The organism is Orbaceae bacterium BiB (genome assembly GCA_036251205.1).
Classification (GTDB): Bacteria; Pseudomonadota; Gammaproteobacteria; order Enterobacterales; family Orbaceae; genus Orbus; species Orbus mooreae.
Genome location: CP133958.1, coordinates 2,133,847 through 2,191,517, shown reverse-complemented (window position 1 = coordinate 2,191,517; position 57,671 = coordinate 2,133,847). Strand labels below are relative to the sequence as shown.

The window sequence follows — 57,671 nt, the reverse complement described above, 5'->3', positions numbered from 1 at the left end:
TAACGGTGTCGTTGATAGATTTTATTAGTATTCATCTGTATGATTATACAAAAGATAGGTTAACTTGACAGTACCTTTGTATATGTAACGGGATAATCTCCTTAGTTGATGGTTTATCATACCGCTAAGTATGTCTCCAAGAAAAATATACCGTTACAGTATTCATCTGTATGATTATACTAAAGATAAGTTAATTTGACAGTACCTCTACTAGTTATACGCCTCTAACCGCTTCGGTAGTAAAATAATCATTAATAATGAGATCATATATAATCCGGCTAAAAATGACATTGCAACAAGCATTGAATGATACTCTAAAAAGTAACCGATAATAAATGGTGAAAAACCACCAATAGCACGACCAGTGTTAAATATCACATTATTAGCAGTACTTCGAATTTCAGTTGGATAATGGTTACTGATTAACGCGCCGTAACCTGCGCTCATACCATTTACAAAAAAGCCAACTACAGTGCCACCAATTAACAACGCAACACTATTCGAAATATAAACATATACAAAAATTGAGATAGCAGCTGCAATTAAAAAGAGAGGATAGGCTTTTTTAGCACCTAAACGATCCATAAATTGACCAAACGTAAACATTCCCAAGCACATTCCTAAAATGGTACTAATCATCCATAAAGAAGAGCCAGTGACCGATAATCCTAATTGTTTTTGTAAAATAGATGGTAACCAGTTCATTAAACCATAATATCCCGCAACTTGGACTGCTGCCATAATGGTTAATGCAATAGTTGTAAATGCAATTTTAGGTGTTAAAAATAAATCCGCGATTCTAATTTTATCTGTGACTTGTTTTTTCTTTTGTTGTAACCATGATGGAGTTTCTTCTAAATGTTTGCGAACAAAATAGACCCAAAAAACAGGTAAAATACCAATGACAAATAGTGCGCGCCAGCCTAACCATGGAATGATAATAGCGGCTAATAGTGCCGCAGTGACCGCGCCAGCTTGGCCACCTAGTGAAATCATTGCAGATGCTCTTCCTCGCTGCTTAGCATTATAGACATCAGCAACCATTGCCATACCGATACCAAACTCACCACCGCCACCGACACCGGCAAGAAAGCGTAGAATGTAGACCCAATAAATATTTGTTGCACATGCTGTTAATGCGGTTGCAATTGCAAATAAGAAAATAGTGTAAGTAAATATTCTAACTCGGCCATATTTATCAGCTAATAAGCCAAAAATAACGCCTCCCACTAACATACCAATGTTAGTCACTGTTGCAATTAATCCAGCCTCAGCAGACGATATACCAAATGTTTGAATAATTGATGATAAGGCAAAGGAAAGGAACATTATATCCATCCCTTCTAACCCTAACCCCATCATTGCACTTCGTAATACTCGCTTTTGATATCGAGGGGAGATATTATTACTTGAATCTAAATTACCCATACGTTCCTCTTATAATTGTGTTGGTATAATCGACTCAATGACTAATTGAGCAGTGTTTAGATGGGTGGATTGATAATCAAGATTACCAACCCATTGATTATTTTTTCGTGAAACATGAGCAACTAAGCAGTTTGCAACGGGAATTTGATAGAGTGCACCTAATAAATAAATGACCGCGGTTTCCATCTCTGCATTAAGGATTTTACGCTGTTGCCAATAACTCATCACTTGCTCTGCATGTGATTGTCCAAATAGGTTTAAATCACGGCCTTGAGACAGATAAAATCCTTCAGCTGTTAGGCCTATTCCTGTATGGATACATTTATTATGTTTAGATAGGTATTGATAAATTTGATTAAATAGTAAAGGATCAGCAACTGCAGGGTAATTGTCTGGCACATAAGCGCTAAGCATGCCAGTGCCTCTAGCCATGGCATGATTCATGATAATATCACCAGGATTAACCTGATCTTGCCAAGCCCCACAACCTCCAACTCTAACTAGACGTTTAGCTCCGGATGCAATTAACTCAATAACAGCAATTTCTGTTGAACCAACACCGATTCCAGTTGATATAATCGAAATACGTTGTTTATTAAACAGACCTGATACAGCAATAAATTCTCGATTGTTTACTACAACAGTTGAGTCTGTTAATAACTCAGAGAATAAGTGTACGCGAGCGGGATCGCCTACTAATATTGTTAATTCACCAGCATGCTCTTTAGTGAATCCGGATAAATGGTGATTACTCATCTTTAAGAAGCCTTAGGTATAAATGGAGAAAGTTTGATTCTATCATATTAGTTATAAAAAACAGTATCCAAACTATGGGTACTGTCAAGTTAACTATTTTTTTGGTACTGTCAAGTTAAATTTTAATGGCGAATTTTAATTTGACATTTAATCCCTAATTTTGAAATTCAGGCGCAACTTGGGTAATAGCGCCCCACTCCTAAAATCGACGTACAGCTAAAATTCGAAAGGTTTTAGCTGAGTATAAGTGCCTTGCACAATTATCCCTTTTTTCATCATGATGAGTTCAATATCACGATAACTTAATGTAAAGCGATAATATAACCAGACACAATGGCTAATAATAGATGCGGGATAACGATGGCGTTGATAGATTTTATTAGTATTCATCTGTATGATTATACTTAATATAGGTTAACTTGACAGTGCCCCCAAATTGACAGCTTCTTATTTAAATTGGGGATCGTATTTTTTATTCATATGAGACTCCTTTTTTGTTGTTAAAAAGTCTCCACTAAACTAGGAGCAGATCAATCGCAGTGAACAGTTCCAGCAAGTATTAAAACGTCATCAAATTACCTTTAGCATGAGTCGAGCTGGGCATAAGAGTTTTTTTGTTGTTGAGAATTCACTTATAACAAGCTTTTATGCTCATTTTCATTTTTTATGAAATATCAACAACCCTCATTAATTTACCGATTATTTTTGAAATATGTGTCCTAAATCACATTCATTTCAAAAATACTGCCACTTTGTTAAATAAGATGACGGCCATCTTAAAGTAAATGATTTATATCAAACATAAACTATTCCTAACTTACTGAGCACAGGGATTATTTTATGACAGTCAGACACATTGCAGCCATTGATATTGGTGCATCAAGTGGCCGTGTAATGCTAGCAACCTACCACAACGGTGAGCAGAGTTTGGGTTTGCAAGAAATTCATCGTTTTACCAATCAGCTAAAACACATTGATCACCATTGTTATTGGGATCTCGAACGGATAGAAACTGAAATTCGAATTGGCCTGAATAAAATTACTGATCAAAATATTCAATTAGATAGCATTGGTATTGATACTTGGGGTGTCGATTATGTATTACTCGATAAAAACGGCCACGTTATTGCCCCCACTTATTCCTATCGGGATCACCGCACCGATTCAGTGATGACAAAAGTGCAACAAGATTTATCGGCACAATTAATTTATCAAAAAACAGGCATTCAGTTTTTAACCTTTAATACCCTTTATCAATTAAAAGCAATGGTTGATGAAAAACCTAGCTACCTTAAAGATGTTGCCCATTTTTTAATGATCCCGGACTATCTCATTTATCGATTAACGGGGCAATTTAATTGTGAATATACCAATGCAACAACAACTCAATTAGTTAATGTTGAAACCAAAAGCTGGGATGATGGGCTGCTAAGTTATTTAGGGATCCCTACATCATGGTTTGGCGAAATAAAACACCCAGGCAATCAAGTTGGGTATTGGCTAAGTGATAATGGCAAAAAAGTGCCTGTGATTTCGGTGGCTAGCCATGATACAGCAAGTGCTGTTATTGCATCACCATTACAAAATAAACACAGTGCTTACCTATGCTCAGGCACTTGGTCATTGATGGGAATAGAAACAACATCAGCATTAACCGACGCTATATCACGCTCAGCCAATATCACCAATGAAGGCGGCGTTTTTGAACATTATCGTGTGTTAAAAAATATTATGGGTCTTTGGTTATTCCAACGAATTTGCCATGAAAATAATGTTAGTGATATCTGCCAGCTCATTGAACAAGCAGAAAAAGAGCCTGCTTACCAATGCCTCGTTGATCCAAATGACGACCGCTTTTTAAACCCTGAATCAATGACCGAAATGATAAAAACCATTTGCGGCGAAAACAAACAATTTATTCCACAGACAAACGCAGCGCTAGCTCGCTGTATCTTCGATAGTTTGGCGATGTTTTACGGCGCAGTGATTAGCGAATTAGCAACCTTAATCAAAAAACCAATAACCCAACTTAATATTGTCGGGGGAGGAAGTCAAAACGATTTTCTTAACCAGCTGTGTGCTGATATTTGTCAAATACCCATCATCGCAGGCCCAATCGAAGCGTCAACTTTAGGTAATGTAGGGATGCAACTGATTACGCTAGGTGACATTGATGGTGTTGATGATTTAAGAAAAGTGATTACTAAAAATTTCAGTATTAAAAAATTTATACCCAATAAACGTTAATGTGACAAAACACGCAATAAATTTAACATTTCAAATTTTATTAAAATAAGGATGGTCAAGATGACAACAACGCAGAAAGCTTATGAAATAGCGAAACAACGGTTTATAGAAATCGGTGTCGATACCGAAAAAGCAATGTCAGGATTGGATAAATTGCCTATTTCTATTCATTGCTGGCAAGGTGATGATGTGACGGGTTTTGAAAAACAAGAAGGCGAACTTACTGGCGGAATTCAAGCAACGGGCAATTATCCAGGTAAAGCGCGTAATGCAACAGAGCTTCGGTCTGACTTAGATAAAGCATTTAGCCTAATCCCGGGTGCAAAACGTTTAAACTTGCATGCATCTTACCTAGAAGCAGATAAAAAAATTGACCGTAATGAAGTCAAACCAGAACATTTTGCTAATTGGGTCAATTGGGCTAAGCAACATAAAATGGGACTTGATTTTAACCCCACCTATTTTTCTCATCCTTTAAGTAGCGAAGGAACCTTAACTCATTCAAATCAGGAAATTCGTCAATTTTGGATTGATCATGGTAAAGCCTGCCGCAAAGTTTCAGAATACTTTGGTCGAGAACTAGGCAGCGCATCGGTGATGAATATATGGCTTCCCGATGGGATGAAAGATATTCCGGTTGATCGCTTCGGCCCAAGGCAGCGTTTAGTTGAATCATTAGATGAAATGATTAGTGAAAAAATTGACACGAAATATCACATAGACGCTGTAGAAAGTAAATTATTTGGTATTGGCTTAGAGTCTTATACCGCCGGCTCTAACGAATTTTATGTTGCTTATGCCTCTTCACGTAAAACCGCATTATGCTTAGATGCTGGGCATTTTCACCCGACTGAAGTTATTTCAGACAAAATATCAGCAGTGATGCCTTTTGTTGAGCATCTTTTATTGCATGTTAGCCGGCCGGTTAGATGGGATAGTGATCACGTGGTTTTATTTGACGATGAAACACAAGCGATTGCCAGTGAAATTATTCGTAATAATTTATTTGATCGCGTGCATATTGGCTTAGATTTCTTTGATGCTTCAATCAATCGCATTGCGGCTTGGGTTATTGGCACTCGCAATATGAAAAAAGCATTATTAAAAGCGTTATTAGAACCTACTGCACAACTCAGAAAGTTAGAACTAAATGGTGATTTTACTGCTCGCCTTGCACTTCTCGAAGAGCAAAAATCATTACCTTGGCAAGCGGTTTGGGATTACTACTGTGAAAAGAATAATACACCAGTCGGTAGCCTGTGGCTTGACAATGTTCGCCAATATGAAAAAGACGTTTTAAATAATCGTAAATAAGGAAAATAGCATGCAACAGATTCTTTCTTCATGGTTTGTTAAGGGAATGATTAAGGCGACTTATGATATGTGGCTAAAAGGCTGGGATGAGCGCAATGGTGGCAATATTACAATGCGATTGTTAGAAGATGACATTACTTCATTTAAAAGTGATTTCTATCAAAATCCACGCCACGTCTCATTAACTCAGGATATTGCGGCGTTAGCAAACCAATATTTTATTGTCACGGGCTCAGGTAAGTTTTTTAGAAATGTCATTTTAGATCCAACAGATACGTTAGCGATAGTGAAAGTCGATGAGCAAGGTAAAGGCTATTACATTATGTGGGGACTGGTTAATGGCGGTGTGCCAACATCTGAATTAGCCGCACACTTACAATCACATATTGTCCGTATGAAGATAACCAATAACACCGATCGCGTTATTATGCATTGCCACGCCACCAACCTTATTGCGTTGACTTACGTTATTGAGCTTAATAATGCAGAACTAACCCGATTATTATGGGAAATGAGTACCGAGTGTTTAGTAGTTTTCCCTGAAGGAGTCGGCATTGTGCCTTGGATGGTGCCAGGAAAAGATGAAATAGGTTATGAAACAGCAAAACAAATGAATAAGCATGCGCTTGTTTTATGGGCTTTTCACGGTATTTTTGGTTCAGGACCGTCATTAGATGATGCTTTTGGCTTAATTGATACTGCTGAAAAATCGGCAGAAATTGCCGTTAAAGTATTATCAATGGGCGGGAAAAAGCAAACGATAAGTACCGAACAATTTATTTTATTAGCCGAGCGTTTTGGGGTAACACCAACACAAGGTATTTTAGATTAATTCACATGTAATTCTTATTGGTTGATACCCAAGTGAAATCAAGATGCTTTATTTTTGAGTTTTGACTTTAGCGTTGTGACAAGCGGAGTAATTAGAGGATTTTCTTCTCGCTCTGGTTTTAATAGGGTTCAGGGCGAATCCCTGAGAGATCTCCGCTTCTGATTTTAAACACTATTTTCGAACATCTTCATTGGTCAAGAGTATAAGACTAAATGTCATGATTGACTAATTTATGCTGGTGGGATAACAAAGCGAATAGAATTAAAAAAATAAAATAATAAAAGGAACAACAAATATGGGTAGTTCAATTATTTTAGGTATTTTTTGGCACTTTGTGGGTGCGGCGTCAGCAGCATGTTTTTATGCACCAATGAAAAAAGTAAAAAATTGGTCTTGGGAAACCATGTGGTCAATTGCGGGGATATTTTCATGGATCATTTTACCATGGGCCATCAGTTATTGTTTATTGCCTGATTTTTGGAGCTATTATGCTTCATTCAGCTCAAGCATACTTATTCCCGTTTTTCTTTTTGGTGCAATGTGGGGGATTGGTAATATTGGTTATGGTTTAACGATGCGTTACCTCGGTATGTCAATGGGGATTGGTATTGCCATTGGTATTACCCTAATTATTGGGACATTAATGACACCAATTATTCAAGGTCGATTTGGCGAGTTAATTTCGACAACGGGCGGAAAAATGACGATTGTCGGGGTTTTAGTCGCCGTGATGGGGGTTGCCGTCGTGACTTATGCGGGTTTACTTAAAGAACGTGCCATTGGGGTTAAAGTCGAAGATTTCAATCTTAAAAAAGGCCTATTACTTGCCGTAATGTGTGGTGTTTTTTCTGCTGGAATGTCATTTGCAATGAGCTTTGCGGTCCCTATGCATGTTGAAGCCGCGAACATTGGCGTCGATTCGCTTTATGTCGCCCTACCTAGCTACGTTGTTATTATGGGCGGTGGCGCTGTTATCAACTTAGGTTTTTGTATTTCAAGACTTTGTGTCAAAAAAGATCTCTCATTCAAAAAAGATATGTCAGTTGGCAAAACGCTACTCATTAGCAATGCGCTATTTGCGATTCTTGGTGGTGCGATGTGGTACTTCCAATTCTTTTTCTATGCTTGGGGACATGCCAACATTCCGTCTGAATATGACTTTATGAGCTGGATGTTACACATGAGTTTCTACGTATTATGTGGTGGTATCGTCGGCTTAGTGTTAAAAGAGTGGACAGGCACTGGCCGCAAACCAGTAAGAGTACTTTGTATTGGTTGTTTAATTATTATTGTTGCTGCCAATATTGTTGGTTTAGGTATGGCAAACTAATTAAAAGGAAAACATGATGTCTTATCGAATGATATTAAATGAAACATCTTACTTTGGTGTAGGTTCAATTAGCAACATCGTTGATGAAGTCAAAAATCGCGGTTTTAAAAAAGCATTAATCGTAACCGATAAAGATTTAATTAAATTCAACGTTGCAACTAAAGTCACTAACCTGCTTGATAAAGCGGGCTTAAGTTACCAAATTTTTGATGAAGTTATACCGAATCCCACCATTGCCATTGTGCAAAAAGGAGTTAGTGTATTTAAGCAATCTGGCGCAGATTACTTAATCGCAATTGGTGGCGGCTCGCCGCAAGATACCGCTAAAGCGATTGGCATTATCATCAATAATCCTGAATTTGCCGATGTGCGTAGCCTAGAAGGCGTTGCACCAACTAAAAACCCTGCGGTTCCAACTATCGCGATTCCCACAACCGCCGGTACCGCAGCGGAAGTAACAATTAACTACGTCATCACCGATGAAGAAAAGAAACGTAAATTTGTCTGCGTTGATCCTCACGATATCCCTGCCGTTGCGATTATTGACTCAGATATGATGGCAAGCATGCCAGCAAGTTTAAAAGCGGCGACAGGCGTTGACGCATTAACCCATGCAATTGAAGGCTACATCACTAAAGGCGCTTGGGAATTATCAGATATGCTTCATCTTAAAGCGATCGAGATTATTTCACGCTCACTACGTGATTCAGTCAAAGGCGTTGGTAAAGGCGGCGAAGACATGGCATTAGGCCAGTATATTGCCGGCATGGGCTTTTCGAATGTCGGTTTAGGTTTGGTACATGGTATGGCGCACCCACTTGGCGCATTTTATGGTACGCCGCACGGCGTGGCTAATGCGGTATTGTTACCACATCTGATGGCGTTTAATGCTGATTTTACTGAAGATAAATACCGAGACATTGCGAAAGCAATGGGTATTCAAGGTACGGAAGCGATGAGTATTGAAGCGGCTCGTAAGGCTGCCGTTGATGCGGTGAAACAATTAAATAAGGATGTCGGCATTCCAGCAACCTTAAAAGAAATTGGCGTTAAACAAGACGATATCCCTGCGCTTGCTCAGGCGGCTTTTAATGATGTTTGTGCTGGTGGTAATCCACGCGATGCAAGCATGGCTGAAATTGACGCGCTTTATCGCGCGATTTATTAATATGACTTATTTTACTCAATATAATTGAGGAGGGACCATGATAAGAAAAGCCACTGTTATGCAAGTTAATCCGAATAAACATGCCGAATATAAAAAAAGGCATGATGAAATTTTTCCCGAATTAGTTGCAGAACTAAAAACGCATGGTGCTCATCATTACTCTATTTTTTTAGATACAAAACGTAATCTTTTATTTGCCTATGTAGAAATAGAATCAGAGGATCGATGGAATGCAGTTTCTCAAACCGCAGCATGTCAAAAATGGTGGGCTTTTATGCATGATATTATGCCAAGTAACCCGGATCATAGCCCAATAAGCGAAACACTTTTACCTGTTTTTTACTTAGAATAATGCTCTAATTTTCTATTGGTTATTTAAATAGGAAAAATTAATAATATTTTTTACCTGGGGGTTACTAAACCCCTATTTTTTTTATGGTGAAATTTTGCGCGATACTGGGAGGGTGTCTGATTAGCTATTTTTCTAAATACCGCTGAAAAATAGTTACTATCTTCATAGCCACATTCATTAGCAATAATACTAATAGAATACTGGGTATTACGTAATAAATTCATTGCTTTTGCCGCTTTAAGCTGTTGTAAATATTCTGTAATAGTCATTCCCGTTTGATTTTTAAAAATCCTTATTAGTGAACGTGATGGGATTTTTTGCTGTTGGCAAAAATGCTCAAGATTAAATGACCGAGCAATACTATTGTGCAATACAGTAAATAAAATATCTAATTGATGTGTTGGTGCGGGGAAATTGGTATTCGGCTGATACCTAAAGCGGTGTAGTAAGATAACTAATTGTAAAAGTAACGACTCGGATAAATGAATGGAGGACATATTGTTCTTTTTTGATTCGACTTGTAATTGTTCAGTTAAAAGTGATATCTGCTTTAAAAAAGAGGGATGAATACGCCAAAACCGTTCAGCCTGCGGTAATGATTTATGAGGAAGATACTGTTCTATAACCGCTGATATTGATAATAGTTCTCTTTGATAGAGAATATTATTGAGTTGTAATTGATTAACCGACTGGTAGCTATGTATATCATCTGAGTTAATATATAAAACATCACCACAGGTGATAGGGTGAGTCTCATCATTCCAAGAATGCATACCATTACCAGCAGAAACGATAACGAGCTCATAAAATTCATGATAATGCCTAGGGAAAGCAACTTGATTTTCTCTTTTTTCTACGGTGACAGTATTAAGTGGCGAAATAAAATAATCTTGATTACATAAATATAAAGGTTTTATCATTCCGTGCCCTTTTATTCTTTATAATATATTAACTAGGGTTATCCCTTAACTCTTTTGGGGTAATATGAAATTCATTTTTAAAGCAAGTCGAAAAATAAGAACTATCATTAAAACCACAATTTTGAGCAATCGTTGTAATATTTGACTCCGTATAATGAAGCTGAAAATAGGCTTCTGCAAGTCTTAATTTAGTTAAATAACGCTGCGGCGTAATATTCATTTCACTTTTCATTTTTCTATGTAATGTTCTTGATGACAAAGCGAATTTTTCCGCAATCAACGCCCAATCGATTTGTTCTTTAAAATGAATTTGTAGCCAGCGAAGTAGTTGATTTACACGTTGATCACTGGAACCACTCCCATCCTCTACATATTGATTTTCTTTAAGTAAAATAAGCAATTGTAGGAACAAGCTTTCTTTATAAGCCGGCGCATTTAAGGTGCTATCGTTAAGTTCGAATACTAATTTTTTAATTTTATCGTTACATTTTTTATCTAAAAAATAGTGCGAGTTTTCATTTTTATGATTAGGAATCAACGTATTAATGTTATTAATAAACGTAAATTTATCCGGCATTTTAAATAGAATATTGGTCAGGTGTAAATTTTTAACATGTTCATATAAATGGGAATCTGTAGCATGTACATAAAACATCATGCCCGGATATAAGTGATAAAGGTGACCATTAATAATATGTTTTCCAAATCCATCTGTGACGATCACAATCTCATTAAAATCATGTGTATGTTCTGGGTAAACAGGTTGAGGTGTGCGAGGCTCTATTACAATCGCCTGATTTTTTGACAAAAAATAATCTTTTTCAAATAACTTTTGAATCATCTTATCCCCCTCTTTTTTATTATTGTAAATCTTAAAAAAAAAGTTAACCTTTAAAAAAAGGCTATAATAAATATCAGGATGGCCAAATTTTATAGATTTGATTGATTTTTTTTAGTATTGTGAGGGGGCTCACATTTATCATGTCAAATATTGTTGAAAAGTGCACCATGGCACTGTCAAATTAACTTTTAACAATAAATCTTAATTTGATATTTAATCCCTAATTTTGAAATTCAGGCGCAACTTGGGTAATAGTGCCCCACTCCTTAAATCGACGCTCAGCTAAAATTCGAAAGGTTTTATAAGCAATAATGTTTGTCGAGTTGAAGTAACAAAACAACTGATTTATGCAGCATCAACAATTGGTATTTCGTTGGAAGTCTCTGATATAGATCTTGATAAACTTCAAGCTATTATTGATAAAGTTGGTAATCAAGTTGATTTAGCTTCAGGTGTATCAGGAATAGCATCAAGTGTTATTCAAAATGCGATCAATGATGTTTTCTTGTCACCGATCATGCAAAACTGATCCACAAACGATCATTGAAAATTGATCCATCTGGTATTATTCCGTACATTTTTGTACGGGGAATTTATGATAACCAAGGAGATATTTGTGAATATTCATGTTCGCTTTGCACAAGGGCAAAGCATTAGAAAAATCGCCCGTGAGCTAGGCATTTAACGTAACACGTTACTGTCAAATTAAAATTCGTGTGAAAAAGTTAATTTGACAGTACCAGATAGAATAATAAACTAGAAATCGTATTTAACGATAACTGCCGCGCTCGCACCTTCACGTTTACCAGCGTAACCACGGAAATTTAAGTTAAGAGAAAAGTCCTTATTACCTTCAATTGGAGTAGCAACAACCCCCATCTCCATTATACCCGTTGAACCTTTTACACTTGGTGCATCAATTCCCATACCATACGTACTGGCATTAGCATCGCCATCCATTTCATACTCATAGATACCCGCTAAGGTGAATTTGATATTATCAGAGTGTTGGTAGCCATATTGTTCTTTTAACTGAATACGTGATGATGATGAATTATCAAAGTCAACAGCATCCCCATCGAGATTAATGCTATCATGACCTAAACGAGTCCATAAGTAATGAATTGAGGTATCAAAACTTGAGATATCGTTTAAATGATAAATATAACCAGCACCTAAGATAGCCCCCCAATAATTGACTTTACTCTTATAATGTGCACTTTCACCACTTCCCATCACAATATCACCTGATTGGAATTCAGTATCGGTACGACCAAAACGAATGGCCCCATTCATATACATTTCACTACCTGAGTTCAATGTAGTTTGTAATTTACCAAACAAAGATACACCGTAGTTATAAGAGTGACCACTACCATCGACATTACCTGATGTAAACTCATTATGGGTATCAAAGTTACTGCGGCCATATTCTGCAGTTAATCCCATTAAGAAATCATCCGATAATTGATACTGAGAGCCTACAATAAATCGGTAGTCACGGGTATCGACGCTCGAACCACTTTTATATTTATTAATGCCTCCATCAATAACGGCAATTGGGGTAAAGGTGCCCACGGGTTTTTTCTCACCTTCGATTACCCTCATTAATAAATCAGCGCCACGAGTTACATTTTGTACTGCTGCTAAGCGACCTTCGGCAAGCGGTTTAACATTTTTATCAATAGATTCTTTATTTTTTGTGATATTATCAATTGTTGCAACTATTGTTGTATCGTTGACTTGATAAGATATGTCTGCAGTACCAATTAGTCCAACTTTAACTCGATTTTATATGGGTAAATTAAACATCGTATTTAACTTTACTTCATTTGAATAAGAATCTTGTGTTAAATCCGCCCCAGTGACATCTAGTAATATCAATGATTGACCTTTATTAATAATATTCTCACCTGAAATACCGGACAACTGAATATTAGACACATTAGCTATTTTGCCATTAGGCCCAGCAGTATCAGTATTGACTAATTCAGTCGTCACTTTAATTAGTGCAGTATGGGAATTCGTATCATCATGGTTATAAACTATCGATTGATTATGACTATTAAGATAAAAGTTATAATTTTCAAAATTACCTAATCTAGATAATTCTAATGGTTTAGCTCCCATAGATAATGTATTACCGCTAAAAAGCTGGTAATGTCCCGAAGGAGTTTCTATAACATTAACACCAAATAACTCACCACTAAACGTTACATCATTAAATATTGATACACTGCCTGTAAAGTTTGCTTCACCATCTGGACCACCTATTATAGTAAAACCATATATATTTCCACCAATCTGCCCACCACTTACTTCTATGTATCCTGTCCCACTCATATTAGCGTTATTTTTGAAAGGTGTTAATGCCGTAATAAAAGCACCATGAATATCACCATTTACCTGTCCATCAGTCATAAATACTGAACCATTACCCTTAGAAATAGTTTTATCATTATTATCATCGGAGTAAGATGCAACAGTCATATCGACCGCTACAATATCTTCGTTTACTTTTCCTCCATTCATATAAACTTTACCCGATGCCTCGCCAAACACATCAAACCCTCGAAGGCCATTATTAGCCGTAACGGAAGCTCCAACACCAACAATAGAATCTGAAACAGTTCCACCATTAAAATACACATTAGCTGATGCCGACAACTTTACTACTTTGTTATTCAAACTAGAGTCTATTAAACCGACGTTAGTTCCATAAACACGGCCATGAAAGTCTCCACTATCAATAATAACTGAATTTCCACTCACAGATGCCTCGTTAACATTAACCATTTTGATAAAGCCTATATACACATTATTAACTAAAATCCCATTTGTTTCTTTAATATAAAGAACATTATCATTTAAATTTAGGGAGATTAAATTATTCTCAGATGGAGATAGTCAAGTTAAGTGTTCTTTTGTATAATCATACAGATAAATACTTATAAAATCTATCAACGATACCGTTACCATTCTTCGATTATTAGCCACTGCGTGTGGCTCTATTATTGGTTTACTTTAAGTTATCGAGATATTGAACTCATCATGAGAAAAAAGGGATATTTGTTACGTATGAATCCATTCGTTATTGGTGTATTAAATTCGGTAAACTTTATGCAAAACGAATTAAAAAAGTTAAGCGCTATGATGATTATGTTTATATGGATGAGGTCTTTTGTAAAATTAACGGTAAACGTGTCTATTTGTGGCGAGCCGTTGATCAAGATGGTCAAACCATTGATGTGTTAGTTCAAGAAAAAAGAGACAGTAAAGCCGCTAATCGGTTTATTCAAAAGGTAAGAAAAAGCATTCAACAATCTGTTTTAAAAGTGGTTACTGATAAGCTTAAAAGCTATATCAAACCAGTGAAAAACCTACTTTCAAGTACACCTCATATTACTCAGCAATATGCCAATAATAGAGCAGAAAACTCACATCAACCGACACGGCTTAGAGAAAAGAAAATGCGTAGATTTAAATCATTAAAACAAGCACAATTATTCTTATCGTGCTTTGGTAATATCTATGATCATTTTAATTGTGCTAGGCATTTATGCTCAGCTAAAACCTTTCGAATTTTAGCTGAACGTCGATTTAAAGAGTGGGGCGCTATTACCCAAGTTGCGTCTGAATTTCAAAATTAGGGATTAAATATCAAATTAAAATTCGTGTGAAAAAATTAATTTGATAAAGTGTTTGACTTTTTTATTTATAGGAATATTATTTCGGAGCGCACTAGATTAATGTAAGGGATTGAAATCTATAATTAATATACTGTTAATTTGGTTAATATCACTTATTTTTTTATTTGTATAAAACACAACGAATAACGAATAATGAGGTGAGGTAAATATGAAATTAAAAAATATCACGCTAGCAATCGCTAGTTCAACCATGTTACTAACTACAAATGCATTTGCATCTGATGGCACAGTTAATTTTACGGGGGAAATCGTAACATCAACTTGTGTCGTTTCTAACGGTTCTCAAGGTGTTCAAACTGTTAATCTTGGTCAAGTTTCAGCAAGATCATTAGCAACTGCTGGTAGCACAGCCGCAGCAACACAATTTTCAATTGGATTATCAGGCTGTTCAGCAAATACTAAAGCTTCAATAAAATTTGATGGCACTCCAGATTTAGCTAATAGTTCAATACTAGCGGTTACTGGCGGAGCTACTAATGTTGGTATTGGTCTTTATGAATCGGATAGTGCAACAGCTCTTCCTTTACTTTCAGCATCAAAACAAATAACTACAAATGAACAAGGCGCTGGGACATTTAATTTTGTTGCTAAATATGTATCAACAGGCCAAGTTACCTCAGGTAAAGCTAATGCATCTGCAACATTTTCTATTATATATAACTAAGCAATAATTTAAATCTTTTGATTTAAATTATTCAATAATAGCACTATAACTAATAGTGCTATTAAGTTTTTCTGGGATTTTTTATGGCAAAGAATATTTTATTGTTGATTTTAATTTTTACTTCTAATATTGTTTATGCAAATCCTGGTATTTCACTTGGACAGACAAGGCTAATATATAAAAGTAATGAAAAGCAAGGTTCAGTAGATATAAATAATTCTGATAATAAAGCCTTTTTAATTCAATCTTGGATTACGAAAACACCTGAAAGCAAAGAAAAAGAAGATGGTATTTTTATTATAACTCCTCCATTATATAGACTAGAAGCTGACTCATCAAATAGCATCAGGATTGTTTATATTGGAAATAGTTTACCTAATGATAGAGAGAGTTTATTTTGGTTAAATGTTAAAGCTATTCCATCCACGAAAAAAACAGATCAAAATACTTTGATTATAGCAATAAAATCACAAATAAAATTGTTTTATCGTCCGAGTAATCTATCTGGTGATCCCGTTGATGCATATAAAAATACAAAATTTTTCATCAAAAATAATAAGCTCATTATTGATAATCCAACACCATACTACATCAACTTTAATTCAATTAAAATTGACGGAGTTGAGCTGAACGAAACTATTACCTTAGCACCTTTTTCTAATAAACAAATCAACAAAAATGTTTCTGTAGGTCAAATAGCGACATGGAATGTAATAAATGATTATGGCGCGATTACTCCTGTAACTAAAGTTAGCATAAAATAATATATGAAAATAATTCACTACAAATATATAATGTTCTGTGTCACTATATGTTCGGCACCGTACTCCCAATATTGCGTTGCTGATGATTATTTTGATCCTAGCTTAATTGAAGGTGATTTAGATCTTTCACCTATTGATTTGTCTGTTTTTAATAAAAAAGAAGGGCAGTTACCAGGTACCTATTTTACTGGGATTTATTTGAATCAAAATTTAATTCTTAATAGAGATTTAAATTTTGATTTTCTTAACAATGATAAAAAAATTTTAGCTCCCTTACTTACTAAAAAAGAGTATATTGAGTATGGTGTAGCTGAAAATGCGACACCTGAATTTATTAAGTTAGCTGATTATGATATCATTAAGGATATTTCTGCGGTCATTCCTGACGCATTTTATAAGTATAATTTTGACAAAAAAAAGCTAGAGTTGTCGGTTCCTCAGATCTATATTAATCGAAATAATTTAGCAGCTATATCTGAGACGCTCTGGGATGATGGTGTTGATGCATTATATACTAACTATTATTATTCCGGTTCGACAACAAAATATAATAATTCAGTTCGGTCAGGAAGTGATAATAATTCTTATTTAAATTTACGGAGTGGTATAAATTTTGGAGCATGGAGGTTTCGAAATTATAGTACCTATAGCCATACTAATAAAATAGATACATTTAAGAATATTAGTTCTTATTTAGAAAGAAATATAGCTTCAATTAAAAGCCAATTAACTATTGGTGATGCTTATACTGATGGGACTATGTTTGATAGTTTTTCATTTAGAGGTGTAAAAGTGGCTTCAGATGAAGCAATGATCCCTTCTAATCAGCGAGGATTTGCTCCAACGATTCAAGGGGTTGCACAAAGTAATGCGGAAATAACTATCCGTCAAAGTGGTATCATTATTAAACAAATATATGTTTCACCTGGACCTTTCGTTATCAATGATCTTTATCCAACTTCATCAAATGGTTCACTTGAAGTTACCATAAAAGAAGCAAATGGTAGTTCTCGTACATTTATTCAACCATTTGCATCTGTACCTATTATGTTGCGTAAAGGTGGCTTTAAATATTCTTTTACTATCGGAAAATATCAAAGTAATTATAGAGCTAATAGTCAAGAACCAAATTTCATTCAAGCAACTGGAATATATGGGCTACCTTATAATTTTACGGTTTATAGTGGAACAATTTTGTCCAAAGATTATAAATCGGTATTGCTAGGTATAGCAAAGAATTTAGGTGATTTAGGCTCTATTTCATTTGATAGTAGTTTTGCTGACTCTACTTTTCAAAACGATAGTAATAAAGGTCACTCTTTTCGTTTTCAGTACTCTAAAGATATATTATTTACAGGAACCACTTTCTCTTTAAGTAGTTATCGTTATTCTACCCAAAATTACCGAGAATTTACTGATATTAATGATTATTCTTATTCTGAATGGAAGTTCAATCAAAATAAAAAAGATAAATTTCAATTTAATATTAATCAAAATTTAAGTGAAAATTGGGGATACCTCCATTTAGTTGGTTATCAAGAGCGTTATTGGAATAGAAAAGATAAATTACAAAATATCGAATTCGGGTATAATAATAATTATAACGACATTAGCTATTCAGTTAATTACTCCTACACTAATGATTATTCTAACAATAAATCACATTTATTTTCATTATCTGTATCTATTCCCATGAGCAAGCTATTACCTTCATCAAGAATTAACATTACAAGTAGTATTAATGATAAAAGTAAAAGTAATTCAAGTATTGGTCTTTCAGGCACAGCATTTGATGACGATGCTTTAAATTATAATATACAAACTTCCTATGCTAATAAAATAGACCATCATGCTTCTGGTAGTGCTCAACTAGGTTATAAAGCCTCATTTGGGGAATATACTTTTGGGTACAATTATAGTGATAATACAAGTCAGTACAATTATTCAACAAATGGAAGTGTTGTCGTCCATCCTTATGGCATTACATTTGGACAATCATTAGGAGAGACTTCGATATTAGTTAGAGCAAAAGATGCAAAGAATGTACATATAAGTAACTATTCTGGTATTTATACTGATAGTTTCGGTAATGCAATTGTTCCGTATGCAACTCCTTATGAAAAGAATAGTCTGTTTTTAAATGTATCATCATTTAACGATTCAACAGATATAGTCGATAATGTTAAGTCTGTTGTTCCAACAAGAGGCGCTATTGTATTAGCCGATTTCCAAACGCAAATTGGTCGTAAATTATATGTGACATTAACTAGTACAAAAATTCCTTTTGGTGCTACAGCTACAATTACTAATGAAAATCATGATTCCATCGGTATTATTAATGATGGGCAAGCGGTATACTTAAGTGGGGCGCCAGCGGAAGGAATAATTGATGTTAAATGGTCTGATGGTCAATGTAAAGCACCTTATAATGCAAGTCATTTAACAACAGATATTGCATTATTATCTGTCGAATGTAATTAATAGAGACTAACATGTATAGATTTATTTTAATAACATTTTCATTACTTATAATATCGTTTAATTCAAATGCTGAAAGCTGTACCTCACCTGGTAATTCATTTGTTTTTGATTTAGGTGTTATAAAAGTTGATCCCTCCTTATCTAGTGGAGCTAAAATTGGGTCAGAGATTACATTGCCGACCCAACCAATTCTTAACTGTACAGATATTGCTAACAATACATCTCAACTTGCTTACATTGGGTCAACAAGTAGTGCAAATATTGCAACTTATGATGGTCGTTTTGTTTATAAAACAACAATACCAGGAATAGGCTTTGCTATTGGTGCATCGATACCAAATTGTAGTGGTGATGCATGGGTAGATAGCGGTTCAGCTATCCAAAATGTATTAGCTTGTCGTAGTCATAGTAAACCAATAGGTTCAACTGTATATGGAATTCCTAAAATTCAACTTTATAGACTTGATGAAAAACTTAATACATCGAGCAGTGTAGCTAAAAAACTTGCTGGTAAGCTATTTGTGGAAACCCTTGATTCAAAGGGAAATAGCATAACTTATCCAGACAATTATATCTACTTAACAATAGCAGGCGCTATAAATTCGTGTGCGGTTAAAACAAAAAATGTTAATGTATCTTTAGGAACGGTTAAATCTTCTGTTTTTAACGGAGCATTAACTTATAGTGATGCTGTAGGCTTTAAGATTCAGTTAGATTGTATCAATTCAGTAAAGGCATCTATACAATTAGATCCAACAACCTCATCAGTAAATGAGAGGCTGGGCGTACTTAATATTACACCTTTGACGGATAAGGCTACAGGAATTGGTATACAGATTCTTGATAGTAACCAACAGCCATTTCCTCTAGAAAGAGCAGTCTCATTAGGATCTCTGTCTAAAGATACAAATTATATCCAATTTTATGCAAGATATATGCAAATAGGTAACACTATTACTGGGGGAGTAGCTAATGGAGCATTAACTTTCACGGTTACTTATCAGTAACAAGGAAATCTTGCTCGGAGGTACTGTCAAGTTAACTTATCTTTTGTATAATCATACAGATGAATGCTAATAAAATCTATCAACGACACCGTTACCATTCTTCGATTATTAGCCACTGCGTGTGGCTATATTATCGCTTTACATTAAGTTATCGTGATATTGAACTCATCATGATGAAAAAGGGTATTTCTGTTACCTATGAATCGATTCGTTATTGGTGTATTAAATTCGGTAAACTTTATGCAAAACGAATTAAAAAAGTTAAGCGCTATGGTGATTATGTTTATATGGATGAAGTCTTTTGTAAAATAAATGGAAAACGTGTTTATCTGTGGCGAGCCGTTGATCAAGATGGTCAAACCATTGATGTGTTAGTTCAAGAAAAAAGAGACAGTAAAGCAGCTAAACGATTTATTAAAAAGATAAGGAAAAGTATTAAACAGCCTGCTTTAAAAGTGGTTGCTGATAAGCTAAAAAGTTATATTAAGCCTATCAAAACGTTACTTTTATCTACACCTCATATTACTCAGCAATATGTCAATAATCGAGCAGAAAACTCACATCAACCGACAAGGCTTAGAGAGAGGAAAATACGTAAATTTAAATCGTTAAAACAAGCACAATTATTCTTATCGTGTTTTGGCAATATCTATGATCATTTTAATTGTGCTAGACATATGTGTTCAGCTAAAACCTTTCGTATTTTAGCTGAACGTCGATTTAAAGAGTGGGGCGCTATTACTCAAGTTGCGCCTAAAATTCAAAAATAGGAATTAAATGTCAAATTAAAATTCGTGTGAAAAAGTTAATTTGACAGTACCGGTTTAAGCACTAGAAACTATATTTTGCACCAAGCATTATGCTGGCATTTTCATAATCATGTTCTCCAGCTTGAAAGGCAACGTTAAACCATAAGTTAGTATTTTTGGCTATATCACCCTCAACACCAAGTTTAACCTCTCCAATATTTCTTGCGCCAGCTTGATTTACGCTGGTATCATTCATTTTTACCTCAAATATATTGAAGTTATGTAACCAGTTTGCCTCCATAAAAATTTGGCCTCTTTGATTCATTTTTGCAAAAACGCTATCGTTATTACTCCAAGTCATTTTAAGTCCTAAACGGCTTTGTATCATGTCTTTATCACTAGTCACAACAGTACCATTTGATTCAACGTGTCGAGCAGAGGTAACATCAGACCATGTTAATTGACCTTTAGGTTGTAACCATAAGTTATAATTTTCCCATTCTTTAGCAAGTAAACTATAACCTGATTCAACAGAAACTGAGAATCCTTTTAGTTTATACTTTTCACTGCTAGCACCCTCAATATCGACAGTCGCGTCAAATCGACTCCACTGTAACCAACTATCAACATATAGACCGACTTTATCTTCATCGTTACTATACCAAGTGCCATAAATGCCAGCACTGTATCCGTCTATGTTACTTTTCCCTGTTCTATCACTGACATTCGAAGTGGTTTTATTCGAACTATGACCATAACCTCCCATTAATCCTAAATGAAAGCGGTCTAAGTTATCACTACTCCACTCGGCGACATCGCCTCCAAGCTGTACAAAGTTCCAATTATTTTTAATTGATAATTGTCCTGATCCATCTTTATACTTATCATAGCCATAACGTGCTCGAAGCCACATGCTGGTTACTTTATCTTCACCCGTAATTAAATCGGTATATTGGGTTTCACCAAGGCGGTCATGTAGTCTTAAGTTAAAAATGTTATTGGCAGCGACTAGATTAGCTAGGTAAGATCCACCTGCAGGACGAACTATCGGACCACTTCTTGATAAACTTGTTAAGTACCAACTTTGTGTATCGGCACTTGATGGTCGAGCATTACCTTGTTGTAAAGTATACTCATAAGCACCCGCAACAATATTATCCGCTGTAAATGCGTTTGCTGCTGAATTACCTGTGATATCGATAATTTTTATACCTTCAATTGTTTGAGCTCCTAAACCGCCAAGATTATTGATGGTTACATTTGTTGTACCAGTAGCATTACCGTTAATTACTAATTGTTCCGTTGGTGATGAATCATTACCAAGAACACTATTTAGGATTAGCGTCCCATTATTACCAACATAATCACCATTAATCATCAAACCTGGTGTACCTGAAATAGTTGTGGTTGCTGAATTGTTGATATAAATTGTACCGTTATTGGTTACCTTACTATTAATTATTCCATAGTTACCGACGAGGTTACCATTTTGACCAATACTAAATGTAGAGCCATTAGTATTATCTAACGTAATAGTGCTGTTGCTATCAGTTAACTCTAAAACACCTTGATTAATCGCAATATTTGTTTTGCCAGCAAATACGCTATTTTTACCCAATACCCAAGTGCCATCGCCAAATTTATTGATATCCACATTAGCTACACTGCTTGATCCTATTGAGCTTAGCATCTCAATTTTACTATTCGCGTCAGTTTGTATCGTTACTGTATGAGAACCACCGGTTGCTGCGCCATCCCAGTAAATATCATTATCAGCTTTGAATCCATTAGTCATGGTGTAGTTATCTTTGAAAGTAATCGTTTCGCCACTATTCGTAACAAAATCCATCGTCACATCAATATTATCTGCAACTTTCCCTCCGTTAATAGTTTCAATCGCACTTGTTGAATAAACTGCGCCACCGTAAGCAGATACATATTTAGAATTGGTGACACTATTCGCTGCAGTGGTTGAATTACCCGAAAATAATGAATTACCAGATATAGTAACATCAGCACCATAGGCATAAATTGCACCTCCGTAAGCCTTATTTATATAAGAATCCGAGCCTTGATGATTGGATACGACTGAATTATTTGTCATCGTCGTATTAGTTAATTCTAACTTTGCTTTATAACCGGCTTGTCTCAGTTGTGCGAAGGTTATCATTGAAATAGCACCACCAAATGCTCTGTCAGCACTAACTTTATTATTATCAAACACATAATTGCTCGTTGTATTATTTAGATAAAGCTCTCCACCAACATTAATTGCACCACCATACCCACTATTAAGCCCCGGATTATGTATTACGGTACTTTCAGCGCTATTATTTGTAAAAGAGTAACGAGAGTTATCTCCATTTAAATAAATTTTCATGGGAGAACTTCCTCCCTCTGCTGTGGCAATAGCCCCTCCTTTAGCAGAGGAACCGTTTAAACTTTCAACAGTGTTACCATCAAATTTATAAATAGAGTTACTTGCGTCTAGTCTAGCTGAGTTATTACCTGCTGAGATATAAATAGCTCCAGCCAGCGCACCTGATTTATTTGATTGGGCTAAATTGTTGGTAAAAGAATAAGTAACTGACTCTCCAGATAAATTTAATGATGACGAAACGTAGATTGCGCCACCATAAGTAGTATTTCCGTGAATTTCATTACCTTCAAATTTGATTTTAGTCCCTTTCTCACCAATAATATTTAATGAAGAAGCACGAATAGCCCCGCCATAAGCATTTACTTGATAGGCTGTTGCTGAACTAGAATTTGGTGTAATAATTTTATTATTTTGGAATAAAAGAGAACCATTAATTCCTGTTTTTAACTTTACATTCTGACCATGTAAAACCCCACCTTGAACATCATTGGTGCCAGATCCTGATAATGCAGAATCAGTGTTTTCTGAAATATTATTTTGAAAAGTATAGTTTCCGATTAAAGAAACATCGCCTTTGGATGATATTACTGATCCGTTAGTTCCCTTACCATTAAGCACGGGATGGTAGTTTTCTATGGTAACGAGATAATCGTTGCTATTTATTTCTAAACTTTTTTTAGTCTGATTATTATCATACATTTTTAACCATTGGCTAGGGGAAGCTGAAGAACCATCAGATGTATAATCTCTGTTTGCTTCAAGTTGAATATCTTGACTTATTTTTAAAAAGTTGTTAATACTGCTAATTGTTGTATCATTTAAAGGATCCGCTGCAAATGCAACAGGGACAAAAAAAGAACTAATAAACAAATAATTTCGAAACATATTTAACCTTATTCCAATTTGTTGTTAAAATTAATTTTGCAGCATTTTTAGATAAATTCATGCAAACGAAAGTACTCTCAAATACTAAGTTGCTTAATTTCATTAAGCCAGTATTTAATAGCGTAATTAGGTAGATGTATAACAAGTGACTAAATATAAGATAGGAATGGAATTGATAAGAAATGTTATCAATAAATAAAGACAATAAATGAGTGCTACAAGCAAACAATATTTTATTGATTAATTTATGGTGCCGACAATGATGCCTTAGCATTCTGCTGTTGTTTTGTGTTTTATTTCGCATTATTTTATTTTAAATGGTAATTATGTCAAGTGTTCAGTTGTTTTTTTGTTTATAAGTGCGAAGGCATTGTCAAATTAACTTTTTCACACAAATCTTAATTTGACATTTGATCCCTAATTTTGAAATTCAGGCGCAACTTGGGTAATAGCGCCCCACTCTTTAAATCGACGTTCAGCTAAAATTCGAAAGGTTTTAGCTGAGCATAAATGCCTAGCACAATTAAAATGATCATAGATATTACCAAAGCACGATAAGAATAATTGTGCTTGTTTTAATGATTTAAATCTACGCATTTTATTTTCTCTAAGCCTTGTTGCTTGGTGTGAGTTTTCTGCTCTGTTATTAGCATATTGTTGAGTAATATGAGGTGTAGATAAAAGTAACGTTTTGATAGGCTTAATATAACTTTTTAGCTTATCAGTAACCACTTTTAAAGCAGGCTGTTTAATACTTTTCCTTATCTTTTTAATAAATCGTTTAGCTGCTTTACTGTCTCTTTTTTCTTGAATTAATACATCAATCGTTTGACTATCTTGATCAACGGCACGCCATAAATAAACACGTTTTCCATTTATTTTACAAAAGACTTCATCCATATAAACATGATCACCATAGCATTTAGTCTTTTTAATTCGTTTAGCATAAAGTTTACCAAACTTAATACACCAATAACGAATGGATTCATAGGTAACAGATATCCCTTTTTTCATCATGATGAGTTCAATATCTCGATAACTTAATGTAAAGCGATAATATAACCAGACACAATGGCTAATAATAGATGCGGGATAACGATGGCGTTGATAGATTTTATTAGTATTCATCTGTATGATTATACAAAAAATAGTTAACTTGACAGTACCTCACCATAGCGCTTAACTTTTTTAATTCGTTTTGCATAAAGTTTACCGAATTTAATACACCAATAACGAATGGATTCATACGTAACAGCTATCCCTTTTTTCATCATGATGAGTTCAATATCACGATAACTTAACGTAAACCGATAATATAGCCACACGCAATGGCTAATAATCAAAGAATGGTAACGGTGTCGTTGATAGATTTTATTAGTATTCATCTGTATGATTATACAAAAGATAGGTTAACTTGACAGTACCATTGATAATATTGAACCAATTTTCCATATTAACTTACCATTTTTTATAATGAGAATTCTGTTGATCGGTATTTTAAATCAGGATTCTTAATCCATTCTTGTGATTCAATTATTGCTAATTCTCGAGTATTTTTTTGTTTTGTAATAGCCAATACATGATTAGCTGCATTTGCTGCTAATTCAAACGCCATCAACATTGATTTACCATTAACTAAATGAGCGGTAAATAGACCACAAATAAGATCTCCTACGCCTAGCGGTCGATAAGGGAAATCATATAATGGTCGAGCTAAATGATAGCTATTCTGCTGAGTTGACAAAACCATTTCAAACTTATCCACTGTTTTACCTGCATGAACAAGATTTTTAACTAATATAGTTTGAATTGGAGATTGTTTTAGTACTTTTATCGCTTTCATCACATCATCAAAATTCGTTATCTCAATATTAGATAATATCTGTAATTCTAATAAGTTTGGTGTGATATAGTCAGCATGATGAATCGCTTTATGGCTAAAGAACTCAATAATATTAGATGGTAGTGAACTTCCTTTATAGATATCCCCACCCATCACAGGATCACAAACATAAATTGCATTGGGATTGTAATATTTAATCTTTTTAACTGCCTCAAGAATCTCTTCGCCTTGCTCAGCAAGACCAATATATCCTGAAATAATCGCATCGATTGAACCTAGAATGCCAATTTTTTCTAAGCTATTTATGATTCGAGTTATTTGCCTATCACCAAGTACAATACCATCATAATTAGGGTACACCGTATTGCTAGATAATTGTACCGTATGGATTGGCATAACTTCAACGCCTTGTAATTGCATCGGTAATGTTGAAACTTTATTACCTGCATAACCATACACAATATTAGATTGGATAGATAAAACTGTTTTCATAATAACTTGCCTTTTTACTCATTATAATAGTGATAACGGCTTAATAGATAAATACAAATAATCGATATCAATGCCAAACAACAATAAAAAAGCGCTAATGGATACCATAAAGCATGATATTTATAAATAATATATCCACCAATCATAGGAATAAGGCTTCCAAAAATAGCAGCGCAGCCTTGGTAACTCATCGAAAGGCCGGTATAACGTATTCGAACAGGAAAAACTCGACTTAAATAGCCTGCAATGACACCATAAAAACCACTATAGCAGATTACATTTAATGAGATACCGATGATAAAACTAATTTTTGTTCCTTGTTGAATAATAGGAAATACCAAGAAAACAGATACCATTGCAAAAATAGCGGAGCCAATTAAAAAACGAGAAGCTGAAACCCTCTCTGAAAAATAGGCAATAAAAGGTTGAACAATAAAATGAACCAGAGCGACCCAAAATAGCGCATCGACAATAATACTTTTCTCTATCCCCATCGCTATAGTGGTATAACCAATCATTAATGTATTAGAAAAAATACCACTAAATGATAAAACATTCGCTCCAATCGCTAAAATTAATAATGGGAAAGCATGTTTAAAGACTTCAAGTATCGGGGCTGACTCTTTTTTTAAGTTTTGCTGTTTTTGACAAGACTGAGTAAACACCGGCGATTCAGTTAATGTTATTCGAGCAATAATGCCAATAATGAGTAGAATGAAACTAACTAAAAAAGGGATACGCCAATACCCACTATTAATGAGCAGATCATTTGGCAAACGAATGATATAAGAAAAAACTAACAATGCTAAAATATTACCGGCTGGACTCCCCCACTGTGCAAAGGATGAAAAAAAATTTTTTAACCCTTTGGGTGCGTGCTCATTTGCCAATAAAACAGCCCCTCCCCATTCACCACCGACGGCAATACCTTGCAAAATCCGCAGTAAAATTAATAAAATAGGTGCAATGATTCCTGCTGATTGGTAAGAGGGTAATAAACCCACACATGTTGTTGCAAAACCCATTAGTAGTAATGTCATAATAAGCGATTTTTTGCGGCCAAGACGATCACCAATATGACCAAATAAAAGCGCTCCTAAAGGTCTTGATAAAAAACCAACGGCAAAGGCTGCAAATGTCCCTAAAATTTTAATCAACTCATTATCAGCAGGGAAAAAAAGTTGACCAAAGATTAATACCGATGCTAATGCATAAATATAAAAATCATACCATTCAATGGTTGTTCCAATAAAAGCAGCAAAAGCAACTTTTTTAGCGGATGAGTTGGACATACATAAACCTTACAAAAATCAGTAATACTTGAATTTTACCTATGGGTGATGAAACTAGCATAAAACCGTCAATATCACAATTTGTTATCAAGTTTAAAAGAAAAATTATACGATCCGATTAGCCTAACCACCTTCTTGATAAACCATATCACTTTTCATTAAATGACCTATACAACTTTTTTGTATTGCGACAAATTATCACAGTAACCATCCTTGCAAAGGATATGAGTTTACTCAATCTTTGATTGTCTAGTCTAGTTTATCCCATCATAAAATAAGCTTATATAACGAGGCGAATAGAAAAGAATTTGCTTAACTATATTATTGATTTATTGAATATAATAAGCAAATTCCGACTAACTAAAATGAGTAGTGTAAAAAGAATAAGTATTAAGATAATAATTGTTGTTCGTAAGCTTTTAAGTGCGTATAAGCTAAATGTAATGTTATACATTCAATATTCGCCTCTATCGCTTTATCTAGCATAAAACCGATAATATGATCGGCTTCAATACGATTTTTTCGTTCAATATCGCGAAGCATTGACGTCGTATACTGTGAATTAGGATCAGAAAAAATAGCTTGATAACTTTTTATAAAACTATCACTAGGCGGGTAGCCATTTTGACTCGCTATCTGGGCATTTTTATCTAGCAATTGTAAAAATTGTTGTTTACCTTCAGGGGTTCTAACAATTTGACCAACATTCGCTCTCATCATACATGTCATCGCTGCTGCAGTCGCTAAATGGACAAGTTTTTGCCACATTTGTTGCATCATATTGCTAACGGCATTAATCTGGATGCCCTTTGTTTGTGCAAATAGAGTAGTAAATAGCTGGACTCGTTTAGATATCTCGTTTGATTGTTCACCAACAGTTAAATCACACCAATCGTTTAGATGTAAGATCTCCCCCTGCTCCCCCATTGTAACTTGGATTTTAGCACTGCCGCCCAGTATTTTTTCCTGGCCAAAGCGAGTATTTAGTATGTCAATATGAGCGATACCATTTAACAAAGGAATAATTGTCGTCAAAGTACCAACTGCAGGGGATATACTATCTAATGCTGACTCTAAATCATAAGCCTTACAAGCAATAATAATAAAATCGTAAGACTCTTTTAGATGATAAGAGGTCACTGTCTTTACCGATAAATGGGAGTCGCCAAACTGACTTTTAATCGTTAACCCATTTTTTTGTAGCTGCGTTTGCCGATGCTCACGGACAAGGAAAGTAACATCTTGCCCTGCTTCAGCTAAACGCCCCCCAAAATATCCACCAATTCCGCCAGCCCCTAATACGAGTATTTTACTCTTGTTCATAACTATTCCTTTTTAATAGAGAAAACTAACTAGGCAAAATGTTAGTAAACTAATCTTATTATCTAAACGATCATCGACGATTCATGAGAAAGTTTTAAATTGCCTATAACGTTATTTATTTTCTTTAAGCTAATACTTCACTAAATTTTGGACAAACTACAAAATAATTATGAAAAATATCACCGAATATGATGGAGAATACTAATTAAATTATAGTTGTAATAAACTTTCATAATCAGGACAAGCATCTGAGATACCATTTTTGCAAGCAAGTCCTAAATAATATTGAGCCAAACCTAAATCCCAGGGAACGCTAAATTGTGAATCAGATGTATTATACAAATTACCCAATTGATATTGAGCTTTAGCATGCCCTTTATCTGCTGCTTTTGTATACCAATATATTGCAGCCCAATCATTTTTTTCTATGCCGTAGCCATATTCAAATAAGTTACCTAAAATATATTGTACTTCTGGAGAGCCATCGACTAACCCGGTGATCTCGCCCTGATCTGTCATAGACGTATTAGCAGCCTCACCATAACAAACATTAAAAATAGCATTAAAATCTTCGCTCTCGAATAACTCTTCACACTGACTGGACATCACATTAAAAGTAACTAACCATAAAAAAAGGATTAATAATTTTCGCATATCGTTATTCTATAATCGGCAACAATTTGGGAGAGGAATTCCAAGATTAACTCAGAGGCAATAACGTTGCAAGTAACAACAAATAAATTATCTGGATAAAATTTTCTATGACTAATACTACAATATTTTATCAATACGATTTTAAATAGCCTGATACAGGGAATTAAATGGATGGTAATGAATTATAGTAATGTTGGTGCTGTGATAAATGTCACAATAATTGGTGCAATAGTCGACTATACTTTTAAAACACAGTCATAAAAGAGGTCATATAGATGAGAAAAGTATTATTATCCACACTATTATTTGGTTTATTATCAAGTTCAGTTATTGCGAGTGTTCCGTCTGGTAATGATGCCACGACCAAACCCGATCTTTATTACTTAAAAAATTCACAAGCTATTGATAGTTTAGCTCTTCTCCCTCCACCACCCGAGATTGGTAGTATTTTATTTTTATACGATCAGGCAATGTACGAAAAAGGGTTCTTATTAAGAGGGACTGAACGAGGAAAACAGGCAGCAGCCGATGCAGATCTAGCCGCTGGTGGTGTAGCTAACGCCTTTTCTACCGCATTTGGATTTCCAATTACTAAAAAAGATGCTCCCGAAATTCATAAATTATTAACCAATATGATTGAAGATGCAGGTGATTTAGCAACCCGCTCCGCAAAACAAGAATATATGCGTATTCGACCATTTGCATTTTACGGAGTAGAAACCTGTAACACAAAAGAACAAAAAGCACTTTCAACAAATGGGTCATATCCATCAGGACATACCTCTATCGGCTGGGCTTCTGCTTTAGTGTTGACTGAAATCAATCCAGCTAAACAAGATGCAATTTTAAAAAGAGGATATGAATTAGGACAAAGTCGTGTTATTTGTGGATATCATTGGCAAAGTGATGTCGATGCAGCAAGAGTGGTAGCTTCTGCCGTTGTAGCAACATTACACTCTAACCCTGAATTTCTTGCTCAGTTAGAAAAAGCTAAAGCTGAATTTGCTAAGTTACAAAAACAATAATATAGCTGGATACTGCCCGATTTATTTTTAATATGAAATTAACGCAGCAGTATCTCTTTAAATCTATAGGTTAACCATTAATGTCACGGTTATAAACAATTTATTTCTATCTTAAAAAATTTTCGTTATCGCTAGCATTAAACACAAATAACTATTAGATATTATAAGAAATAAATGGGGATTAATTATGGCTTATCTATTACTCACCTTAGCCGCTATTTTTTGGGGAGGGAATTATGTAGCAGGGCATATTCTAGTCGATTATATTAATCCTTATGCTTTAAGTGTTTTACGCTGGGGATTTACAACATTATTAATGTTTTTATTATATTGGAAAATGATCCGCTCCCAGTGGCATTTTTTATCAGAAAAATGGCTCATTAATTCACTTTATGCTTTTTTAGGTCAAGTCTGTTTTCCCCTTACATTATATATCGGTTTACAATATACAAGTTCACTAAATGCAGCGATTTACATATCAACGACACCTTGTATTGTGCTGCTTATTAATTTTTTCTTATTTAAAGAGTCAATTACGCTACGAAATATAATTGGTGTGATTATTAGTACAATTGGTGTAATTTATTTAAGCTATGCGACAACTAAAGGAAAATTTTCTTCATTTGGTATAGGTGATCTTTTCACCATTATATCAGCATTAAGCTGGGCTTTTTATTGTGCTTTATTAAGATTAAAGGATAAAAGAGTGACCCATACTGCTTTTGTAAGTTTCTGTTCTTTAGTCGGAACCCTAATTTTAATACCAATTTATATCATTTATATGCTAGTTTCGAAAAATACAGTAATTTTAATACAAGGCTTCTCAATAAACATTGTATTTGGCATCATTTACCTTGTCTTATTTCCTTCTTGGCTAGCCTACGTATTTTGGAATAAAGGGATATCCATAATTGGAACAACGCGTAGTGAAATATTTACGCATGTCATACCAATATCAGGAGGACTTTTAAGCATTACATTATTAGGTGAAAAAATACATTTTTATCACTTAATATCATTAATATTAATTATTTTTGGTATTATCTGCTGCTCAGGCAAAAAAATCTTGCGGAAACATAAGATACCATTGAAAATCTATTAATCTTCCCCAGAAATAACGACCATTTATGGATTTTAATCACGTTGAGCTGTATGATTACGCGCAAGATTAATCCTCTTACTTTACTATCAATATATTGCAGGATTAAGAATTAGCTAATTTTATAAAAATCTGGGGTTAGCCAGAAAATAATTTATCAAATTAGTCACTACTACATTAACTTAGAACGACTAAATAATAACGTGAATATAGCGAATACTTATTATTATCAATATCAGAATTTAGAAGCCATTAATCATCTTGATTTAAATTATAGGGGAAGTTATGTCTAACGAACAAAACTGTTTTTGTGAACGTTTCTTTAAAATATCACAACGAAATACAACCATTAAACGCGAAGTAATTGCAGGGTTAACCACGTTTCTTGCTATGGTATATTCTGTTATTGTTGTACCAGGAATGCTCGTTAATGCTGGATTTCCAGCGGATGCTGTATTTATTTCAACCTGTCTAATTGCAGGAGTCGGCTCTATTTTAATGGGCTTTTGGGCTAATTTGCCAATGGCGATTGGTTGTGCAATTTCTCTTGCCGCATTTACTGCTTATAGTTTAGGGATTGGTGTAAATATAACGATTTCCGAAGCACTAGGTGCGATATTTTTTATGGGAATCATTTTTACAGCTATATCTGTTACAGGATTACGAACTTGGATTTTACGTAATATTCCGATTCAAATTGCACATGGCACCGGTATCGGTATCGGTCTGTTTCTATTTATTATTGCAGTGACAAATAGCCAAGTGGAACTAATCGTTAAAAATACGACCTCTGATATTCCAGTCGCATTCGGTGATTTTACGTCTTTCCCAGTACTATGCACATTAATTGGCTTAGCTGCAATTATTGGTTTAGAAAAAAGAAAAGTTCCAGGTGCAATATTATTAGTAATTATCCTTATTTCAATTATTGGTTTGATCTTTGATCCTAATGTAACTTATTCAGGTTTTATTGCAATTCCATCTTTAACATCAAGTGATGGTAGTTCATTACTTTTTAGTTTAGATTTTTCAGTCATTTTAAAATTATCATTGCTACCAACTATTTTAGCGTTAGTGATGACGGCTGTTTTTGATGCAACAGGTACTATTCGAGCTGTTGCAGGACAAGCTAATTTGATAGATAAAGATGGCCAAATTATGAATGTCGATAAAGCACTAGCAGCTGATTCCGTTAGTAGTATCTTATCTGGATTAGTCGGCACATCACCAGCCGCAGTATATATTGAATCTGCAACAGGAACAGCTGCAGGGGGACGGACGGGCTTAACAGCGATTGTCGTCGGTATCTTATTTTTATTGATTATTATTTTCTCACCATTATCTTACTTAGTACCCGCTTATGCAACAGCCCCAGCATTAATGTATGTTGGCTTATTAATGCTATCAAATGTTGCTAAACTAGATTTTACCGATATGGTTGGAGCGATATCTGGTCTTGTATGTGCTGTATTTATTGTGTTTACTTGTAATATCGTTACCGGCATTATGCTCGGTTTTGCAACACTAGTTGTAGGAAGGGTTTGTGCAGGGGAATGGAAAAAACTCAATATCGGGACGGTTATTATCGCTATTGCCTTAGTTGTATTTTACGCCAGTGGCTGGGCAAATTTAGTTTAATAATATGGATTAGAGCAAACTAGCGGCTAAAAGCCGCTAGTTACTTTATACCCACTATAAATTTCATACTTTCAATAATATATCTAAATTTGATTAATTAAAGTCTGGTATAACAATGTCGTTTATTGGATTAGTCGATAACCTATCGCCGTTTCAGTAAGTAAATGTGCCGGATTAGTTGGTTCAGACTCTAATTTTTGGCGTAAATGCCCCATATAAATCCGTAAATAATGCGGTTGTTCCACATAATTTGGCCCCCAAACAGCTAACAATAATTGCCGCTGAGTACAGACTCTGCCAACATTTTTAATCAACTCACTTAATAATTTATATTCAGTTGGAGTAAGGTGGACTTCTTGGCCTCCTTTTAAAATCTGATGAGTACTGAAATCAATTTGAACATCACCGAAAATAAACGTATTATGTAAATACCCCATCGCAAGTATTTGCGAACCACCGTCTAAAGTTTTAACTTCTAAGGGAGCTGAAAAATTTTGAATAACACCTTGGCTTACAAAAATGAGACTCACAATAATCGATAGAGGTAACAACACATAAAGTGTTATGCGCGTGATATCAACCCAAAAGTTACCAAGACTATGGGCAGTTTGATTATAACTACTTAGTCCACGAATGACTGCAAATACAATTGCAATTGCAATCCCAGTCGCTGCCGATAAGAAATACTGCACTGTAAGTCCAAGCATTTGAACTAAATAACTAACACCCGTTTCTCCACTATAAGCCTGCCAATTTGTATTTGTTACAAAACTTACAGCGGTGTTAATCGCCAAATCTAAGCGCAGCATTTCTGCATTATTTGGGTTTAGCGATAAGTAGGATTGTAATAACTGTAAAATAACGAGAACAATAATTCCTAAGATATTGAACAACATAACGCTTAGGGCATATTGTTTCCAATTCATTTGTTGATGATTTTGTACAGCTGAAACTTTGTAAATACAAGACTCAATATAGCTAAGTCCCTTCACATTATTGTCAGGTATAGCAATATATGCTAGGTATTTACCTAATGGATAAGCGAGTATGGTTAATACCGCTAATAATAAGACAAGTAAAATCATTGCTTGCGTTGTCATTTAAAAGTCCTCCGCATTGTACAGGACATAAACTAAATAACCGAATAAACTAATTGCAAATAGAAAAGCAATTCCTAATAAGATTGACATAAAATAAAGCTCACTAAAATAATTATTACCTAGTCAGCATAAAGAAAAGGATATAAAAAAGGTGTAAAAATAGTTTTGCTTGATATAAAAAAAGTATAAAAATGATCTGATAAGAATAAAAATGTATGCCGTAATCAAGATTATTAATCTATAAAAAATAACAACTGATTCAACTTACCGCCTGAATTGATAAGTAATAAGATGGATTTATTTTTTATACAATTAATAATAAGTAGCATTCTACCTTGTCGAAATAATAATATTCCTCAAATATTATCATTAAAAAAGATACATTATGGTTTTTTTCGGATAAAATCATTAAATCTTTTCTCGCTAAAGACTGGAGATAAAATGAAAATAGCAAAAGATAATGTTGTAAGCATTGCTTATCAAGTTCGTACAAAAGATGGCGTTTTAGTTGATGAAGCAACTGCCGTCGCTCCTTTAGAATACTTGCACGGCGCAGGTAATTTAATTAAAGGCTTAGAAGATGCATTAGTTGGTCGAGTAGCTGGAGATAAATTTGATGTTGAAGTCGCATCAAATAATGCTTATGGTGACTATAATGACAATCTAGTACAAGAAGTACCTAAAGAAGTTTTTGTTGGCGTTGATGATCTTGAAGTCGGCATGCGTTTTTTAGCCGATACAGAACATGGGCCTGTACCAGTGGAAATTACAGCGATTGATGGTGATAAAATTACTGTAGATGGTAATCATATGTTAGCAGGGCAAGATTTAAAATTCACAGTTGAAATCATTGATGTACGTGAAGCGACTGAAGAAGAATTAACTCATGGTCACGTTCATGGTGCTCATGGCCATAGTCATGGCGGTTGTGGGTGTGGTGGGCATGGTGAAGAGAGCGGATGCTGTGGTGGTGATGACCATGATGATAATGATGACGGCTGTTGTGGTGGTCATGGCGGCTGTGGATGTAGCCACTAACGCTATATAGTTATTATCTTTTCGATATAAGCGCTAATAAATTAGCGCTTTTTTTATTGCAAAAGATAATACTATTTTGTGAACATATTCACATAAATTTATTATAAAACTTTATCATTATTTAATTTTCAACAAAATGTAATGCTATTTTACAATGATGGAATAGAAAAATGATGCCAAGAGAAAAGCTTCTAAAATTTGGTGCAGAATCTTTATCTGACTATGAATTATTAGCAATTTTTTTAAGAACTGGTACCAAGAAATTACCGGTATTACATTTATCACAGAATTTATTAAATGAATTTGGTTCGTTGTACAACTTAATGAATGCAAATCATAACGAGTTTTGTCAAAAACTAGGGCTAGGGACCGTCAAATATACTCAATTAAAAGCAGTCATTGAACTATCACAGAGATATTTAAAAGTAAAAATGACGATGGAAAATTATCTCAATTCACCTAACCTTACCTATCATTATCTTGCTAGCCGTTTAGCTGAACAAGAACGAGAAATATTTTTAGTCATTTTCCTCAATAATCAAAATAACGTTATTCATACTCAGGAAATGTTTATCGGTACCTATAATTCAGTGGAGATTCATCCAAGAGAAATTGTCCGTACAGCGCTAAAGTATAATGCTGTAGCTCTCATCCTTGCACATAATCACCCCTCAGGTACAGCTGAACCAAGTCAAGCAGATCGAAATGTAACTGTTCAAATAGAGCAAGCATGTAACCTTGTTGATATTCGTATTATTGATCATGTCGTTATAGGTAAAGGACAGCATGTCTCATTTGCAGAAAGAGGGTGGTTATAAAATACTTTAGATATATTCAAAATGTGAGTTTATTGTTACGTGTATCAAAATATACATCTGAATACATTTCTAGTACAATTAACAGGATTAAATTGAGTAATAGAGAGAATAAATATTGTCTATGATGAATGAAAAAGTAATGACCTATATCGAAACATTAGAAGCAAAAATTAGTTTTCAAGAGATAGCTACAGAGGCATTGAATCAAGAAGTCATCACGTTGCAATCAGAAATGTTTAAATTAAAAGAGCAACTTACATTGTTATCAAAAAAATTACAAGCAGCACAAATATCTAATATTGCTAACGCATCAGAAGAAACACCACCACCTCATTATTAATTATTTTTTATCTGATTAAGCAATTTAAGAATAACGACAAATATACAGCTAATCTCATAAAATAATGTAATTTGATATGAAGATAAAAAAACCGACAATAATGTCGGTTTTTTTGACTCAAATGCTATTACTCAGCAGAAGCTGTATCTGCTACATCAACAGCAGGACGATCAACTAGCTCAATGTAAGCCATTGGAGCACTGTCACCAGGACGGAAACCACATTTCAATATGCGAATATATCCACCAGGACGATTAGCAAAACGTGGACCTAAATCTGAGAACAATTTTTTTACTGTATCCGTATTACGGATGCGAGCAAAAGCCAAACGACGATTAGCTTCACTATCAGTTTTAGCTAATGTTATTAACGGTTCAACTACTCGACGCAGCTCTTTAGCCTTAGGTAAAGTTGTCTTGATAATTTCGTGTTCAACAAGTGAACTTGTCATGTTACGAAACATCGCCTGACGATGGCTGCTATTACGATTAAGCTGACGACCACTTTTACGATGGCGCATAACTTTATCCTTCTTATATAAACTTTATATTAGTCTTCAACAATACTTGCTGGTGGCCAGTTCTCAAGACGCATGCCCAGAGATAAACCACGAGAAGCGAGCACATCCTTAATTTCAGTAAGAGATTTCTTACCTAAATTAGGGGTTTTTAATAACTCAACTTCGGTACGTTGTACTAAATCACCAATGTAATGAACTGCTTCTGCTTTCAAACAGTTGGCAGATCGAACGGTTAATTCCAAATCATCTACTGGACGTAGTAAAATTGGATCAAATTCTGGTTTGTCTTCTTTTACTTCTGGTTGACGTATATCTCTCAGATCAACAAAAGCTTCAAGTTGCTCAGCCAAAATTGTCGAAGCTCGTCTAATTGACTCTTCAGGATCAATAGTGCCATTAGTTTCCATATCGATAACTAATTTATCTAAATCCGTTCGTTGTTCAACACGAGCCGCTTCCACTGAATATGCAATCTTATCGATTGGACTGAAACAAGCATCAACTAACAAGCGACCAATTGGACGATCTTCATCTTCCAATTTTACGCGAGCAGAAGCTGGGACATAGCCACGACCTCTTTGCACGCGAATACGCATACTAATTGAGGCATTTGCGTCAGTAAGATGACAAATTACAAGATCTGGGTTAACAATTTCGACATCACCATCATGAGTAATATCAGAAGCAGTTACAACACCAGCTCCAGATTTGTTCAATGTTAACATTACATCATCTTTACTATGTACTTTCACTGCTAATTTTTTCAAATTAAGTAGTATATCAAGTACATCTTCTTGGACGCCTTCTTTAGTACTGTATTCATGCAATACGCCATCGATCTCAACTTCCGTTACAGCACATCCCGGCATTGAAGATAATAAAATACGGCGCAGTGCATTGCCTAGTGTGTGACCAAAACCACGCTCAAGTGGCTCTAGAGTCACTTTTGCATGAGTATGATTATATTGAACAACGTCAACTAGGTGAGGTTTTAAAAACTCTGTTACAGAACCCTGCATTGTGTCCTCTCTTAAGTACTAAACTTTACTTAGAGTAAAGTTCGACGATCAAATGTTCATTGATGTCAGCAGATAAATCTGAACGCTCAGGAATACGCTTAAACGTTCCTTCCATTTTACCGGCATCAACTTCTAACCAAGTTGGTTTTTCACGTTGCTCAGCTAATTCTAATGCTGCTTTAATACGTGCTTGCTTTTTCGCCTTTTCACGAACGCTGATCACATCGTCAGTAGATACTTGATAAGATGCGATATTTACAACACGACCATTAACTAATACAGCTTTATGACTAACTAATTGACGAGCTTCAGCGCGCGTTGCACCAAATCCCATACGATAAACAACGTTATCTAAACGACGCTCTAAAAGATTTAATAAGTTTTCACCAGTATTACCTTTAATACGAGCTGCATCTTTGTAGTAATTACGGAATTGTTTTTCTAAAATACCATAAATACGACGAACTTTTTGCTTTTCACGTAATTGAACACCATAGTCAGATAAACGCGGTTTACGCGCACCATGCTGACCAGGAGCTTGTTCTAATTTACATTTGCTATCTACCGCACGAACGCCTGATTTTAGAAATAAATCAGTACCTTCACGACGACTTAATTTGAGTTTTGGTCCCAAATATCTTGCCATTTTCTTTCTCCAATAATCCTAAAACGCCGAACTAAACACGACGTTTCTTTGGTGGACGACAACCGTTATGAGGAATCGGAGTAACATCAGTGATGTTAGTGATGCGATAACCCGCTGCATTTAATGCACGAATTGTTGACTCACGACCAGGACCAGGTCCTTTTACCATAACTTCCAGATTCTTAATTCCGTATTCTTTCACAGCTTCTGCACAACGCTCTGCTGCAACTTGTGCTGCGAACGGAGTAGACTTACGAGAGCCTCGGAATCCAGAACCACCAGCGGTTGCCCAACCTAACGCATTACCCTGACGATCGGTAATAGTTACGATTGTATTGTTAAAAGATGCATGAACATGAGCTATACCATCAGAAACTTGTTTTTTTACACGTTTACGTGCAGCACGAACAGGTGTCTTTGCCATTATTAATTACCCCGATTATTTCTTGATAGGCTTACGCGGTCCCTTACGGGTACGGGCGTTAGTCTTTGTACGTTGACCACGAACTGGGAGTCCACGGCGATGACGTATACCACGATAACAACCAAGGTCTAATAAACGCTTGATACTCATAGTCACTTCACGACGCAAATCACCTTCTACAGTGAATTTTGCAACTTGTTCACGTAACTGTTCAATCTGATCTTCAGATAGTTCTCTGATCTTAACATTTTCAGCAATACCAGCTGCTAAACAAATAGCTTTAGCACGAGTACTACCAATACCATAAATCGCTTGCAAAGCAATTACAGCATGTTGTTGATCAGGAATGTTAATGCCTGCTATACGGGCCACTATGCACTCCTATGTATTTAAAATTAAATAATCTAGTCACCTTTATACCGAAAAGCCCGTTTTCAGGATACTCAAATAAAGGGACCATAATAATTATAGGCTGGCTATTCTAGCCAGCTTACTATACTTTGGCAAGTAAAATATGTAAAAGCTTAATTAAAAAAGCAATTAGCCTTGACGTTGTTTGTGTTTACCTTCAACACAAATCACACGAACAACACCATTACGTTTAATAATTTTACAATTTCTACATAATCTCTTGACTGAAGCACGAACTTTCATTTTTCTCTCCGTAACTTCTGGCTAACTTATCGGCCATAGCCTTTAAGGTTAGCTTTCTTTAAAACGGACTCATAACGATTTGGCATCATAAGAGTCTGTATCTGTGCCATAAAATCCATGATAACAACAACAACAATGAGTAAAGATGTTCCGCCAAATTGAACTGGAACTTTCATCGCTGAAGTCATAAACATTGGAACTAAACAAACAAAGGTAATATAAAGAGCACCGACAAGTGTTAAACGAGTCATGACTTTATCGATATATTTAGCCGTTTGTTCACCTGGGCGAATTCCTGGAATAAACGCACCCGATTTTTTCAGTTGCTCAGCAGTTTCACGAGGGTTGAATACTAATGCTGTATAGAAGAAACAGAAAAATATAATCGCAGCTGCATAAAAAATCATATATAACGGCTGTTCATGTGAAAAATACTGTCCAATCACAACAAAAATATAACGCCACCCTTGTCCATCTCCTTGTAACCATGAGGCCATCATTGCTGGTAACATCACGATAGTTGAAGCAAAGATAGCAGGAATAACCCCAGCCATATTAATCTTCAACGGAAGATGGGTGCTTTGTGCTGCATAGACTCGGCGGCCTTGTTGACGCTGAGCATAGTTAACAACAATACGTCGTTGACCACGTTCAACAAATACAACAAAGTAAGTAATACCAATAACTAATGCTGCAACAACCAATAATAATATAGGATGCAATTCACCTAAACGAGCTTTTGCAATAGTTTCAACAATAGCGTGAGGCAGTCCGGCAACAATACCTGCAAAGATAATAATTGAGATACCATTACCAACACCTCTTTCAGTGATTTGTTCACCAAGCCACATTAAAAACATAGTGCCAGTAACTAAACTTACTGAGGCGATAAAATAGAAAGAGAAACCGGGATTAATAACCACTTGGCCAAATCCTGGAATCTGAGGCAACCCTGTAGCAATACCGACAGCCTGAATAATCGCAAGTACTAACGTACCGTAACGAGTATATTGGCTAATCTTTTTACGACCAGATTCACCTTCTTTTTTCAACTCTGCAAGTTTCGGGTTAATTGCCGTTAATAACTGCACAATAATAGATGCAGAAATATACGGCATGATACCTAATGCAAAAATTGAAGCTCGGCTTAACGCACCACCTGAGAACATATTGAACATGCCAATAATACCATTATCGCTTGCAGCTTGTGAAAGCAATTTGGTTAACGCCTCAGTATCGATACCAGGAACCGGAATAAAAGAACCAATACGGAACACGATCAGCGCCACAAGAACAAATAATAATCGCCTTCTGAGCTCACCACTTCCGCCTCTTGAACTTTGGAAATCTAATCCTGGTTGCTTTGCCATCTTTCTAATTATTCCTCGATTTTTCCACCAGCCGCTTCGATTGCAATTTTCGCACCTTTAGAGACACGAATACCACGAACGGTAACTGGTTTAGTAATTTCGCCTGCTAGCATAATTTTTGCAAATTCAATTTGTGTACTAATAACATTTGCGGCTTTTAGCGAATTTAAGTCAACAACATCACCTTCAACTTTCATTAAATCAGAAAGACGAACTTCTGTTGTTACCAAAGATTTGCGAGAAGTAAAGCCAAATTTAGGTAAGCGACGATATAATGGCATTTGACCACCCTCGAAACCACGACGAACACCGCCGCCTGAACGAGAATTTTGGCCTTTAACACCACGTCCGCCTGTTTTACCTAATCCAGAACCGATACCTCGGCCTAGACGTTTAGCAACATGTTTTGAACCTTCAGCAGGAGATAAAGTATTTAAACGCATTACTTATTACTCCTCTACTTTAACCATGTAATAAACTTGGTTAACCATACCACGCATCGCAGGAGTATCCTCACGCTCAACAGTATGACCAATTCCACGTAATCCTAGACCGCGTAACGTTGCTTTATGCTTCGGTAAACGTCCAATAGAACTACGAGTCTGTGTAATTTTAATCGTTTTAGCCATGGTCCATTACCCCAAAATATCTTCGACGGTTTTACCACGTTTTGCAGCGACCATTTCTGGTGATTTCATATTTTCTAATCCATCAATAGTTGCACGCACCACATTAATTGGGTTTGTAGAACCATACGCTTTTGCAAGAACGTTGCGAACTCCGGCAACTTCAAGTACTGCACGCATTGCACCACCGGCAATGATACCTGTACCTTCTGACGCTGGCTGCATATAAACACGAGAACCAGTATGGGCACCTTTAACTGGGTGCTGTAATGTTTCGTTATTCAATGCGACATTGATCATGTTACGACGAGCTTTTTCCATTGCTTTTTGAATAGCAGCTGGAACTTCGCGAGCTTTACCATAACCAAAACCTACACGACCATTACCATCACCAACCACTGTTAGTGCAGAAAAACTAAAAATACGACCACCTTTTACGGTTTTTGATACGCGATTAACTGCGATTAGTTTTTCCTGCAGTTCACCAGCTTGTTTTTCGATGTTTGACATCTTTAACTCCTACCTTAGAACTGAAGGCCAGCTTCGCGAGCAGCATCTGCTAACGCCTGAACTCGACCATGATATTGGAAACCAGAACGGTCAAAAGCGACATCTTTAATATCTTTCGCTAATGCACGCTCAGCAATTGCTTTACCAACTGCAGCCGCTGCGTCTTTGTTTCCGGTGTATTTTAAACTTTCACTGATAGCTTTTTCAAGAGTTGAAGCTGCTGCCAGTACTTCAGATCCGTTCGGTGCGATAATTTGCGCGTAAATATGACGCGGAGTACGGTGAACAACAAGACGTGTTGCCAATAACTCACGCATTTTCGCACGCGCTTTAGTTGCACGACGGATACGAGCTGATTTCTTATCCATAGTGTTACCTTACTTCTTCTTAGCTTCTTTAGTACGCACGACTTCGTCTGCGTAACGAACACCTTTACCTTTATAAGGTTCAGGACGACGATAAGCACGGATATCTGCTGCCACTTGACCAATTAACTGTTTATCAGCACTTTTCAGGATGATTTCAGTTTGTGATGGACACTCAGCGGTTACACCTGCAGGTAACTGATGCTCAATTGGATGTGAAAATCCAAGAGATAGACCAACAGCATTACCTTTAAGTTGTGCACGATAACCTACACCTACTAGCTGAAGTTTTTTAGTAAATCCTTCAGTAACACCAATTACCATTGAGTTAACCAATGCTCTTGCGGTTCCTGCTTGAGCCCAAGCATCAGCCGCGCCGTCACGAGGAGCAAATTTAATTGCACCATCTTCTTGGTTAAGAACAACAGCATTATTAATTGAACGAGATAACTCGCCATTTTTACCTTTAATCGTAATTACCTGACCGTTGAGTTTTACCTCTACGCCAGCAGGAATAACGACAGGTGCTTTAGCAACACGAGACATTTTTTTCTCCCTTACGCTACGTAGCAGATAATTTCACCACCAAGACCTGCTTGGCGTGCTGCTCGATCAGTCATAACACCTTTAGAAGTAGAAATAACCGCGATACCTAATCCTGCCATTACTTTTGGTAATTCATCTTTACGTTTATAAATACGTAAACCAGGACGGCTAACACGTTTAATAGTTTCTACTACTGCCTTACCTTGGAAATACTTTAATGTAATTTCTAGTTCAGGCTTAGTGTCACCTATAATTTTGTAGTCTTCTACATAACCTTCTTCTTTTAGCACGTTGGCAATTGCCACTTTTAACTTAGAGGAAGGCATGGTGACCGCAACTTTGTTTGCAGCTTGACCATTACGAACTCGGGTCAACATATCTGCAATAGGATCTTGCATGCTCATCTATAACACTCCTCTGATTACCAACTTGCCTTCTTAAGACCAGGAATTTCACCGCGCATAGCAGTCTCCCTAACCTTAATACGGCTTAGACCAAACTTACGAAGGACGCCATGTGGACGACCCGTTTGACGACAACGATTACGTTGACGAGATGGACTAGAATCTCGAGGAAGCGTTTGCAATTTAAGCACCGCATTCCAACGATCTTCATCTGTAGAATCAACTCCAGAGATGATCGCTTTTAATTCTTGACGCTTTGCAAAGTATCTATTTGCTAGCTTTACGCGTTTTTTATCACGCTCAATCATTGATTGTTTAGCCATTAGTTTACCCTACCCTTACTTACGAAATGGAAAGTTAAAGGCAGACAACAACGCGCGGCCTTCATCATCTGATTGTGCAGTGGTGGTGATAGTAATATCTAAACCACGAACACGATCGACTTTGTCGTAGTCGATTTCAGGGAAAACGATCTGCTCACGAACGCCCATACTATAGTTACCACGACCATCGAAAGATTTTGCGCTTAAACCACGAAAATCTCGAGTACGAGGTAGAGCTATATAAACTAAACGTTCAAAGAACTCCCACATACGCTCGCCACGTAAAGTGACTTTACAACCAATAGGATACCCTTGACGGATTTTAAAACCAGCAACTGATTTGCGTGCTTTAGTGACAAGTGGTTTTTGACCACTGATAGCAGCTAAATCTGCTACAGCATTATCTAATAATTTCTTATCAGTAATTGCTTCACCAACACCCATATTCAAGGTGATCTTTTCGATCCGAGGGACTTGCATGACAGATTTGTAGCCAAACTGTTCTTGCAGTTTATTTACTACCTGTGCATTGTAGTGATCATGCAGTTTCGCCATCGTACACTCCAAATTACTTAATTGTTTCATTAGTAGACTTGTAGAAGCGGACTTTTTTGCCATCTTCAAAACGGAAGCCTACGCGATCTGCTTTGCCAGTTGCATTGTTGAAAATTGCTACGTTAGAAACATTTATTGCTGCTTCTTGTTCAACAATTCCACCATCTTGATTTAATGCTGGTACTGGTTTTTGGTGTTTTTTCACCAAATTAATACCTTCAATAATCACTTTGCCTGTAGACAAAACACTTTTAACTTTACCGCGCTTACCTTTATCTTTACCAGTTAACACGATAACTTCATCTTCTCGACGGATTTTCGCTGCCATTACCCGCTCCTTACAGTACTTCTGGTGCTAGTGAAATGATCTTCATAAACTTCTCAGAACGAAGTTCACGAGTGACCGGTCCAAAAATACGCGTACCAATCGGTTGCTCACTGTTATTATTTAAAATAACACAAGCGTTACGATCGAAACGAATGACAGATCCATCAGGGCGACGAACCCCTTTTCTAGTGCGCACCACTACCGCTTTAAGTACATCACCTTTTTTTACTTTACCACGTGGAATTGCTTCTTTGATGGTAACTTTGATGATATCACCTACCGCAGCATAACGACGATGCGACCCACCTAGAACCTTGATACACATTACGCTACGTGCGCCAGAGTTATCAGCAACATCAAGCCTAGTCTGCTCTTGGATCATTTTAATGCTCCATATTAATAAATTATTGTCTAATCTACCTTCATCCACATCAACTACCATGGATAAGAATAGACAACCAAAATCCCCATTTTTATGAGGGTGGCTAGTATAACACCACTCTAATAAAATAGGTAGCATAAAATAAACGGCTATTACAGCCGTTTATGATATTTTTGTACGATTCTTAATCAAATAGATTAAATTACCGCTTTTTCAACGATTCGAACTAGAGTCCAAGACTTAGTCTTAGATAAAGGACGACACTCTTTAATTTCAACAGTATCACCAATACCACACTCGTTATTTTCATCATGTACATGCAATTTAGTCGTACGTTTAATGAACTTACCATATAAAGGGTGTTTCACTTTACGTTCAATAGCAACAGTAATAGATTTATCCATTTTGTCACTAATAACACGACCTTGCTGAGTACGAATATTATCAGTCATTACGCACCCGCCTTCTCAGTTAATAATGTTTTAACTCGTGCAATATCACGACGCACTTGTCTAACTAAATGAGTTTGTTGTAACTGACCACCCGCTAACTGCATACGTAAATTAAATTGTTCACGTAATAAGTTTAGAAGTTCAGTATTTAACTCTTCAACGCTTTTTTCGCGTAGCTCTTTTGCTTTCATTTACATCACCGTCTTGATTACAAAGGTGGTTTTAATCGGCAGTTTTGCTGCTGCCAACGCAAATGCTTCACGAGCAACTTCTTCCGGTACACCATCCATTTCATAGAGGACTTTACCTGGTTGAATTAGTGCAACCCAATATTCAACGTTACCCTTACCTTTACCCATACGCACTTCAAGTGGTTTTTCAGTAATTGGTTTATCAGGGAATACTCGAATCCAGATTTTACCTTGACGCTTAACTGCACGTGTCATTGCACGACGTGCTGCTTCGATCTGGCGCGCAGTCAAACGACCACGACCAACAGCCTTCAGACCGAACGTACCGAAGCTAATATCGGCACCTGCAGCTAGACCGCGATTGCGACCCTTATGCATTTTACGGAATTTTGTACGCTTTGGTTGTAACATCAGCGACGCTCCTTATTGTTTCCGGCCTTTACGCTGCTTTTTCGGTTGAGCAGCAGGTTTATTATCTGCTTGTTCAACGGCAGCCATACCACCAAGGATCTCACCTTTGAAGATCCACACTTTTACACCAATAATACCATAAGTTGTTAGTGCTTCTGATAAACCATAATCAATATCAGCACGTAGTGTATGTAATGGCACACGACCTTCACGATACCATTCAGAACGAGCAATCTCTGCTCCACCTAAACGGCCACTAACTTCAACTTTGATACCCTTAGCACCTGCTTTCATTGCATTTTGTACTGCGCGTTTCATTGCACGACGGAACATTACACGACGCTCTAATTGAGCGGTGATGCTGTCAGCAACTAATTTTGCATCAAGTTCAGGTTTACGAACTTCAGCAATATTAATTTGCGCTGGTACGCCAGCAATATTTGCTATGGCATTACGTAATTTTTCAACGTCTTCACCTTTTTTACCGATTACGATACCAGGGCGAGCTGTGTGAATAGTCACACGAATACTTTTAGCTGGACGTTCGATCACGATTTTTGAGATTGACGCTTGCGCTAATTCTTTATTTAAGAATTGACGCACTTTAAAATCGCCATCCAAGTTATCGGCGAATTCTTTAGTATCTGCATACCAGGTAGATGTCCAAGGTTTGACAATACCTAATCGGATACCATTTGGATTTACTTTTTGACCCATTGCTATTCTCCAGACCTAGCGATCAGACACGATCACAGTAATGTGACTCGTACGCTTCAAAATTCGATCTGCACGACCTTTAGCGCGAGGCATAATTCGCTTCATGCTAGGGCCTTCATCTACGAAAATTTTTGCAACTTTCAGATCATCAATATCAGCACCATCGTTATGCTCTGCATTAGCAATAGCAGACTCTAATACTTTTTTAACTAATACAGCCGCTTTTTTATTGGTGTACGTTAAAATATCAAGTGCTTGTGACACACTCTTACCGCGAACAAGATCTGCAACTAAGCGAACTTTTTGCGCAGAAGAACGAGCGTGGCGGTATTTTGCAATTGTTTCCATCTCTTTCTCCTACTTATTTCTTCTTAGCTTTCTTATCTGCTGCGTGACCGCGATAAGTACGAGTCGGCGCGAATTCACCTAATTTATGACCAACCATTTCGTCGGTAACATAAACAGGCACGTGCTGACGACCATTATGGACAGCGATGGTCAAACCGATCATGTTAGGAAAGATCGTTGAACGACGGGACCAAGTGCGCAAAGGCTTCTTGTCTCCGCTTTCCACCGCTTTCTCTACCTTCTTCAGCAAGTGTAGGTCAATAAAAGGACCCTTCTTGAGAGAACGTGGCATAGCTAATCCTCTATTTAATTATTTTTTATTACGATGGCGAACAATGTACTTATCAGTACGTTTGTTGCTACGAGTTTTCAATCCTTTGGCTTTTTGACCCCATGGAGACACAGGATGTTTACCAAAGTTACGACCTTCACCACCACCATGCGGGTGATCTACTGGGTTCATTGCTGTACCACGAACTGTCGGACGAATACCTCTCCAACGGCTTGCACCAGCTTTACCTAATACGCGAAGCATATGTTCTGAGTTACCAACTTCACCAACAGTGGCACGGCAATCAGCTAATACTTTACGCATTTCGCCAGAACGAAGACGAAGAGTAACATATGAACCATCACGCGCAACGATTTGAACATAACTACCAGCAGAGCGAGCAAGTTGTCCGCCTTTACCTGGTTTCATTTCAACGTTGTGCACAGTAGAACCAACAGGGATATTGCGCATTGGTAAACAGTTACCTGCTTTAATCGATGCATCAACACCAGATTGGATCTGATCTCCAGCTTTTAAGCCTTTTGGAGCTAAAATATAACGACGTTCACCGTCTTTATATAAAACTAAAGCAATATTCGCACTGCGGTTTGGATCATATTCCAAACGTTCTACTACAGCAGGGATACCGTCTTTATTTCGTTTAAAGTCAACAATACGATAATGTTGTTTATGACCACCGCCAATGTGACGAGTAGTGATACGACCATTATTATTGCGACCACCAGTTTTGCTTTTTGAATCAAGCAACGGTGCATAAGGTTTTCCTTTATGCAACTCTGGGTTAACCACTTTAACAACGTGGCGACGACCCGGAGATGTAGGTTTACACTTAACAACTGCCATTGTTCTTACTCCTCCGAATTACTCAGTGACGCCCGCAAGGTCTAAATTTTGACCTTCCGCTAAAGTGACGTAAGCTTTTTTCCAGTCGCTACGACGACCAATTTGTTGACCACGACGTTTTACTTTACCTTTAACGATAAGAGTATTTACATCGTTTACCTTAACTTCAAATAGTTGTTCAACTGCGGCTTTGATCTCTTTCTTAGTAGCATCTTTGGCAACTTTTAACACTAAAGTGTTAGCCTTCTCCATTGAAAGAGATGCTTTTTCAGAAACATGTGGTGCACGCAGGACCTTTAGCAGACGCTCTTCACGAATCATGCTACTTTCTCCTCTGCTAACATTGCCTCAACTTGTTTCACTGCATCAACAGTCATGAGAACTTTTTCAAACGCAATTAAACTAACTGGATCAATACCGGCAACATCACGTACATCAACTTTGTAGATATTACGTGAAGCTAAGAAAAGGTTTTCATCAACTTCAGAAGTAATAATCAATACATCGTTAAGATCCATATCTTTTAATTTCTGAGTTAATAACTTCGTCTTAGGTGCTTCTACAGTGAACTTTTCAACAACCACTAAACGATCTTGACGCACTAATTCAGAGAAAATACTCTTAAGTGCTCCACGATACATTTTACGGTTAACTTTTTGACTATGGTCCTGATTCTTAGCAGCAAATGTTACACCACCGCTACGCCAGATTGGGCTCTTAACAGAACCTGAACGAGCACGACCAGTACCTTTTTGACGCCATGGCTTTTTGCCTGAACCAGCTACTTCTGCACGAGTTTTCTGACCACGAGTTCCTTGACGAGCTCCTGATGCATATGCAACAACAACTTGATGAACTAATGCTTCATTAAAATCACGTCCGAAGGTAGTTTCAGAAACAGAGATCGCTTGCGCGTCTTTAACTACTAATTCCATTTCACTCTCCTCGACGTTAAGCTTTAATCGCTGGTTTAACAAAAACGTCACTATTGATTGCACCCGGTACAGCACCCTTAATTAAAATAAGGTTACGTTCTGCATCTACACGTACAACATCTAGGTTTTGAACAGTTACACGTTCATTACCTAAGTGACCTGCCATTTTACGACCTTTGAACACTTTACCCGGAGTTTGGTTTTGACCGATAGAGCCATGACCACGGTGTGCCAAAGAGTTACCATGAGTAGCATCTTGAGTACGGAAATTCCAACGTTTAGTAACGCCAGCAAATCCTTTACCTTTTGATGTACCAGTAACATCCACTTTTTTAACGTCTGTAAAAATATCGACATTAATGCTTTGACCTACAGTAAATTCGCCTTCTTCAAAACGGAATTCCCATAGACCACGACCAGCTTCTACACCAGCCTTAGCAAAATGACCTGCATCAGGTTTATTTACACGGCTAGCTTTTTTGCTACCGGTAGTAACCTGAACAGCTTGATAACCATCATTTTCAAGTGTTTTAACTTGAGTAATGCGGTTTGCTTCAACTTCAATTACGGTTACAGGGATAGAAACACCATCTTCAGTGAAGATTCGTGTCATTCCCACTTTTCGACCGACTAAACCAATCATTGTTTCGACCTCTCAATCTTTACCAGCCTAGGCCTTAACCTAAACTGATCTGCACGTCAACACCAGCAGCAAGATCTAGACGCATCAATGCATCAACTGTTTTTTCAGTTGGTTCAACGATATCGACTAGACGTTTATGAGTACGAATCTCGTATTGATCACGCGCATCTTTATTAACATGTGGTGAAATCAATACAGTGAAACGCTCTTTGCGCGTCGGTAATGGAATAGGACCACGAACTTGCGCACCAGTACGCTTCGCAGTTTCAACGATTTCCGCAGTAGATTGATCAATCAAACGATGATCAAATGCTTTTAGACGGATTCGGATTCTTTGGTTCTGCATGAGACCAGAGCTCCACTATAAAAAAGTTATAACAAAAGACTACTCCTCAATTCCTGTTTCGATTGACAGGAGAGTGTAATCCGTTCTTTTACGTAACCCCCAAATCGGGAGTATTGTAGTGATGTAACAACAACTTACATCCAATAATCTTTGCCTTTATTCGGCGAAGTTTGATTATTATACTGAAAAACGGAATTAATGCAACTTTTTATAGTCTTAAATCATTATTCTATTTTCAGATTAAACTCGACGAAAACAATAACACACCTGAATACTACAATAACTTATAGTATTCAGTGGTCACCGCTAACAAAGATTATTTTGCGCCTTCTACAGCTTGTTTAGCTAGTTCTGTAATTTTAGCAAAATCACCATTTGCAATTGCATCAGTTGGTACAAACCAAGATCCGCCAACACAAAGGACATTTTTTAATGCTAAATATTCTCGATAATTTTTTAAACTTATGCCGCCTGTTGGACAAAACTTAATATCGGGGATAGGGCCAGAGAATGCTTTAAGTGCAGCAACGCCACCATTCACTTCAGCTGGGAAGAATTTTAACGCGGTTAATCCAGCTTCTTTTGCAAGCAATAATTCACTAATCGTTGCAATACCAGGAATAACAGGTACGTCACCTTCGGTTGCAGCTTTTAAAATTGAAGGTGTTAAGCCCGGAGTGATAATAAATTCAACACCCGCTTTAGTCACTTCTTTTAATTGTTCAACACTTGTCACAGTTCCAGCCCCAACAACTGCTTCAGGCACTTCAGCAATAATTTTTTTGATTGCATCAAGTGCGCATGCCGTTCGTAAAGTCACTTCTAATACTCTTACGCCACCAGCAATTAATGCTTTTGCTAATGGAACTGCATCATTAATATCATCAATAACAATCACTGGCACAACAGGACCTAAAGATAATATTTCCTCTGCTGATCTTTTCCACTTTTTCATACTAACCTCTAGTAAATTAAAATTTCGTTAATTATCCAACTGGATAATATAATGGTTTATTCTAGTTAAAAATCTAATCATTTTACTAAACATCATACTATCTTTTTCAAGACAAAAATAACAAATCTATGCTCTTCTTTATACCATAACAAAGAATACACCACAAATAGGCAACCTTTAACAATATAGGACAAAAAGGTTATTTCTTATTCTATTTGTTCTGCATGAAAGTTGCTAAAGATCTACTTTCTTGTAAGGCTTTTAAAATTGCCTCAGGACTAATATCAAAAGGCATCAGTTTATATGAGTTTGGCTTAATTTTTGTTCGTTGAGCAATCTCAACTAATGTATCATCAGATATGACTGATGACAATTGAGCTGGCGTTAAAGGCATACCCAATCTAGCTAACCAGCTTAATAATGGTATTCTATCCTCGGCATTTGGGTATTCTAAAATTGCTTGAATAGCAAGACCATAACCGACTTTTTCGCCATGAACCCATTTTAAAACATCTGGAATATGTGTCAAACTATCATGAATGGCATGAGCTATACCTGATCTTTGAGCGCCATCTCTCACACTATTAGCAAGACCGGCTAAAGCAATATTTGCATCAATGGTATGACTGACCGCTTTAGTAATTTTGCCTTCTTGGTAATCTTTGATAGCTTGATCACTGTGCTCAACTAAAACATCAAATGTCAATTTAGCAATCTGTAGTTGTAGTAATAAATTGATATCATCACTTGTTTTCAAATAAGGTGAAAACTCATACCATTTTGCTGCTGCATCAATAATTCCAGCTTTAAAAAAGCGTACCGGTGATTTAATAATTACCTCAGGGTCGACTAAAATCCACTCAGGATAGCGCGATAATGGAAAACTTTTAATATGAGCGCCTTTATCATCATATAACACACTAAATGGTGACCACGCAGCACAAGTAGCAGCAATAGTTGGGACTTGAATAACTGGTAATGGGCCAGCGAGCTCTGCAACAACTTTACTACAATCCATAATAGTACCGCCACCAACACCAATAATCACCGATGATTTTAGCGCCTTAACTTCATCAGCTACCGCAGTTAATTTTTCTAAATTACATTTATAAGAAATCAGTTTAACATTAAATTTTATATTTGCAGCTTGTAACGATTTTTCAATCGTTGCTCCGGTCTGTTGCCAAGCTTTTTCGCCAGCAATAATAAATGCATCGTTTCCAAATTCAGCAACATATTTGCCAACTTGAGATAAAATATCCGACTCTTGTAAATAATTTTTTGGGGTTTGTATTTTTAACATATGTCGTCCTATAGCAATATCTTTCGTTATACAATATGGACTTAAACTTTGATGCTTAAATCCGTCGAATCACTCTATGATGATTATATTTTTGTACTACGCTTATTGATTTTTATCGTTATTTAACTCGTCATTACCACTAACTAATTGCAAACATAAGTTAAGCATTGTTTCTGTATGCTGCTCGATTCTCTCAGTAGATAATTCGTTATCTTTACTAGAATTAGCATTATTGACTTTCACTCTATTCAATCTATCTTGTTTACCTGAAGTAACCAATAGATAGTGTTTAAACTTGGTATCTATATATCCTTCCGTAAAGGAAATATTATGTAAATCGGGAGCATAATTATCAGGTTTAAATATCTGAATTTGTTCATCATTACCAATACTATCAACAAAGATAACTGTTTTTTTAAGAATATTTTTTGAATAATTTTCTAGCATCCTCAAACCAAAGGAATTTGTACATCCACCATCTAAGAGCACAAATGCTATTTTTCTTTTACGCTTTTTATCTAGCTTACTCATTAAATTGAGTAATAAAATTAAGCTAGAGCTATTACACACAAAGTTTTTTTGATTTGGTATACCACCGTGATAACGAACAATAAAATAGAATAAAACTAATGTTGTCAGCAACGATAACAAACCGGAAAAACTGAGTAAACCGGCCTCTTGAATACCTGGAATAAAAAGAAAAAGATTCAAAGCAATAGATAATAAAAAAGTAACGATTATCGGTAATAAACTAATTAAATAATTTTTTTTATTAAAAGAGTTATTAAATGCATACTTGCTTGTTAAATTAAAATTTTTAACACCTGTATCATAATGCGTACAAATAATAATATCGGCTTTATTGAGATCACCAATATAACCATTATAGAAATTTTGATACCGTCTTTTAGCTAGTTGTAATTTTGCTAATTTAGCATCTAGTTGATACCCTAATTGCAATACTTCTTTACTAAAGACACGAAGAAAGGAGATTTTTTCTTTAGCAAAAAAACGCCTTCCAAAAAGAACACAATATCGCAATATAAGATCAGTTAGAGAATCCATGAATAAAATACCAAACCCAATTCAAAAGTTATATAAGAGTCTTAGCTAGAATAAAGTAAATTAACATTTCAATATGCTATTTATTTAACAGCATATAGTTCATCAAGATTGATGATCTTAGTATTAATTGGATGAATAGTATAAATACTATTCATCCAATATACGTCAAAATTAATAATCGTCGCCGTCTCCAGCTGAATTATTTGCAGCATTTAGCTCTGCTAACGCATCTTTCATATTTTCAACACCAGCACTAATTACATCTTTTGTTAGCTCATCAAGAGATGAAAAATCACGATTACAAACGGCTGTAATAACCATCGGTAAACTCATTCCACTAACAATACTGACCGGAATATTTAAAGCATTCCATTCAGGTAAGCACTTCATTGAAGCGTTATAAGGTGATGCACCAAATAAATCAACAAAAATGAGGACTCCTTCACCTGCATTGAGCTCTTTACTTTTTACTAAAATATCCGAACTTAAAGTTGCAATATCTTGGCCAGGAACAAGAGATAGTGTGTCGAATTGCTTAGCATCACCAACAATCATACCAACACTGTCTTTTATACCTTCAGCCATTTTGCCGTGACTAACTAATAACACACCGATCATGGCCTACTCCTTAAGCAAACATTTTGACAGCTTCATCTAATGAAACTTTTTTCAGTGATGGCGTAGCTTGAAAATAAATATTAATCCCTAAGCTTTGTTTTAAATCAACGAGAAGATCTAATTGTTCTTTATTGATTGCCACTTCATTAATAACTTTAATGGTACCTGGTGTTTGTGGTATTCCACCAATATTTAATTCACTCACAGGGACGCCTGCTTTAAGTATTTTGTACATAACTTCAATACTTTTAGTAATTAACATAACATTAAAATCATCATATTGACGATCATTCCAATAACGCACTGCACCATCTTCTTTTAAAACACGCACTTTATGGCCCGTTTGTGAACCAGCACTAACTATGATGTTTTTAGTAAAATCATCATTAGCAGATACATCATCTGCCACAAATAGTGCATTAGCACCTGCTGATTTCGATACATTTGTCGCAACTTGGCCGTGAATTAAGCGGCTGTCGACTCGAGCTAAAACAACTTTACCCATAATAAAAATCCTATCTATTTAAAATAATAATATCTTATAAAACACCAATTGCCGCAAGTACAGCCAAAATAACAGTTAATCCAACTAAAGCATTAGTGACTTTTAACCCTTTCTTGACAAAATAAACATACAAGCCAGCAACAACTAATAATGGTAATATTCCTGGTAAAATTTGATCCAATAACTGTTGAATAACAAATTTTTTGCCAGAGATGTCAAATTGTAAGCTAGATGAAACTTTAATATAGCTTGCTGCTAAAATACCCATCATGAAAAGACCAAGTATTGATAGTCCTTCAATAAGCATTTGCATTTTAGCCCCGACCACTTCAGCACCGGCATTTCGCCCTAATTTAAATCCTAACTGAGCAAAATAGTAACCAACCGCTAATTGATAAAGTACAAACGCGATAAATGGAAATAAAGCACCAGCTGCAGAACCTTGTTGAGCCCAAGGTAGAGCAATAGCAATAAAAATATATTGTACGGTACCTGAGTCAATCGCATCACCAATACCGGCTAATGCTCCCATCAAACCTGCTTTAGTATTATATAACAAATTATCATCAATACTGATTGGTTTATTTTCATATACCTCATTCGCTCTCACTGATTCAAGCGATGACATAATCCCGGCAATGGTTCCTCCACCCCAAGTTAACTGCGTATTAAAAAATAATAAATGACGTTGATAAGCCGCCGCAAGTTGTGATTTATCTTTATACAATTTTTTCAAAATAGGAATTAATGCCCACATCAATGATGCAGCCAAATAGCGATCGAAAGAATGCGGAATTTCATTAGCGTAATACCATCTTAACCAAGCAAAAGTCACGTCACGTTTGGTGATCTCTTGAGGTTTTAAATCAATACTTTGTTGTGTTATCTCACTCATACTCTTTTCCTTCTAATATTCTGTTATAACAATGACAATTTTTTGCAATGATTAATAATCATCGTCATCATCACTCGTGTGAGCTGAATTATTTGAAACGCCACGACCTAAATTGTCTTTGACAGAATTAAATGTTTCACTTTTCACGAGAACAAATAAGAATGCGATAATTGCGCCAATAATAGCGTAAGTTACCATGGTAATATTTAGCGATTTTGTTGTAACAGCTAGAAAATATGCCAATACGAAGAAAATCACATAATTACGTTTACCAATAACATACACAGTTAATGCAATACCCACTGCGGCTAAACCACCACCAATAACACTCAAAATGTGGAATACAATATTCCCTTCATTTTGTCTAATAATGTCAGCAATAACTGGAGCACCATAATAAAGAACAACAAAAATAAACGGGATAAAGATAATGAATGAACAAATCGTTGGTAAAATAATGATTGAGAATGTTAGCCCTGAACTATTTCCTTGTTCGGCATACTTCTCAGTAAATTTTTGCATAATAAATGTATTAACAAAAAAACGAAATTGATAAAGATAAGAACCAAGCAACCCAACTGGTACTGCAATTCCTACTGCTGCAGTCGGTTGCATATTACTCAGTAATGCAACAGGTACAGCAATAGCGGCAGCGACAGCAGGTTCTGATGGCATTTGACCACCAGGAGAAAATACGCCCATATACATCAACTGGATCGCAGCTGTTATCATCATGGCCTGTGCAATGTCACCAAAGACAACACCGACCACCAATCCCGTCATCAGTGGTGTAAAACGTAGTGTTAACGTTGCCCCCCCCAATGCCCTAGACATAACTAAAGCAACCCAAATTGCAATAATGGCAGCTTGAAAAAATGTAACTTCCATAAAATAACTCCGTAAAGTTAATATATTAAATAATGTGATAAAAATTCAGTTAATGTTGAAAAATATCATTAGTTCCGTAATTAAGTTGTTATGAAACAACACTAACTAAAGGAATATTACTGACAAGATTCTCGACATCACTTACACATTTATCACCCATTCCTTTTAAACATTCAACAGCATAAGCGGATGTATGTGGAGTAACCAAAACTTTTGCATGTTTGACAAGTGGATGATCATTGAAAGACGGTTCTTTATACATAACATCCGTCGCATATCCAGCAACAATACCATTATCTAATGCTTGCAAAAGAGCCTCTTCATTAACTAATTCAGCTCTTGCTGTATTGGTAATATAGACGCCTTTCTTCATTAAAGAAAACTGTTTTTGTTGTAAAATATGATAGCTAGTCTCATTTAAAGAGGCATTTAATGAAATCACATCAGCATGTTGTAATAGGTAGTCTAATTCGACGACTTCAATATTATGTTTTTTAGCCCAATCTAGGTCGACTTTAGGATCAACCACAAGAAGTCTAGCATTAAAACCATGCTTAAATATCTCAGCAACTCTGCTACCAATATTCCCACAACCAATTACACCAACAACTTTACCCGTAACATTCATACCGAGAAAAGTTGCACGTTTTGCCCATTCATTATTTTTGACAGCCTGCTGAGAATCGACTGTTCTACGAACTAAAGCTAATAAATTAGTTACTGCATTTTCAGCCACTGCATCTCTTTCGACTAGTGCTGGAACAATAGTCACAATCGTTCCGTGGGCTTTAGCCGCTATTACATCGACATTATTAAAACCGATACCATGACGGGATAGTAATAATAATTCATCTTTATGGTCAAAAAACTCTTTGTTGAAAAATGGGCGAACACTCGCAATAATAATATTAAATCCATGTAGAGCTTCGGCTAATTCTTTACCGTTGATATCATTATCAAAAGTGAAAGATTTAACTTCACCTATTTTTGTTAGACGTTCCATTTGTTCAGGAAAATATTTACCAAAACTACTAGAATTAACAATGGCTATTTTATAACGTTTCACAAGAAACTCCTTGTTTTTATACTACTTTATTGTACT

General features: G+C 36.0%; 69 protein-coding genes and 2 pseudogenes (1 of these 71 running past the window's edge). 19 read left to right on the top strand and 52 right to left on the bottom strand.

What is annotated here, in order from left to right; genetic code table 11:
* From RHO11_10345 to RHO11_10330, 4 genes and pseudogenes are all read right to left on the bottom strand, one after another.
* Positions 1-35 carry the 5' portion of an IS6 family transposase gene (locus RHO11_10345; protein ID WVD60884.1) on the bottom strand. It extends 676 nt beyond the left edge of the window, so the window shows 35 of its 711 coding nt (coding positions 1-35); it begins with the start codon at positions 33-35; its stop codon lies beyond the left edge, outside the window.
* A 175-nt stretch (positions 36-210) separates the two neighbouring features.
* The gene (locus RHO11_10340; GenBank protein WVD60883.1) at positions 211-1,428 is read right to left on the bottom strand and encodes an MFS transporter; all 1,218 of its coding nucleotides are present in this window, start codon (positions 1,426-1,428) and stop codon (positions 211-213) included.
* A 9-nt stretch (positions 1,429-1,437) separates the two neighbouring features.
* The gene (locus tag RHO11_10335; protein WVD60882.1) at positions 1,438-2,184 is read right to left on the bottom strand and encodes a nucleoside phosphorylase; all 747 of its coding nucleotides are present in this window, start codon (positions 2,182-2,184) and stop codon (positions 1,438-1,440) included.
* A gap of 255 nt (positions 2,185-2,439) precedes the next feature.
* Positions 2,440-2,574: pseudogene (locus tag RHO11_10330) on the bottom strand (IS6 family transposase).
* Positions 2,575-3,024: 450 nt separating this feature from the next.
* On the opposite strand from RHO11_10330, the gene rhaB reads away from it, so the two are divergent.
* The 6 genes from rhaB to rhaM all read left to right on the top strand — a co-directional run bounded on the left by rhaB (position 3,025) and on the right by rhaM (position 9,427).
* A complete protein-coding gene (gene rhaB, locus RHO11_10325) occupies positions 3,025-4,431 on the top strand; it encodes a rhamnulokinase (GenBank protein WVD60881.1) in 1,407 nt (468 codons plus the stop codon).
* A gap of 60 nt (positions 4,432-4,491) precedes the next feature.
* Positions 4,492-5,745: an L-rhamnose isomerase gene (locus RHO11_10320; protein ID WVD60880.1), complete on the top strand. Its 1,254-nt coding sequence runs from the start codon at positions 4,492-4,494 to the stop codon at positions 5,743-5,745.
* 10 nt (positions 5,746-5,755) lie between these two features.
* A complete protein-coding gene (gene rhaD / locus RHO11_10315; GenBank protein WVD60879.1) occupies positions 5,756-6,577 on the top strand; it encodes a rhamnulose-1-phosphate aldolase in 822 nt (273 codons plus the stop codon).
* 295 nt (positions 6,578-6,872) lie between these two features.
* Positions 6,873-7,907: an L-rhamnose/proton symporter RhaT gene (gene rhaT / locus RHO11_10310; protein WVD60878.1), complete on the top strand. Its 1,035-nt coding sequence runs from the start codon at positions 6,873-6,875 to the stop codon at positions 7,905-7,907.
* A gap of 16 nt (positions 7,908-7,923) precedes the next feature.
* Positions 7,924-9,075: a lactaldehyde reductase gene (fucO, locus tag RHO11_10305; GenBank protein WVD60877.1), complete on the top strand. Its 1,152-nt coding sequence runs from the start codon at positions 7,924-7,926 to the stop codon at positions 9,073-9,075.
* 37 nt (positions 9,076-9,112) lie between these two features.
* A complete protein-coding gene (rhaM, locus tag RHO11_10300) occupies positions 9,113-9,427 on the top strand; it encodes an L-rhamnose mutarotase (protein ID WVD60876.1) in 315 nt (104 codons plus the stop codon).
* Positions 9,428-9,477: 50 nt separating this feature from the next.
* Here rhaM and RHO11_10295 read toward each other — a convergent pair whose 3' ends face one another.
* Together RHO11_10295 and rhaS are read right to left on the bottom strand one after the other, a co-directional pair.
* Complete coding sequence (locus RHO11_10295) at positions 9,478-10,347, bottom strand: helix-turn-helix domain-containing protein (protein WVD60875.1); 870 nt, start codon at positions 10,345-10,347, stop codon at positions 9,478-9,480.
* Between the two features lie 28 nt (positions 10,348-10,375).
* Complete coding sequence (gene rhaS / locus RHO11_10290; protein WVD60874.1) at positions 10,376-11,188, bottom strand: HTH-type transcriptional activator RhaS; 813 nt, start codon at positions 11,186-11,188, stop codon at positions 10,376-10,378.
* Between the two features lie 373 nt (positions 11,189-11,561).
* Between rhaS and RHO11_10285 the strand changes: the two genes are divergently transcribed.
* Positions 11,562-11,717: a hypothetical protein gene (locus RHO11_10285; protein ID WVD60873.1), complete on the top strand. Its 156-nt coding sequence runs from the start codon at positions 11,562-11,564 to the stop codon at positions 11,715-11,717.
* 227 nt (positions 11,718-11,944) lie between these two features.
* Here RHO11_10285 and RHO11_10280 read toward each other — a convergent pair whose 3' ends face one another.
* Complete coding sequence (locus RHO11_10280; GenBank protein ID WVD60872.1) at positions 11,945-12,796, bottom strand: autotransporter outer membrane beta-barrel domain-containing protein; 852 nt, start codon at positions 12,794-12,796, stop codon at positions 11,945-11,947.
* A gap of 183 nt (positions 12,797-12,979) precedes the next feature.
* Positions 12,980-13,960, bottom strand: a complete 981-nt coding sequence (locus RHO11_10275; protein WVD60871.1) for a hypothetical protein — start codon at positions 13,958-13,960, stop codon at positions 12,980-12,982.
* Positions 13,961-14,253: 293 nt separating this feature from the next.
* Between RHO11_10275 and RHO11_10270 the strand changes: the two genes are divergently transcribed.
* The 6 genes from RHO11_10270 to RHO11_10245 all read left to right on the top strand — a co-directional run bounded on the left by RHO11_10270 (position 14,254) and on the right by RHO11_10245 (position 20,584).
* Positions 14,254-14,838, top strand: coding sequence for an IS6 family transposase (locus tag RHO11_10270; GenBank protein WVD62886.1), 585 nt, complete (start codon positions 14,254-14,256; stop codon positions 14,836-14,838).
* Positions 14,839-15,046: 208 nt separating this feature from the next.
* Complete coding sequence (locus RHO11_10265) at positions 15,047-15,562, top strand: fimbrial protein (GenBank protein WVD60870.1); 516 nt, start codon at positions 15,047-15,049, stop codon at positions 15,560-15,562.
* An 83-nt stretch (positions 15,563-15,645) separates the two neighbouring features.
* Positions 15,646-16,326: a molecular chaperone gene (locus RHO11_10260; protein WVD60869.1), complete on the top strand. Its 681-nt coding sequence runs from the start codon at positions 15,646-15,648 to the stop codon at positions 16,324-16,326.
* 30 nt (positions 16,327-16,356) lie between these two features.
* The gene (locus RHO11_10255; protein WVD60868.1) at positions 16,357-18,807 is read left to right on the top strand and encodes a fimbria/pilus outer membrane usher protein; all 2,451 of its coding nucleotides are present in this window, start codon (positions 16,357-16,359) and stop codon (positions 18,805-18,807) included.
* 11 nt (positions 18,808-18,818) lie between these two features.
* Positions 18,819-19,814, top strand: a complete 996-nt coding sequence (locus RHO11_10250) for a fimbrial protein (GenBank protein WVD60867.1) — start codon at positions 18,819-18,821, stop codon at positions 19,812-19,814.
* Positions 19,815-19,873: 59 nt separating this feature from the next.
* Complete coding sequence (locus RHO11_10245; GenBank protein WVD60866.1) at positions 19,874-20,584, top strand: IS6 family transposase; 711 nt, start codon at positions 19,874-19,876, stop codon at positions 20,582-20,584.
* A 61-nt stretch (positions 20,585-20,645) separates the two neighbouring features.
* Here the strand turns inward: RHO11_10245 and RHO11_10240 are convergent, their stop codons facing one another.
* The 7 genes and pseudogenes from RHO11_10240 to RHO11_10210 form a co-directional block, all read right to left on the bottom strand.
* Positions 20,646-23,828 (bottom strand): autotransporter outer membrane beta-barrel domain-containing protein, encoded by a 3,183-nt coding sequence (locus tag RHO11_10240; protein ID WVD60865.1) that lies wholly within the window; start codon positions 23,826-23,828, stop codon positions 20,646-20,648.
* Positions 23,829-24,245: 417 nt separating this feature from the next.
* Positions 24,246-24,956 carry an IS6 family transposase gene (locus RHO11_10235; protein WVD60864.1) on the bottom strand — a complete coding sequence of 237 codons (711 nt, stop codon included), beginning with the start codon at positions 24,954-24,956 and terminating at the stop codon, positions 24,246-24,248.
* An 83-nt stretch (positions 24,957-25,039) separates the two neighbouring features.
* A pseudogene (locus tag RHO11_10230) lies at positions 25,040-25,213 on the bottom strand (IS6 family transposase).
* An 83-nt stretch (positions 25,214-25,296) separates the two neighbouring features.
* Positions 25,297-26,163, bottom strand: coding sequence for a pyridoxal kinase PdxY (gene pdxY, locus RHO11_10225; GenBank protein WVD60863.1), 867 nt, complete (start codon positions 26,161-26,163; stop codon positions 25,297-25,299).
* 14 nt (positions 26,164-26,177) lie between these two features.
* A complete protein-coding gene (locus RHO11_10220) occupies positions 26,178-27,455 on the bottom strand; it encodes an MFS transporter (protein ID WVD60862.1) in 1,278 nt (425 codons plus the stop codon).
* 390 nt (positions 27,456-27,845) lie between these two features.
* The gene (locus RHO11_10215) at positions 27,846-28,778 is read right to left on the bottom strand and encodes a ketopantoate reductase family protein (protein ID WVD60861.1); all 933 of its coding nucleotides are present in this window, start codon (positions 28,776-28,778) and stop codon (positions 27,846-27,848) included.
* Between the two features lie 210 nt (positions 28,779-28,988).
* Positions 28,989-29,432: a tetratricopeptide repeat protein gene (locus RHO11_10210; GenBank protein WVD60860.1), complete on the bottom strand. Its 444-nt coding sequence runs from the start codon at positions 29,430-29,432 to the stop codon at positions 28,989-28,991.
* 275 nt (positions 29,433-29,707) lie between these two features.
* On the opposite strand from RHO11_10210, the gene RHO11_10205 reads away from it, so the two are divergent.
* The 3 genes from RHO11_10205 (at position 29,708) to RHO11_10195 (ending at position 33,194) form a co-directional block, all read left to right on the top strand.
* Entirely contained in the window at positions 29,708-30,457 is a 750-nt protein-coding gene (locus RHO11_10205; protein ID WVD60859.1) for a phosphatase PAP2 family protein, read from the top strand.
* 187 nt (positions 30,458-30,644) lie between these two features.
* Entirely contained in the window at positions 30,645-31,559 is a 915-nt protein-coding gene (locus tag RHO11_10200) for a DMT family transporter (protein WVD60858.1), read from the top strand.
* 282 nt (positions 31,560-31,841) lie between these two features.
* The gene (locus tag RHO11_10195; GenBank protein ID WVD60857.1) at positions 31,842-33,194 is read left to right on the top strand and encodes an NCS2 family permease; all 1,353 of its coding nucleotides are present in this window, start codon (positions 31,842-31,844) and stop codon (positions 33,192-33,194) included.
* A 122-nt stretch (positions 33,195-33,316) separates the two neighbouring features.
* Here the strand turns inward: RHO11_10195 and RHO11_10190 are convergent, their stop codons facing one another.
* Positions 33,317-34,294 carry a potassium-transporting ATPase subunit KdpA gene (locus tag RHO11_10190; protein ID WVD60856.1) on the bottom strand — a complete coding sequence of 326 codons (978 nt, stop codon included), beginning with the start codon at positions 34,292-34,294 and terminating at the stop codon, positions 33,317-33,319.
* Positions 34,295-34,735: 441 nt separating this feature from the next.
* Here RHO11_10190 and slyD point away from each other — a divergent pair, with 441 nt between their 5' ends.
* From slyD to RHO11_10175, 3 genes are all read left to right on the top strand, one after another.
* Positions 34,736-35,332, top strand: coding sequence for a peptidylprolyl isomerase (gene slyD, locus RHO11_10185; protein WVD60855.1), 597 nt, complete (start codon positions 34,736-34,738; stop codon positions 35,330-35,332).
* Positions 35,333-35,502: 170 nt separating this feature from the next.
* Positions 35,503-36,150, top strand: coding sequence for a DNA repair protein RadC (gene radC, locus RHO11_10180; GenBank protein WVD60854.1), 648 nt, complete (start codon positions 35,503-35,505; stop codon positions 36,148-36,150).
* A gap of 121 nt (positions 36,151-36,271) precedes the next feature.
* Positions 36,272-36,490 carry a SlyX family protein gene (locus tag RHO11_10175; protein WVD60853.1) on the top strand — a complete coding sequence of 73 codons (219 nt, stop codon included), beginning with the start codon at positions 36,272-36,274 and terminating at the stop codon, positions 36,488-36,490.
* A 127-nt stretch (positions 36,491-36,617) separates the two neighbouring features.
* Here RHO11_10175 and rplQ read toward each other — a convergent pair whose 3' ends face one another.
* From rplQ to RHO11_09995, 36 genes are all read right to left on the bottom strand, one after another.
* On the bottom strand, positions 36,618-37,010 hold the full coding sequence (gene rplQ / locus RHO11_10170) for a 50S ribosomal protein L17 (GenBank protein ID WVD60852.1): 393 nt from the start codon (positions 37,008-37,010) through the stop codon (positions 36,618-36,620).
* A 29-nt stretch (positions 37,011-37,039) separates the two neighbouring features.
* Entirely contained in the window at positions 37,040-38,029 is a 990-nt protein-coding gene (gene rpoA / locus RHO11_10165) for a DNA-directed RNA polymerase subunit alpha (protein WVD60851.1), read from the bottom strand.
* A 25-nt stretch (positions 38,030-38,054) separates the two neighbouring features.
* Entirely contained in the window at positions 38,055-38,675 is a 621-nt protein-coding gene (gene rpsD, locus RHO11_10160; protein WVD60850.1) for a 30S ribosomal protein S4, read from the bottom strand.
* Positions 38,676-38,706: 31 nt separating this feature from the next.
* Positions 38,707-39,099 (bottom strand): 30S ribosomal protein S11, encoded by a 393-nt coding sequence (gene rpsK / locus RHO11_10155; protein WVD60849.1) that lies wholly within the window; start codon positions 39,097-39,099, stop codon positions 38,707-38,709.
* Positions 39,100-39,114: 15 nt separating this feature from the next.
* Positions 39,115-39,471 carry a 30S ribosomal protein S13 gene (gene rpsM, locus RHO11_10150; protein WVD60848.1) on the bottom strand — a complete coding sequence of 119 codons (357 nt, stop codon included), beginning with the start codon at positions 39,469-39,471 and terminating at the stop codon, positions 39,115-39,117.
* A 168-nt stretch (positions 39,472-39,639) separates the two neighbouring features.
* Positions 39,640-39,753 carry a 50S ribosomal protein L36 gene (gene rpmJ, locus RHO11_10145; protein WVD60847.1) on the bottom strand — a complete coding sequence of 38 codons (114 nt, stop codon included), beginning with the start codon at positions 39,751-39,753 and terminating at the stop codon, positions 39,640-39,642.
* Between the two features lie 26 nt (positions 39,754-39,779).
* On the bottom strand, positions 39,780-41,123 hold the full coding sequence (secY, locus tag RHO11_10140) for a preprotein translocase subunit SecY (GenBank protein ID WVD60846.1): 1,344 nt from the start codon (positions 41,121-41,123) through the stop codon (positions 39,780-39,782).
* Between the two features lie 8 nt (positions 41,124-41,131).
* Positions 41,132-41,566: a 50S ribosomal protein L15 gene (rplO, locus tag RHO11_10135; protein WVD60845.1), complete on the bottom strand. Its 435-nt coding sequence runs from the start codon at positions 41,564-41,566 to the stop codon at positions 41,132-41,134.
* Between the two features lie 6 nt (positions 41,567-41,572).
* Positions 41,573-41,752, bottom strand: a complete 180-nt coding sequence (gene rpmD, locus RHO11_10130; GenBank protein ID WVD60844.1) for a 50S ribosomal protein L30 — start codon at positions 41,750-41,752, stop codon at positions 41,573-41,575.
* A 6-nt stretch (positions 41,753-41,758) separates the two neighbouring features.
* Complete coding sequence (gene rpsE, locus RHO11_10125) at positions 41,759-42,259, bottom strand: 30S ribosomal protein S5 (protein WVD60843.1); 501 nt, start codon at positions 42,257-42,259, stop codon at positions 41,759-41,761.
* Positions 42,260-42,273: 14 nt separating this feature from the next.
* Positions 42,274-42,627, bottom strand: coding sequence for a 50S ribosomal protein L18 (gene rplR, locus RHO11_10120; protein WVD60842.1), 354 nt, complete (start codon positions 42,625-42,627; stop codon positions 42,274-42,276).
* 9 nt (positions 42,628-42,636) lie between these two features.
* On the bottom strand, positions 42,637-43,170 hold the full coding sequence (gene rplF, locus RHO11_10115; protein WVD60841.1) for a 50S ribosomal protein L6: 534 nt from the start codon (positions 43,168-43,170) through the stop codon (positions 42,637-42,639).
* 11 nt (positions 43,171-43,181) lie between these two features.
* A complete protein-coding gene (gene rpsH, locus RHO11_10110; GenBank protein WVD60840.1) occupies positions 43,182-43,574 on the bottom strand; it encodes a 30S ribosomal protein S8 in 393 nt (130 codons plus the stop codon).
* A 17-nt stretch (positions 43,575-43,591) separates the two neighbouring features.
* Entirely contained in the window at positions 43,592-43,897 is a 306-nt protein-coding gene (gene rpsN / locus RHO11_10105; protein ID WVD60839.1) for a 30S ribosomal protein S14, read from the bottom strand.
* Between the two features lie 15 nt (positions 43,898-43,912).
* Entirely contained in the window at positions 43,913-44,452 is a 540-nt protein-coding gene (gene rplE / locus RHO11_10100) for a 50S ribosomal protein L5 (GenBank protein WVD60838.1), read from the bottom strand.
* Between the two features lie 13 nt (positions 44,453-44,465).
* Entirely contained in the window at positions 44,466-44,780 is a 315-nt protein-coding gene (gene rplX, locus RHO11_10095; protein WVD60837.1) for a 50S ribosomal protein L24, read from the bottom strand.
* Positions 44,781-44,790: 10 nt separating this feature from the next.
* Positions 44,791-45,162 carry a 50S ribosomal protein L14 gene (rplN, locus tag RHO11_10090; GenBank protein ID WVD62885.1) on the bottom strand — a complete coding sequence of 124 codons (372 nt, stop codon included), beginning with the start codon at positions 45,160-45,162 and terminating at the stop codon, positions 44,791-44,793.
* 197 nt (positions 45,163-45,359) lie between these two features.
* On the bottom strand, positions 45,360-45,614 hold the full coding sequence (gene rpsQ, locus RHO11_10085; protein WVD60836.1) for a 30S ribosomal protein S17: 255 nt from the start codon (positions 45,612-45,614) through the stop codon (positions 45,360-45,362).
* On the bottom strand, positions 45,614-45,805 hold the full coding sequence (rpmC, locus tag RHO11_10080; GenBank protein ID WVD60835.1) for a 50S ribosomal protein L29: 192 nt from the start codon (positions 45,803-45,805) through the stop codon (positions 45,614-45,616). The genes rpsQ and rpmC overlap by 1 nt, the downstream gene beginning before the upstream one ends.
* Positions 45,806-46,216 carry a 50S ribosomal protein L16 gene (gene rplP / locus RHO11_10075; protein ID WVD60834.1) on the bottom strand — a complete coding sequence of 137 codons (411 nt, stop codon included), beginning with the start codon at positions 46,214-46,216 and terminating at the stop codon, positions 45,806-45,808. It abuts the gene before it with no gap.
* 12 nt (positions 46,217-46,228) lie between these two features.
* A complete protein-coding gene (rpsC, locus tag RHO11_10070) occupies positions 46,229-46,933 on the bottom strand; it encodes a 30S ribosomal protein S3 (protein ID WVD60833.1) in 705 nt (234 codons plus the stop codon).
* Between the two features lie 15 nt (positions 46,934-46,948).
* The gene (gene rplV, locus RHO11_10065; GenBank protein WVD60832.1) at positions 46,949-47,281 is read right to left on the bottom strand and encodes a 50S ribosomal protein L22; all 333 of its coding nucleotides are present in this window, start codon (positions 47,279-47,281) and stop codon (positions 46,949-46,951) included.
* Positions 47,282-47,294: 13 nt separating this feature from the next.
* Positions 47,295-47,573 (bottom strand): 30S ribosomal protein S19, encoded by a 279-nt coding sequence (gene rpsS, locus RHO11_10060; protein ID WVD60831.1) that lies wholly within the window; start codon positions 47,571-47,573, stop codon positions 47,295-47,297.
* A gap of 18 nt (positions 47,574-47,591) precedes the next feature.
* A complete protein-coding gene (gene rplB, locus RHO11_10055; protein WVD60830.1) occupies positions 47,592-48,416 on the bottom strand; it encodes a 50S ribosomal protein L2 in 825 nt (274 codons plus the stop codon).
* 18 nt (positions 48,417-48,434) lie between these two features.
* Positions 48,435-48,737: a 50S ribosomal protein L23 gene (gene rplW, locus RHO11_10050; protein ID WVD60829.1), complete on the bottom strand. Its 303-nt coding sequence runs from the start codon at positions 48,735-48,737 to the stop codon at positions 48,435-48,437.
* A complete protein-coding gene (gene rplD, locus RHO11_10045) occupies positions 48,734-49,351 on the bottom strand; it encodes a 50S ribosomal protein L4 (GenBank protein WVD60828.1) in 618 nt (205 codons plus the stop codon). The genes rplW and rplD overlap by 4 nt, the downstream gene beginning before the upstream one ends.
* 16 nt (positions 49,352-49,367) lie before the next feature.
* On the bottom strand, positions 49,368-49,994 hold the full coding sequence (gene rplC, locus RHO11_10040; GenBank protein ID WVD60827.1) for a 50S ribosomal protein L3: 627 nt from the start codon (positions 49,992-49,994) through the stop codon (positions 49,368-49,370).
* Positions 49,995-50,028: 34 nt separating this feature from the next.
* Entirely contained in the window at positions 50,029-50,340 is a 312-nt protein-coding gene (gene rpsJ / locus RHO11_10035) for a 30S ribosomal protein S10 (GenBank protein ID WVD60826.1), read from the bottom strand.
* A gap of 316 nt (positions 50,341-50,656) precedes the next feature.
* A complete protein-coding gene (locus RHO11_10030; GenBank protein ID WVD60825.1) occupies positions 50,657-51,295 on the bottom strand; it encodes a bifunctional 4-hydroxy-2-oxoglutarate aldolase/2-dehydro-3-deoxy-phosphogluconate aldolase in 639 nt (212 codons plus the stop codon).
* A 211-nt stretch (positions 51,296-51,506) separates the two neighbouring features.
* Entirely contained in the window at positions 51,507-52,598 is a 1,092-nt protein-coding gene (locus tag RHO11_10025; GenBank protein WVD60824.1) for an iron-containing alcohol dehydrogenase family protein, read from the bottom strand.
* A gap of 102 nt (positions 52,599-52,700) precedes the next feature.
* Positions 52,701-53,663 carry a hypothetical protein gene (locus RHO11_10020; GenBank protein ID WVD60823.1) on the bottom strand — a complete coding sequence of 321 codons (963 nt, stop codon included), beginning with the start codon at positions 53,661-53,663 and terminating at the stop codon, positions 52,701-52,703.
* Positions 53,664-53,834: 171 nt separating this feature from the next.
* On the bottom strand, positions 53,835-54,281 hold the full coding sequence (locus RHO11_10015; GenBank protein WVD60822.1) for a PTS sugar transporter subunit IIA: 447 nt from the start codon (positions 54,279-54,281) through the stop codon (positions 53,835-53,837).
* A 10-nt stretch (positions 54,282-54,291) separates the two neighbouring features.
* Positions 54,292-54,786, bottom strand: coding sequence for a PTS sugar transporter subunit IIB (locus RHO11_10010; GenBank protein WVD60821.1), 495 nt, complete (start codon positions 54,784-54,786; stop codon positions 54,292-54,294).
* 34 nt (positions 54,787-54,820) lie between these two features.
* Positions 54,821-55,681: a PTS system mannose/fructose/sorbose family transporter subunit IID gene (locus RHO11_10005; protein WVD60820.1), complete on the bottom strand. Its 861-nt coding sequence runs from the start codon at positions 55,679-55,681 to the stop codon at positions 54,821-54,823.
* Between the two features lie 51 nt (positions 55,682-55,732).
* Positions 55,733-56,569 carry a PTS sugar transporter subunit IIC gene (locus tag RHO11_10000; protein WVD60819.1) on the bottom strand — a complete coding sequence of 279 codons (837 nt, stop codon included), beginning with the start codon at positions 56,567-56,569 and terminating at the stop codon, positions 55,733-55,735.
* Positions 56,570-56,657: 88 nt separating this feature from the next.
* Positions 56,658-57,635, bottom strand: a complete 978-nt coding sequence (locus tag RHO11_09995; GenBank protein ID WVD60818.1) for a D-isomer specific 2-hydroxyacid dehydrogenase family protein — start codon at positions 57,633-57,635, stop codon at positions 56,658-56,660.
* Between the last annotated feature and the right edge of the window lie 36 nt (positions 57,636-57,671).

What these genes read in the sequence shown, in the direction of transcription:
- RHO11_10340 (WVD60883.1), bottom strand. Translation starts at nt 1,428, where the DNA reads ATGGGTAATTTAGATTCAAGTAATAATATCTCCCCTCGATATCAAAAG.
- RHO11_10335 (WVD60882.1), bottom strand. Translation starts at nt 2,184, where the DNA reads ATGAGTAATCACCATTTATCCGGATTCACTAAAGAGCATGCTGGTGAA.
- rhaB (WVD60881.1), top strand. Translation starts at nt 3,025, where the DNA reads ATGACAGTCAGACACATTGCAGCCATTGATATTGGTGCATCAAGTGGC.
- RHO11_10320 (WVD60880.1), top strand. Translation starts at nt 4,492, where the DNA reads ATGACAACAACGCAGAAAGCTTATGAAATAGCGAAACAACGGTTTATA.
- rhaD (WVD60879.1), top strand. Translation starts at nt 5,756, where the DNA reads ATGCAACAGATTCTTTCTTCATGGTTTGTTAAGGGAATGATTAAGGCG.
- rhaT (WVD60878.1), top strand. Translation starts at nt 6,873, where the DNA reads ATGGGTAGTTCAATTATTTTAGGTATTTTTTGGCACTTTGTGGGTGCG.
- fucO (WVD60877.1), top strand. Translation starts at nt 7,924, where the DNA reads ATGTCTTATCGAATGATATTAAATGAAACATCTTACTTTGGTGTAGGT.
- rhaM (WVD60876.1), top strand. Translation starts at nt 9,113, where the DNA reads ATGATAAGAAAAGCCACTGTTATGCAAGTTAATCCGAATAAACATGCC.
- RHO11_10295 (WVD60875.1), bottom strand. Translation starts at nt 10,347, where the DNA reads ATGATAAAACCTTTATATTTATGTAATCAAGATTATTTTATTTCGCCA.
- rhaS (WVD60874.1), bottom strand. Translation starts at nt 11,188, where the DNA reads ATGATTCAAAAGTTATTTGAAAAAGATTATTTTTTGTCAAAAAATCAG.
- RHO11_10280 (WVD60872.1), bottom strand. Translation starts at nt 12,796, where the DNA reads ATGAGGGTAATCGAAGGTGAGAAAAAACCCGTGGGCACCTTTACCCCA.
- RHO11_10265 (WVD60870.1), top strand. Translation starts at nt 15,047, where the DNA reads ATGAAATTAAAAAATATCACGCTAGCAATCGCTAGTTCAACCATGTTA.
- RHO11_10260 (WVD60869.1), top strand. Translation starts at nt 15,646, where the DNA reads ATGGCAAAGAATATTTTATTGTTGATTTTAATTTTTACTTCTAATATT.
- RHO11_10255 (WVD60868.1), top strand. Translation starts at nt 16,357, where the DNA reads ATGTTCTGTGTCACTATATGTTCGGCACCGTACTCCCAATATTGCGTT.
- RHO11_10250 (WVD60867.1), top strand. Translation starts at nt 18,819, where the DNA reads ATGTATAGATTTATTTTAATAACATTTTCATTACTTATAATATCGTTT.
- RHO11_10245 (WVD60866.1), top strand. Translation starts at nt 19,874, where the DNA reads ATGAATGCTAATAAAATCTATCAACGACACCGTTACCATTCTTCGATT.
- RHO11_10240 (WVD60865.1), bottom strand. Translation starts at nt 23,828, where the DNA reads ATGTTTCGAAATTATTTGTTTATTAGTTCTTTTTTTGTCCCTGTTGCA.
- RHO11_10235 (WVD60864.1), bottom strand. Translation starts at nt 24,956, where the DNA reads ATGAATACTAATAAAATCTATCAACGCCATCGTTATCCCGCATCTATT.
- pdxY (WVD60863.1), bottom strand. Translation starts at nt 26,163, where the DNA reads ATGAAAACAGTTTTATCTATCCAATCTAATATTGTGTATGGTTATGCA.
- RHO11_10220 (WVD60862.1), bottom strand. Translation starts at nt 27,455, where the DNA reads ATGTCCAACTCATCCGCTAAAAAAGTTGCTTTTGCTGCTTTTATTGGA.
- RHO11_10215 (WVD60861.1), bottom strand. Translation starts at nt 28,778, where the DNA reads ATGAACAAGAGTAAAATACTCGTATTAGGGGCTGGCGGAATTGGTGGA.
- RHO11_10210 (WVD60860.1), bottom strand. Translation starts at nt 29,432, where the DNA reads ATGCGAAAATTATTAATCCTTTTTTTATGGTTAGTTACTTTTAATGTG.
- RHO11_10205 (WVD60859.1), top strand. Translation starts at nt 29,708, where the DNA reads ATGAGAAAAGTATTATTATCCACACTATTATTTGGTTTATTATCAAGT.
- RHO11_10200 (WVD60858.1), top strand. Translation starts at nt 30,645, where the DNA reads ATGGCTTATCTATTACTCACCTTAGCCGCTATTTTTTGGGGAGGGAAT.
- RHO11_10195 (WVD60857.1), top strand. Translation starts at nt 31,842, where the DNA reads ATGTCTAACGAACAAAACTGTTTTTGTGAACGTTTCTTTAAAATATCA.
- RHO11_10190 (WVD60856.1), bottom strand. Translation starts at nt 34,294, where the DNA reads ATGACAACGCAAGCAATGATTTTACTTGTCTTATTATTAGCGGTATTA.
- slyD (WVD60855.1), top strand. Translation starts at nt 34,736, where the DNA reads ATGAAAATAGCAAAAGATAATGTTGTAAGCATTGCTTATCAAGTTCGT.
- radC (WVD60854.1), top strand. Translation starts at nt 35,503, where the DNA reads ATGATGCCAAGAGAAAAGCTTCTAAAATTTGGTGCAGAATCTTTATCT.
- RHO11_10175 (WVD60853.1), top strand. Translation starts at nt 36,272, where the DNA reads ATGATGAATGAAAAAGTAATGACCTATATCGAAACATTAGAAGCAAAA.
- rplQ (WVD60852.1), bottom strand. Translation starts at nt 37,010, where the DNA reads ATGCGCCATCGTAAAAGTGGTCGTCAGCTTAATCGTAATAGCAGCCAT.
- rpoA (WVD60851.1), bottom strand. Translation starts at nt 38,029, where the DNA reads ATGCAGGGTTCTGTAACAGAGTTTTTAAAACCTCACCTAGTTGACGTT.
- rpsD (WVD60850.1), bottom strand. Translation starts at nt 38,675, where the DNA reads ATGGCAAGATATTTGGGACCAAAACTCAAATTAAGTCGTCGTGAAGGT.
- rpsK (WVD60849.1), bottom strand. Translation starts at nt 39,099, where the DNA reads ATGGCAAAGACACCTGTTCGTGCTGCACGTAAACGTGTAAAAAAACAA.
- rpmJ (WVD60847.1), bottom strand. Translation starts at nt 39,753, where the DNA reads ATGAAAGTTCGTGCTTCAGTCAAGAGATTATGTAGAAATTGTAAAATT.
- secY (WVD60846.1), bottom strand. Translation starts at nt 41,123, where the DNA reads ATGGCAAAGCAACCAGGATTAGATTTCCAAAGTTCAAGAGGCGGAAGT.
- rplO (WVD60845.1), bottom strand. Translation starts at nt 41,566, where the DNA reads ATGCGTTTAAATACTTTATCTCCTGCTGAAGGTTCAAAACATGTTGCT.
- rpmD (WVD60844.1), bottom strand. Translation starts at nt 41,752, where the DNA reads ATGGCTAAAACGATTAAAATTACACAGACTCGTAGTTCTATTGGACGT.
- rpsE (WVD60843.1), bottom strand. Translation starts at nt 42,259, where the DNA reads ATGTCAAACATCGAAAAACAAGCTGGTGAACTGCAGGAAAAACTAATC.
- rplR (WVD60842.1), bottom strand. Translation starts at nt 42,627, where the DNA reads ATGGATAAGAAATCAGCTCGTATCCGTCGTGCAACTAAAGCGCGTGCG.
- rplF (WVD60841.1), bottom strand. Translation starts at nt 43,170, where the DNA reads ATGTCTCGTGTTGCTAAAGCACCTGTCGTTATTCCTGCTGGCGTAGAG.
- rpsH (WVD60840.1), bottom strand. Translation starts at nt 43,574, where the DNA reads ATGAGCATGCAAGATCCTATTGCAGATATGTTGACCCGAGTTCGTAAT.
- rpsN (WVD60839.1), bottom strand. Translation starts at nt 43,897, where the DNA reads ATGGCTAAACAATCAATGATTGAGCGTGATAAAAAACGCGTAAAGCTA.
- rplE (WVD60838.1), bottom strand. Translation starts at nt 44,452, where the DNA reads ATGGCGAAACTGCATGATCACTACAATGCACAGGTAGTAAATAAACTG.
- rplX (WVD60837.1), bottom strand. Translation starts at nt 44,780, where the DNA reads ATGGCAGCGAAAATCCGTCGAGAAGATGAAGTTATCGTGTTAACTGGT.
- rplN (WVD62885.1), bottom strand. Translation starts at nt 45,162, where the DNA reads ATGATCCAAGAGCAGACTAGGCTTGATGTTGCTGATAACTCTGGCGCA.
- rpsQ (WVD60836.1), bottom strand. Translation starts at nt 45,614, where the DNA reads ATGACTGATAATATTCGTACTCAGCAAGGTCGTGTTATTAGTGACAAA.
- rpmC (WVD60835.1), bottom strand. Translation starts at nt 45,805, where the DNA reads ATGAAAGCAAAAGAGCTACGCGAAAAAAGCGTTGAAGAGTTAAATACT.
- rplP (WVD60834.1), bottom strand. Translation starts at nt 46,216, where the DNA reads ATGTTACAACCAAAGCGTACAAAATTCCGTAAAATGCATAAGGGTCGC.
- rpsC (WVD60833.1), bottom strand. Translation starts at nt 46,933, where the DNA reads ATGGGTCAAAAAGTAAATCCAAATGGTATCCGATTAGGTATTGTCAAA.
- rplV (WVD60832.1), bottom strand. Translation starts at nt 47,281, where the DNA reads ATGGAAACAATTGCAAAATACCGCCACGCTCGTTCTTCTGCGCAAAAA.
- rpsS (WVD60831.1), bottom strand. Translation starts at nt 47,573, where the DNA reads ATGCCACGTTCTCTCAAGAAGGGTCCTTTTATTGACCTACACTTGCTG.
- rplB (WVD60830.1), bottom strand. Translation starts at nt 48,416, where the DNA reads ATGGCAGTTGTTAAGTGTAAACCTACATCTCCGGGTCGTCGCCACGTT.
- rplW (WVD60829.1), bottom strand. Translation starts at nt 48,737, where the DNA reads ATGATTCGTGAAGAGCGTCTGCTAAAGGTCCTGCGTGCACCACATGTT.
- rplD (WVD60828.1), bottom strand. Translation starts at nt 49,351, where the DNA reads ATGGAATTAGTAGTTAAAGACGCGCAAGCGATCTCTGTTTCTGAAACT.
- rplC (WVD60827.1), bottom strand. Translation starts at nt 49,994, where the DNA reads ATGATTGGTTTAGTCGGTCGAAAAGTGGGAATGACACGAATCTTCACT.
- rpsJ (WVD60826.1), bottom strand. Translation starts at nt 50,340, where the DNA reads ATGCAGAACCAAAGAATCCGAATCCGTCTAAAAGCATTTGATCATCGT.
- RHO11_10030 (WVD60825.1), bottom strand. Translation starts at nt 51,295, where the DNA reads ATGAAAAAGTGGAAAAGATCAGCAGAGGAAATATTATCTTTAGGTCCT.
- RHO11_10025 (WVD60824.1), bottom strand. Translation starts at nt 52,598, where the DNA reads ATGTTAAAAATACAAACCCCAAAAAATTATTTACAAGAGTCGGATATT.
- RHO11_10020 (WVD60823.1), bottom strand. Translation starts at nt 53,663, where the DNA reads ATGGATTCTCTAACTGATCTTATATTGCGATATTGTGTTCTTTTTGGA.
- RHO11_10015 (WVD60822.1), bottom strand. Translation starts at nt 54,281, where the DNA reads ATGATCGGTGTGTTATTAGTTAGTCACGGCAAAATGGCTGAAGGTATA.
- RHO11_10010 (WVD60821.1), bottom strand. Translation starts at nt 54,786, where the DNA reads ATGGGTAAAGTTGTTTTAGCTCGAGTCGACAGCCGCTTAATTCACGGC.
- RHO11_10005 (WVD60820.1), bottom strand. Translation starts at nt 55,681, where the DNA reads ATGAGTGAGATAACACAACAAAGTATTGATTTAAAACCTCAAGAGATC.
- RHO11_10000 (WVD60819.1), bottom strand. Translation starts at nt 56,569, where the DNA reads ATGGAAGTTACATTTTTTCAAGCTGCCATTATTGCAATTTGGGTTGCT.